The organism is Pirellulales bacterium (assembly GCA_035499655.1).
In the GTDB taxonomy this organism is placed as follows: Bacteria; Planctomycetota; Planctomycetia; order Pirellulales; family JADZDJ01; genus DATJYL01.
Map to the genome: position 1 here is coordinate 1 of DATJYL010000236.1, position 50,108 is coordinate 50,108.

The window sequence follows — 50,108 nt, forward strand, 5'->3', positions numbered from 1 at the left end:
TCGTTCCTTTATTCACGCACCCGCAAGGAGGGTCCCGTATTATGGGGAAAGTTGCCGTGTCAAACGCTAAAAAAGCTCCGTCAAAAAGTGAAGTTCTCGCCAACATTTCCGAGGCCACTGGCGTCGCCAAAAAAGAAGTCAGCGCCGTGCTCGAAGCGCTCAGCAGCGAAATCAAAAAGTCGATGGGCGGAAAAGGCTCCGGCGTGTTCGCCATTCCGGGCCTGGTCAAAATCGAAAAGAAGAAGGTTCCCGCCCGCCCCGCTCGGAAGGGTGTGCCTAATCCCTTCAAGCCCGGCGAGTTGATGGATGTTGCGGCCAAACCGGCCAGCACCAAAATCAAAGTTCGCGCTTTGAAGCAACTCAAGGCCATGGCCTAAGTTTTGGTTCCGTAAGTCAGTGCCGCCAGAACCAGTGCAGTAAAATCCCGCCGGGTGTCCTCACCCCAGTGATTCCAACTGATCACTGAGAACTGACCACCGACCACTGAATCCAACGGCCGCTTGAGCGTGTGTTTTGCGAGCATCTTGCCCGCAGACTCACGCCCAAGCGGCTGTTTTTTTGAGCTGGTTTCTCCGCGCTGTGCGAACATTCATGGATTGTGGGAGGGCGAGGCTCCTGCCGAGCTTTGCCTGAACGATTTCTTCTTTGTGTGCCGCAAATCCGACTCACTGCGTCCGGAATATATTTGCTTGCAAGCCGCGCTTGACATAAACTTACTGTACTGGTACAACTAGTACAGTGGGGAGTGAACCACCGTGCAATTCTCCATCAGCCCAACTTCCGGAGTTCCAATTTATCAGCAGCTTACCGACCAAATATGCGCCGCTGTGGCCCGCGGCCATTTGCGGGCGGATCAGCGGTTGCCCTCGGTCCGTGAGTTATCGCAACTGCTGGTCGTCAATCCCAACACCGTAGCTCGGGCTTATACTGAGCTGGAGCGAGAAGGCGTGCTTTACACGCGGCCGGGCCTGGGGGTGTTCGTGGCGCCGCTCCCCTCGCCGTTGTCGAAAAAATCGCGTCGCGAACGGTTGTTAGGCAACGTCGATCGCCTGCTGGTCGATGCCGTCCGCTGGGGATTCTCGTCCGAAGAACTTCTTGATTTCGTGGCCGAACGCGCCAAACAATATCAATGGAATCTGGCCGGAACCGCGTCATAAATTGTGCTAAACCGCAAGCGCGGTGCAAACACCGCGGATAAATGAACCCCTAACCCCTAACCCCTAACTCCTGCCCTTTACCCCCTTCGCCCGCCATGCCCGACGCCATTTCTATCCACCGCTTAACCAAGCACTATGGTTCGCGCCGCGTCGTCGATGTGGTGAACCTCAACGTGCCCACCGGCTGTGTGTACGGTTTTTTGGGCCGCAACGGGGCCGGAAAATCGACCCTCATCAAAATGCTGCTGGGCATGGTCCAGCCCGATGCCGGCCACGCCACGCTGTTGGGCGAAGATATTTCCCAACTGCGTTCCGCCAAGCGGGCCCGCATTGCCTACTTGGCCGAAGGGCACCCGCTGTATCGCTGGATGACCGTGGCCGAAGCCGTCCGTTTCACGCGCCGCTTCTACGATGTATGGCGCGACGATTTCCTCCGCAGCGTTCTTGATCACTTCCACCTTTCGCCGCGACAAAAAATCGGCCGCCTTTCCAACGGCCAGCGCGCCCAGGTGTCGCTCGCTTTGGCGCTGGCGCCTGATCCGGAATTGCTGATTCTCGACGATCCCACGCTGGGGCTCGATACCGTCGTTCGCCGCGATTTTTTGGAATCGATGATCCATCTCATTCAGCGCCAAGGCCGGACGATTTTTTTCAGCTCGCACATTCTCGGCGACGTGGAGCGCGTGGCCGACCGCATCGGCCTTGTCATGGACGGCGTGCTGCGCGTCGACTGCCCCACCGACCATTTCAAATCGTCGCTGCGCAAGGTGGCGTTGGAATTCACCGGCAGCGTGCCGGAAATTCCTCCGCTGGCCGGCCTGGTAAGCCGTCGTCAATACGGCGGAAAGCTGGAGCTCATCATCGTCGGCTACGGCCAGGAGCAAGCCGCCGTCGTGGAATCGCTCGGCGCTGCTTCCGTCGACGTGGCCGAGATGAATTTGGAAGACGCCTTCGTCGCCTACACCCGCGACCCCGCCCCGCCCCTGCCCAGCTTTGAACGGGAGATGGCGACATGCTAAAGACCATCGTGCGAAAAGAACTGCGCGAATTGCTGCCGTTCGTGGCCCTGGCGCTGTTGATCCAAATTTTTTTGATCTGCGCCGCCACCGGAGCAAACTTAGGTGGCTTGGCGTGGATTGTGTACGTGTTGCTGCCTAGCGCCGGAAACGGCGTCATCCCCTTCGTCGGCGATTTGTACTGCGTGGCGATGTTAGTTGTATCCGGTTTGTTGGCCGTCGCCGTGGGTTTGTGGCAAACCATGTGGGAAGCAAACCGCGGCACGTTTCAATTTCTTCTTCACCGGCCATTTTCACGAAGCGGCGTGATTGCCGCCAAGCTTTCGGTGGGCATCGCCCTCTGTTTGTTGACGGCTTTCTTGCCGCTGGTGTATTACGCCGTTTGGGCCGCCTCGCCCGGAACCAATGCCAGTCCCTTCGACTGGTCGATGACGACCAACACCTGGGTCAATTGCGCCCAAATTCCGTTGCTCTATCTGGCCGCCTTTTTATGCGGGTTGCGCGAAGCCCGCTGGTTCGGCAGCCGCTGCTTTCCGCTGGCGGCCGGTCTTCTTCTGCTGTTCGTGTTCTTGCTTTCGCAGGTGTTGTCAGTCTGGGTCGTTGGCGCTTCGCTGATGTTGCTGCTGCTATCGCTGGCCGCGGAAAGTTGTTTTGCGCTGGTCATTCTTCAAGTGGGCCGTACACGTGACTTTTCCTGATCGGTGTTGCCATGAACCATCGTGCTTCCCAATCCCGCGCAAGACCAATCCTCTTGGCCGCCGCTTTGGCTCTGGGTGCGTTGGGCCTTTGGATGGCTGCGTGGGGCATCGTCGCTTCCATCATCGATCAATGGACCTCTGGGAAACTGTGGGAATACTTACAGATCAATGGCCGGGGAGAAGTCGTGATCGAACAAGTTCATCGCGGCAGCGACATGACCTTCCGCAACACAGCCGGACAACCCATCACCGATCCGACGGCCATCTATCCCCGCCCTGGTTCCTCGTTGCCGGCCGACGACGCCGCACGCTTTCAGGGCCCGCTCGATTGGCCCCAGCGCATTGTTAGTTTCGAGGACGATCAAACCCCGCGCAACTTTTGGTATTTGGTTCGCGAAGCCCAGCCAAACGGCCACAATTATTTCGTTGGTTACAACAGCCAGTCGAAGCAGCGGATTGGCTATCTGTGCCTAGAAGGCTTCCGCAGCACTCCGCCCCCAATGGATCAGCAATTCGTCCTTTCCACGCAAAAAGTCGGCGGCGTTTTCGCCGGAAATTATCGCGAGGGCACGCAACCTACTAACTACACCTACCCTGCCGAAGTCGGCGATTTGGGGACGGCATTTCTGGTTTCCGACGCCAAGCTATTCGAAGTGAATTTCAAGCAGCGTTCTGTTCAATCGCTGCCTCTGTCCGGCGAAGCGCTTTCCGTGGCCCAAGCCTATGAACCGAACTCCGCATCGCTCAATTCCGGCTACAAGCGAGAAATCGCCGTCCGCACCTCGGACAAAGTGCTGATCTTGGATTACGATGGCAAAACGCTCCGCACGATTCTCATTCCGCCGGAACTGCGCGGTCAAGGCTTTGATGCGTACGCCTGGTGGAACCCAAACGCGGTGCTTGTGACCGATATTAGCGGCTGGGTCCATCCGCCGGAAGTTTATTGGGTGGACAACCAAGGACAAATCGTTCGGCATGAGAAAGTGGATTTGTACGTCAATCCTCCCACCGATCCTCGGCTGATTTCCTGGGGCTGCGCTTTTTTGATGCCCGCGCCGCTGATTTTTGGCCCCATCATGTTGATCGACGCCCCCTTGGCCGATGTGCTCAATGGCAGGCAGCCCGCTTACGCCGCCGCGCTGGCCCACTGGTGGAGCGCCGCTTGGCCGGCCCTGTTGGCCGTTTGTGTGCTGGGCGTCGCCGTGGGCATTTACGGTTTCCGCCGCCACAAACGCTTCAGCGAATTTGGGTCGATCCGCTGGGCCGTGTTCGTCGCTTTGCTGGGCGCGCCGGGCTTAATCGGCTATCTATTGCATCGGCGCTGGCCAGCGACAGAAAAATGCGCCCATTGCGGCACGGTCAGTCCCCGCAATCGCGATGCTTGCCTGGCTTGCAGTGCCGAATTTCCGCTCCCGCCGACCAAAGGCATCGAAATTTTCGCCTGAGGAATCTTGACTAGCAGAAGCCATCAACTCCACAAAAGACCAAGGGCTGCAATCCCTAGATTTTTTGTGGAGTTGTCGCGAGCCGCTGGGATATCCCGGCAATCCACCCAGCCCTGGCCACTGCGGCATTACCGCGGCATTACTGCGGCATTACCGCGGCACGGCCGGAGCCGAGTTTTCGGTGGGCGAAATGGGCGATCCGGGCGCTGCCGGATTGGGACGTGCGGCGATGCGCTGCTCCGTCGGGGTTTTGCCGTCGCCGTAGAACAGTGTCGTTTCTTCCGATGCCAACTTCGAGCCCATCGACGGACAGTTGACTTCGACGCGGAACACATGATTGCCCGGCTGATCGGCGCGGGCGGTGATTTTCAACACGACCTCCGAGCCCGCAGAGATCGAGGCGATGGGTTGGAACACAACTTGTCCGGGCGAGATTTCGTTCTGTCCGCCTTGGGCAGCGATCGGTTCAATTCCATTGGAAAAGAAGCCGGCGACGTCGACGTTTTCCGCCGCCTTCGTGCCGCGGTTGCGAATGTGCACCTCATACGACATTTCGTCTCCCACGGCTAACGGTCCTGGCGGATCGCTGACTTCCAGCTTCAGATCGGCCAACGCTTCCACATTGGTCGTGGCCGCGGCGTTGTCGTACAAATCGTTGGTCGCCGTGGTCAAAACTTGCAGCCGGTTGGCGCCCGGCGCGTTAAGAGCGCACGAAAATTGCAATTCCTGTTCGGCGCCGGCCCGCAGGCTGGGCAAACTCCACACGATTTTGTTTTCGCTCTCTACGAACTGTCCGCCGGGGCTGGAAACATACTTGGCGCCCGGCGGCAGCACCGCCGAGACCGAAATGTTTTCGCTCGTGGCGTTGCCCGGGTTGGCGACTACCACGTTGTAGCTGGCAGGCGTGCCGGCAAATTTGATTTCAGGACCCGTCAAGCTTGCCTTCAGTCCGGCGCGGCGAACCAGCACCTCTTCAGCCACTTCGGCGTGCAGGTTTCCGTCGGCAACCGCCATCGCCTTGACGGACAATTTTCCAGCCTGCCGAGCGGAAAGTTCCACTTCCACCGGCTTGGTTTCGCCGGCGCGAATCAGGCCAATTTCCTGCCGCGTGGGAGCGCCTGGCCCGCCGTCGACCGGCGCCAGCAACAGCTCCACGTTTTCCGCATCGCCGGTGCCCGGGTTGCTCAACGTCAGTTTATAAAGTTTGGTTTGTCCATAGAGTATTTCTGACGGGCCATCCAGGGCCAGCGCGATTTTGGGTTCTTTTACTTCCACCATGGCTTGCAACGTGGCCGGCGCGCAGGCCCATTGCACGGCCAAATCGAAGGGACGGCTTTCCCGCGCCACCAGGCGGATGCTCAATTGTTCCTTGCTGTGCGATTCCAACCGCGGCAAACGCCACAGCAACGGTTCGCCACGGTGTTCGGAAGCGGCCAGGGTTTCGCCGGTAGTCACTTTGGTGCCCAATATTTCCGACCATTCGGGAGTTTTGATCGACACCGTCACGTTTTGCGCCGCCATCTCGCCCGTGTTGGAAATGGAAACGTTGTACGTCGCTTCTTTTCCAACCGAAATGCTGCGCGGCCCCGTGGTTTCTACCGCCAAGACCGGACTCTGCTCGGAAAACAGCACGTTGTCGTTGGGAATCGCAATCGGTTTTGTGAATGTGGAAGCCCGCGGAGTATCTTCCTGCGAGCTGACGGCATCGGTATCGGTTGTGGTGCTTGTGGCCGTCGAAGGAGGGCGCCGTACCGCGTTGATCGGTTCGCCGACGACCGGCGTCCTGGGCATGACCGGCACCGACGCGACCGCATCGCCGGATTTAATCGTCATTGTATCTGGAACCGGTCGGTCAGCTTTGGGAGATAACGATGTGGAGCGGAGGTCAGGCATGTTCGGCGGAGGCGAAGAAGCATCAAGAGCCGCCACTTTTTTGGCAGAGGCCGGCGCCGTCAAGGGACCAGCGACAACCGGAGCAGTAACCACCGGCGCATTAAACACCGGCGCTGCCGTGGAAGCGTTGGGCATTTCGACCACCGGCGGATGCAATTCCGCGGCGGGAGTTGCCCCCGCAGTGGGCGATTTGCGTACAGCCGAAAGCCGCTGCTGCAAACTCCGGAGCGGACTAATCATGGAATCGCTGCTGTCTCCGGCGGCACGGCTTTTAGCCGTTGCGGAGTCTTGGTTGGAGTTGGTTGTGCCGTTGGAAAAGATGGATTGTGTCCCGCTGCTGGGCTGTTGCAGTGCATAGGGCGCGGCTGCACTATCGGGCTGGCCATTGCTCTGCGCGGCGCCAAATGGGGGGGCCATGGTATTCGCTGTGCCGCTGGACGATGATTGGCTGGGCGCGCCGAAATTCATGTCTTGCGCTTTGCGTGTGACGCTGAAGGGATCCGCAGCGTCGGCCAATAAGACCGGCTCGCTTCGGTCATTACCGCCCGTGGTGTTCCACGATGCGTAACGATTGGAGTTCTCGCTTGTGCTTGGAATGACTTGCCCATGAACCTCGAAGGTAATGAGCAAGCCAACCGCCACAAACAGCCCAAGACCAATGAATGCTGAGCGCATAGCTTTCCATCCTAGACAAAGGCCGAGTTGAAACTGTCGTAGCGGTTTATCGGTCCGGCAGAGACTTCCGATGAAGCAAATTCTGTCGATTTTCTTGAGTTAACCGCGTGGGCAATTTAGAGAACCCGAATCTGTCGCCACTCACGATTTGAAGAACGCTAGCAGAAGCGTCGCCGCAACAAAAAGAGACCCCCGAAACTCAGCAGGAGAAGGGAAGACGGCTCGGGGACTCCCAAGCTGCTACCATGACCTGCATTTAACTGAGATAGCAAGGCTTGCATGTCAGCATAGCTAACGGCGCCGTCGCCGTTGACATCGCCGATGTCGAGCAGATCTGCGGGGGTCAAGCGATTATTGGTTTCGTAATAGTTCAGATCAGCCAGTGCCGCCAGCATGGGGGCGATGTCTGCCGCGTCGACATGATGGTCCAGATTAAAATCTCCGGCGCCGTACTTGGTGACGACGCCTGTCAGCGTGAGGGTTAACGGAGTGGCCTGAGCCACGGCTCCGGGAAGCGATGCGTAATCAGACAGCCCCAAGGAATAAGTGGCGGAGAAATTTCCAATGTTGGTAGTGTTCAGATCGGCCTGAAATCCCAGATTGCCGTTGGCCGCAAGATTATGAAACGTGGAAAGTGTGGTCGAAAGCGCGCCGGTATCGCCGCTTCCGAGAACGCTGTTGAGATCTAATCCGGCGGTAAAGCCCGCGGTGGTGACCAAGTTGTATAGATTGAATGGCGTTTGGTGGACGCCGGTCGATTGACCAAACGAACCCAAGTTGATGGTGATCGAGTCGGTATCTTGCGTGCTGCTAAAACTTGCATCGGCATGATTGAGCACGGTGGCGGAATAACCGACGCTGAGGGAGGAATACGTTCCTTCGCCACTCAAGCCGGCGCCGCCGTTTTCCGCCGTGGTGACGGCCAGTGAAAGCGAGCCAGACTTATTTCCGACTGTATTCAACATTCCGCCCAGGCTGCGGCTGGAGGTCGATGAAGCGGAGTTGAACAAGGCTGCAGAGCCCGTGATTTGCATGCCATTGGCATCGGTGGATGAAGTGCCGGCCACATTGACGCGGGTATAGGAGTTGTCGTCGCCCGTGGTGGTGAGATTGAACGAATTGCTGACGTTTGCTCCCACAACGACGCTGCCGAAGTTGACGTTCGACTCACTGGGGGTTACCGAGCGTTTGCTGAGCACCGCGCCGGAAATGTTAATGGTGTCGTTGGCGTCGGCGGAACCGTGGCCGGCGCCGGAGGTAGTGAGATCGGAATTGTGAAGCGTCACGATGCCACTTTTCAGTCCGTTGGTGGCGGTCGAGGCGTTCAATCCGACGGTAATGGTGCGGCTTTGCGTGCCGAAATCGATTCCTTGGCCGACACCGGCGGTAAGGTTGGTTGACCCACCGGCATTTGTGACGGCGTTTCCGGAGGTGGTAAGGTCAAAGGTTGTCGGATCTGCGCCGGTTTTGTTGAAAGCCACATTACTGGCGCCAAATGTGCCATTCACCATAATGCGTCCCAAGCTCACCGTGGCGGTGGACGAGCCATCAGAACCTACCGTGTCATTTCCCACCGATAATTGCGAATTGTTTACAATGTTGCCGCTAACTTTGTCGGTACCGAAAATCGCCCAGACGTATTCGGGATGGTCAATATAAGGGTTGCGATTCCCCTGGTAATACGACGGGTTCAGGGCGCTGCTGTAAACGTATTCGTTTAACCGCCGCTCGTAATTGTCGACGCCGTCCTCATAAACCCAATGCAGCAAAGCATCGAGATCGCCCATTTGATACGTGGACAGGGATGTGCCGCTGACAATCGAGAGATTATTCGTCGACGGAGTGCCTGATCCATCGTAGTAACGGGTGGCCATGTAGAACATGGAACGAGCGATATCGCCTTTGTCTTCGTCGCCTGGAAAAAAGTATGAGGGTTGATTGTTATACGTGCCGGAAGAGGTGCTGAGGCCGTAACCATCGTTGCTGCGGCCGGAATTGACACTTGAGTCGCAAGGCTTGAGTTCGAACTCATCGGTGCCGGCGTTCTTTGACGATTCGCTGACACTGACGCCCAGGAGCGATTGGGGCCACAAATGCTCTCGATTCCAGGTTACGCCGCCGGAAACCCAAACCCCGGGAACGTCATCGTCCGTGTAAATGCGAATCAAGTCGCCGGTGTTGTTGGGATCCTGACAGAGAATCGGCAGGTAATTTTTTGCATCGCCATAACTCCGGGCTACGAACCCAGCGCTGATGATATTGTGAAGATTCATGCGCAAGGTGGCGCCGGTTCCAGTGGCGGCGTTGTAATAGCTTGCCGGGGGGTCGTAGGCTGAGTTGTTCGGCGCTTCGTAGCCAAAGCCGGCAGCCAGCGCGGAACGATAGCTTAAAAGCAAGCCGGCTGCGAAAACAACCGCCGCGAGCCATCGGCGCAATCCCGAAAGACGCGCGGCGAGTTGATGCAATGTGTCAGTGATTTTGTGCGCGAGTGGACGAAGCAAATTCAGTGGTGTCGTTTGATCCGAAGTTGACTTCCACGCCATGCCTTTGATCCTTACTGATTTTGGTCAAAGTGCCATCTTAACTGACGCCTTAACTTTTGGCGCGTTCGTTTTTTGGTGCTTCGTTTTTCCTGTACCCTGATAGGGGGAATGAGAAGCGGCAGGGGTTCCCCCGAATGGGTAGGAGAACAGACTGGAAACGCAGATTGTATGGCATACAATCGTGTTTTGCTGGTTGATTTCTCATCGAGTTCTAACCGGGGCGTAATTGTGGCGAACCAACTTTCGGCTTTGCAAAATCAGTCGGCGCCTAATTTCGAAAACGCGCCGGTGCTAAATCCCGCGCAACTGGGGGGCATTGAAACATCGGTGCTCGATAACGGACCGGGCCGTGGCGTGCGCATTGCCTGGGTCAATACCGGCGGTGGCTTGCGATACAAAGTGGTCGTTGACCGGGGGCTGGATATTGCCGACGCGGAGTTTTTTGGACAATCGCTAACGTGGCATTCGCTGACTGGCATTACGGCTCCCACGGCGGCGTATGACCAGGGATTGGATTGGCTGTGGAGCTTTTACGGCGGCCTGGTGGTCAGTTGCGGGCCGTTGAATACCGGTGCGCCGTTTACGGAAGACGGAAAATCGTACGGGCTGCACGGCACGCACTCCAACACGGCGGCGATTGTGGAATCGATCGTGAATCCTGATCCGCTGCGCGGACAGTTGGAAATGAGCATTGCCGGGCTCATTCGGACGGCGCGCGTGTTTGGGCCGAACATCGAATTGCGGCGAACAATAACCAGCCGGCTGGGCGTGCCGGCGATTCACATTTCCGATGAATTTACCAACCGCGATAATCAGCGATTACCGCTGGCGTGGCTGCTGCACATCAATTTTGGTTATCCGCTGTTGGAGCCTGGGGCCAGTACGTATTGTTATCGTGGAGTGGTGAAAGCGATTCGGGGGGAAGATTGGTTTCGGCCGAATGTAGATTACAAAGCCGCTCCGCCGCCCATGGATGCTCACTGTGGGACGGGAGAGTTTTGTGCTTACGTTGATCCGGAAGTCGATGCGAGTGGGCAAGTGATTTCGGGCTTGGTGAACCGAACGCGCGGCTTTGGGGTGAAAATTGAACATTTGCGGCACGATTATCAACGGTTAGCCAACTGGCAGCATTGGGGCCCGGGCGGTTCGTACATGGGCGCCTTGGAACCGACGAATGCCGGCGTGGAAGGGCGACCGAAGGACGCCCAGCGCGGTTGGCTGCAGTATTTGGAGCCTGGCGAATCGCGCACGCTGCAATGCACCATTTCGGCCACGAACGATCAGACCGAGCTGCAGCGGTTGCTGGCGTTGAACGGGTGAGTGGGCGGTGGCCGGTGGTGAGTGGTCAGTTGTTGGCGGCGACGGCGGACGGTGGCTGAGCGTCTTTTTGCGCGATTGTTTTGGGGCGCGATGTGCAAAAGTCGGGCAAGTTTCTGCACTTTTCTCGAAGGAGATGCTTTACTCTGGCTTTTGCCAGGCGGGGACTTTGTGGACGACGTTCCAGGCGAGGCCGAGTTTTTCCAGGGCGCAAATGGAATAGTAGGTGAGATCGATTTCCCACCATTTGTGGCCGTGGCGGGCCATGCGCTGGTAGGCGTGATGGTTGTTGTGCCAGCCTTCGCCCCAGCCCAGCAGGCCGACCCACCAGAGGTTTTTGCTGTCGTCGGTGGTTTCGTAATTGCGGTAACCCCAGATGTGCGTGGCGGAATTGACGAACCAAGTGATGTGGTAGACCCAGACCATGCGGACGAACATGCCCCACACGACAAACGACCAGGCGGTGTAGGAATCCCAGAAAGCGTAACCGATGGTCCATAGCGCGCCGGCCAGCACAAAGAACCAAGCCAAAAATGTTTTGTCGAGAAAGCGGATGACCGGGTCTTTCACCAGGTCGGGTGCATAATGCTGGCCCATTTCGTCGTGCCATTTGCGGCCGAAGTTGGGCATGAACCAGAGCATGTGGCTCCAGAGTCCGCCATCGCGCGGCGAGTGCGGGTCGCCCTCTTTATCGCTGTGGGCGTGATGCTTGCGATGGTTGGCCACCCAGATGACGGCCGAGCCTTCGCCAGCCAAGCCGCCGAGGAAAGCGATCAGCCATTTCACGGGTCGATAGGTTTGAAAACTGCCGTGCGTGAGCAGGCGGTGGTAGCCCAAGCAAATACCAATGCCGCCGGTGAGCCAGTAGAGGCCGAGGAACAGGCCGACGGCTTTCCAAGTGAAGAAGAAAGGTGCGGCCAGCGCGCCGGCGTGAACGATGGCGAACCAAATGACGGTGCCCCAATCGACGCCGCCCTGCCAGGGATCGACGGGTTGGAGCGGTTTGGATGGGCGACGAGGGGCGAGGGGCGAGGGGTGCGAGGTGAGGGATGAGTGGCGATCGGCAATGGGTGGATCGGCGAGCGTGGAAGAAGTGGAAGAAGCAGTATTGAGTAAGCTGGCGCTTCCGGTGGGTTCCAACAGCGACATGAAAATCTCCCTATATGTCCACGAGTGATTGGATTTGTGATTGGCTTGCAGAGTTAGACCGGCAATTAATGCCGGTCGTCACATTGTGCTGCAGTCGGCGAACGGATTCGCCTCCTACAAACATCGTCGTGATTGTAGGGATTTCGCGATTTTCGAGTGTCATGGGAGCGCACGGCGATTGTAAAAATTGGGTAAAAGCCGGCGAAGCGGCCCAAAACAACCGGAAAACAAGGATTGATTTACCGCCGTGAGAACGCGGGACCCGGAGAGATTGGCCGCAAATGAACGCGAATACACGAGAATAAGGCAAATGTTTTTAGTGGAACTACGACTCTCCCGACAGACACAGTCGGGCTAGTGATCCAACCACTGATTAGCATTCATTCGCGTTTATTCGTGGCGATTTATGCTGGCTTCAATTCGTCGCTTTGACTTCGGCGGGTTTGTCGGCGGCGGTGGGCTTGTCGTCCGCAGGCTTATCGTCGGCCGGAGGCTTGGGCATGGCGGCGAGGGCGGCGGGGAGGCCTGGGACATCGTCGGCGCCGGTGGGAACAGTGATGGTTGAGCCCTCGAAAGCCGTGCCGATGGGCTCGTAGCGGCCACCCAGGATTTTCGCCAGAAACGCTTCCGAAACGGCGTTAAACGCCATTTCGTTTTCGGGGCGCGCAAAACCGTGCCCTTCGTCGGGGAACAGGACATAAGTGACGGGGATATTTTTATCCTGCATGGCTTTGACCATTTGCTCCGCCTCGCGCACGTTTACGCGCGGATCGTGTTGGCCCTGGCCGATGAGCAGCGGCTTCTTGATTTGATCGACCTTGGACAGCGGCGAGCGCTGCCAGAGAAATTTTTTGCCTTCCTCGGTCGTGAAATCGCCGATGCGGTTTTTCAAATCTTCGATGGCCGGTTCCCAATACTTGGGAATACTTTGGACCAGCGTGTTGAGATTCGAGGGACCCACTTCGTCGATGCCGCAGGCGAACACATCGGGCGTGAATGTCAGACCGACCAGCGTGGCATAACCGCCGTAACTGCCGCCGATGATGGCGATTTTATCGGGCTGGGCAATTTTTTCATTGACGGCCCAATTGACGGCGTCGAGCAAATCGGTGTGCATTTTTCCAGCCCATTCGCGGTTGCCGGCGTTGAAGAATTTTTTGCCGAAGCCCGTCGAGCCGCGGTAGTTCACGCTCAGCACGGCGTAACCGCGATTGGCCCACAATTGATGCTCGGGATTCATGCCCCAATCGTCGCGCGCATTGGGGCCGCCATGCACGTCCAGCAGCATCGGCACCGGATGGTCGGGCCGGCCGGTATGATTGGGATCGGTTCCTGGCGGCAGGGTGAGATAAGCCACCATGTTCAGGCCGTCGCGGCTGGGAATGATGACCGAGTGCATTTTTTGCAGCGGCAAATCGGCCAGCTCGGGACGGATGGCGAAGATGAATTTGGGCTGCTTGGTGTCGCGGTCGTAAAAGTAATAGCGCACGGGGCCATCGTCGGGCAAAATTCCGAGCAGCCATTTGCGATCGTCCAGGGTAGTGCTCACGATTTTAATGTCGCCGTCGCCCAATTGCTTGAGGCGGTTAAAATCGTCCTCCACTTCCTTATCGAAGAATTGCCACTTGGTCCGATCGTACGTGGTCGCCACGCCTTGAATGGTGTTTTCCGTGGGGTGAGACATCACGCCGTCGATTTCGCCCAACGTGCCGGCGGCAATGACTTTCTCTTCTCCGGTTTTCAGATTCATGCTTTTCAGCACGCCGGTGTCATTGCCGCGGCTGTCGATCATGTACAACACGTCGCCGGTTTTGTCGAACCCGGAAAGGCTGGTGGTTTCGTTGTCTTCCTTGCCGACTTTCAAAAAATCTTTCCAACCGCCGTTGCCATCGGGCTGCTGGTACAACGTGCCGCCGTCGGGAGTCATTTTTTCGGCAAACCGGACTTTATCATCTTCGTCGAGCACGAAGCCGGCGAAATCGGGATTTTGCTGCAGTAGTTTTTTTTCGCCGGTGTTGATGTTCACGAGATACAAATCGTGATAGCGCGGATCGCGGTCGTTCAGACCGATGACAATTTCCTCCGGGCGCCGCCAACTGACGGCTTCGATTTCGGCCCGCACTTTTTTCTTTTCCCCCTTTTCATCGACGGCATTGGCGGGGTCCAAGGGGGTAATATCTTTCACATCGCCGGTTTCTAAGTTAACGGCGAAGACGTGAAAGTTTTCGTCTCCCTTGTCGTCCATGGCATACAGGATGTGCTTGTCGTCGAAGGCCCAAAAGTAGCCTTCGATGGGACGTGCGGTTTCGTGAGTCACCGGCTTGGCGGCGTCGGGGTTGTCCATTGGCCCGACAAAAACATTGAGAACGCCGTCGCCATCACTGTTTTTCACCGGCGCCAAATAGGCCAGCCGTTTGGCGTCGTGGCTCATGCGGGCCATGGCTTTGTCAGGGTTGCCGAACAGCACGTCGCGGGGAATAAGGGGCGCGACCTGATCGAGCGGATGGGGCTGGGCGGAGGTAGTTATATCGGCGGATGCTTTATCGGATGAAGTTGGAGCGATAGCTTTGTCCGGCGATGCTGGGGCGGCATTTTTGTCTTGTGGAGGAGCTTCCTGATTTGGAGAACAGCCCGTCACTTGCCCGATGAAAATGGCGGCAACCAGGAGGGCGCCATAACTGCATAACTGCCGCACACGAGAATTTGCGAGAACCATCATCGCTGAGAACTCCTTTGAAAAATCCGGCCCGATCCGCTCTGCTTGCTGCTTGTGAAGGCCCTCCCTGGGACCGACCAACATAGCCGATGGCGATGGCGTTCGCCAAGGCGAAGTGCGCGCAATCTTTCCGTTCGATAGGAGAGCGTATAAGTTCCATACGTGCTGGGTAAGAGCTGGGTTTGCAGTGTGGCGTGGTGAGGTGGGACTTTTTGCGATAGGGCGGCAGTGGCGGCAGAAATGATTCCCTTACCCCGTCAAACGTGGTAGATTCGCTGCCATGAGCACGCCGCTGGTTGCATTGCCGAAAGTTCAACCGCGTAATTTGCCGGCGCCGGTGTCGGGCGTGGTTCCGCAGCGCGACTTGGACGAAGCGCGACCGGCGGCGCAATATCTGCCGCTAGTGTTGGTTCTGTGCGCGATGTGCGCGGGAATTGTGGCCGATCGGCTGGTTGGATGGAGCGAATTCATTTCGTTTCCGCTGTGGTGGGCATTGGCGGGCGCGGCGCTGGCGGCGTGGTGGTGGTTGAGGAATAAGGGGCGCGAACGGCTGGCGAGCGTGGCGGTGCTGTTGGCCGTGGGGGCCGCCGGGGGCGCATGGCATCACGAACAGTGGAACTTATTCGGCGCCGATGAGTTGGGCTTGGTCACCACCGAAACGCCGCAACCGGTGTGTGTGGAAGTGGACGTTGTTGGCACGCCGGAAAGTATTCCGGCTCCGCAATTTGATCCGCTGCGATCTCTACCAGCAGGCTTGCAAAGTCGTTGGCTGGCAGATGTGGTGGGATTGCGGGACGGTGCGCAATGGCGACAGGCATCGGGGCGGGCAGAATTTTCGTTGGAAGGCGAATTGCACGACGTGCATGCCGGCGATCGGCTGCGGATATTCGGCCAACTGGAAGCGCCGCTGCCGGCGGGGAATCCGGGGGAGTTCGACACGGCGTTGTACGAGCGCTCCAAGCGCGAACTGAGCATGATTCGTGTGAAAAAGCCCGAATGCGTAAGCGTGGTGGCGCACAGTTCGATGTGGAGCCCGACGCGGTGGATCGACCAGGCTCGGCAATTTGGCGACCGGATGCTGTGGGGTTATTTATCGCGGGAGCGGGCTGGAATGGCGGCGGCGGTGCTGTTGGGTCAGCGCGAGCAGGTCGATCAGGAAACGAACGAGGCGTTTTTGGAAACGGGGACGATTCATATTTTGTGCATTGCCGGTTTGCACGTGGGAATTTTGGCGTGGGTGTTGTTTGCGGTCTTCAGCACCGGGTGGCTGTCGCGGCGGACTTCACTGCTGGGCGTGATGCTGGTCACCGGCGCTTACATGCTGCTGACGATGGCCCAGGGCACTGTACCTCTAAACCCACACAGCCATTCTAACACTTGAAGGCCGGCGCGCCAGTCTTAAACTAGCGGAATGGATGCGTTTGAACTTCTCCGCAAGCAAGCCGCCCAAAAGCGCGATGCCCACGTTAAGGCCGCGCGTGCTGAATTCTGGCGGACTGTCGTAGCAATAAAAGCCCTGCGCCAGCGGCTCGACAGCAACGCCCCCAAGCCCCCTGTGCCGAACCCCAAATCGCTGATGGTTCTACTGCGGGAAAACATTCCGCATGATCGGTTGTTTTCTGCGGCAGACGCGATTGCGCTAATGGCCGATGCGGACCCGGAGCGGCGTATCCGCTTTCGCACCATCAGGCCCTACTTGGAACGGCTCGAAAAAAAGGGCATCGTTCACAAGATACGTCGTGGCACCCAAGGGGTGTTTTGGGCCGCTGCTGATTATGCGGGGCCGCTGGACCTATCTAGCACGCGGTTCATAACCGAAGTAGCGGCGGAAGCCCTGCACAAATTCGGACCGCTCACAAGCCTAGAGCTGGTTGTGGCGCTGCGGGCGGGTGGTTATCGAACCGACGCTCCGGCGCGGGCACTACTGAATAATGTTGCTACGTCACTGAGGCGCAATCGGCTGTTTCGGAAGGACGGCAAACGGTGGTCTCTCAAATCTGCTCTCGCTTCGCCTTAACGTCGGCCAGTTTGCGGCCGGTTATCTTCGCAATCTCCGCGTCAGTAAAGTTGCGGAACAATCCAAGTTCGGTCGGTCCCCATTTGCCCGGCATCCTTACTTGTCGCGTCCAAGAGGCGATTCCCAGCTTGCGGCGCTTGAGAGCGACCGACTGATGCGAAACACCAAGTTTCTTGGCAATCACGCTGTCCGACATCGTGCCTAGCAGGGCGATTTCGGGGGCGGTCCAATGGTGATGGCCGGGGTGCATCCCCCCATTGTAACGCGGGGGCAGCAGAAACGTGTATAATGCTGGCCCCCCCCCCAAATAATGGCAAATTTAACCACTTGACTTGCGCTATATAATTTTATATAGAATAACTGTGGGGCAGGTACCTACAGGCCCGATATAAGGAATCGGTGATGACAATAAGGCATGACGCATCGCACAAATTAAATTCTCCAAAGTACCTGGTGGTGGCAGTTGGCCCAGCAAAAATCGAAGGCAGAAAAATCCTAACGCCAGTTCAATACGCACACATGGTAGCGATTGAAAAAAGACTCGAAGATTGGGGCAATCGTGACGAATTGGCTGACTTGGATATTGAAAAAGTTACGAATCAAATCTGGGAATTGAAAGAAAAAGGTGGGCCGCTCCACAAGAAGAACATTCGAGTTTATTTTTCCGTATTGGAAGAGAGCCGTGAGGTTGTCGTTTTGAAAACCTACAAAAAGGAGCAAGATGGACAAGTTTCTAGGCATGTTTTGATTAGCGCTGAAGATCGGCTTGATGATTACGAGGCCGGGCTATTAAACGCCGGGAAATCCGTTCACATACCGACCGCAGTGCCAAAAAACGCCCGCTAGGATCGACCATCGCAACCCAATCGCTTCGGAGGACTAACACATGTCATTAACAGTGAGCAACGACAGGAAGCGCAAGCTCACAAAAGAGGAGGAATCCTTACTGAATTTACTGGAAAGGTTGCCCTTGAAAAAACAGGAGCGACTATTGGAACTTTCCAGGCTATTCAAAGATGCGTGCGACGATGCTGAGAAGTGCGAAATTCGCGAAACTATGGCTGAGGTTATATTCCGTGCTCGGCCATTAACCGCTTCGCCAGTCGATGATGACGTAACAAAAGTCGAGATCGACAAACTTTCTAATCATCGCCGTTATGTAGCTAAGCAGATCAAAAAACTCAGAGTCAAGTCAGGAATGACGCAAGGGCAATTGGCAAAAAAAGCCAAACTGCCTCAGCCGCATATTGCCCGACTTGAATCGGGGTACCATGCGCCGACGTATAAGACAATAGAAAGGATCGCTGGTGCTTTGGGAGTAGAACCAGGAATAATTGATCCAGCCTATGATTGATTCAGCAACATATCTGTTTTTTCCAAGTGACGGGCCGTTCTCTGAGTTTACGGAGAGCGGCCCGCGCTTTGGAAGTGCAGCGACTTTATAACTCGCCTGTGGAACGGTTCGCGCCGTGGGGTTCGATTCCCACCCTCTCCGCTAGCCTATTGCTGGCGTTTGGCTGCCCGGCTGAGGCAGCCCCTAACCCACTCAGATAGCGAAAGTCGCGCCTTATCGGCTGCCCGTTGATATAAGGCCCGTTCCGCGTCTGTCATGCGTATAGGCACGATTTTGGCCGGCTCCCCGCTGGGGTCACGGGCTGGCCTGCCCGGTTCGCGTTTGGTTTCCATGCCAATAACGTAATACGAAATTCTTTGAAAATCAAGTGCAAAGTTATTGACAGAAACCCGATAGTTTCGTATATACGTAAATAGAGCAAATGAAACCCCGGTCTTGCTGATAACAAGGCCGGGGGAACGAAACTAGGCTTTCGCCCAATCTCGCCTGAGAAACCTGATTGTAAGCGAAGGCCGCAACGAAAGAAAGCAGCGGCCATGATACGGATAACCTGCCAGCACGAAACCCGGAAGAAACACGGCAAGGATCGTAAGGGCAATCAGCGGTGGAAGTGCTGCCTCTGCGGCGCAACGATTACGTCCGCCGAACACCGCCGGCCACTCGGCGATATGCGGATTGACCTGGACGATGCCTGCCGCGTGTTGTCGATGCTCTTGGAAGGAATGAGCATTCGCGGTTGCTCGCGGCTAACCGGCATCAAAGCCAACACCATTTGCGACTTGATTCTACTCGTCGGCGAAAACTGCGAAAAGTTTCTCCGCGCCAACGTCAAGAATGTTGCCGCCGATCAAATCGAATTGGACGAAATTTGGGATTTCGTCGGAATGAAACACCGCACGAAAGAGCGCAAGGGATATATTAGCGAAGATGGCGATGCGTGGACGTGGCTGGCCATCGACGTTAAGAGCAAGCTGATTTTGTCGCATACGGTCGGCGGACGCGATGAATACACTTGCAACCGATTCTTGCAACAGTTGAACGGCGCTACGGCCGGCCCCTGCCAAGTGACAAGCGATGGCTTGCGAACCTACACAAACAGTGTGCCATTTTTCATGGGCAGCCGTTGCTCGTTCGCTCAATTGGTCAAAACGTATTCCAGCACGCAGACCGAAACACGTTACAGCCCGGCCACGATAATAAGCGCCGAAAAGCATCCAGTGTTCGGCAATCCAGACCCAAACAAAATCAGTACTTCGCGGTCGGAACGTTTGAATTTGTCGGTTCGGATGCACTGCCGTCGCTACACACGATTGACGAACGCTCACAGCAAAACGCATCGGCATCATGCCGCGATGACTTCGCTTTTCGTGGCGTGGTACAATTACTGCCGTTGCAACTCGGCGTGCGGCAAAAAAACGACGCCTGCGATGAAAGCAGCCCTGGCCGACAAGGTCTGGAGCGTGAAAGAATTGCTGGAGCTGGCGGCGGGGGCTTAGTGCGAACTGGACGTTCAGAGTCCGCGTAGACAGTGGTTAGGGGGAGATTTCTTCTGCGAACCAAAGCAATGGATGACAGATGATAAATCTGTGACCACTATAGGGTTTGTAGGGGCATGAGACTTGCAATCTCCTTAAATTGCCAAATCTCATACAACCAAAAGCTTGACGCTAATTTACCTAACAGCTATGATGCCAATGGGTTACGAATCGGTATTCGTTTTTAAGCAATCGCAGGTGTATAATACTTCCTCTTTTTTTCGATCAATTTAACAGCGCGAAGGACGCCACACGACCATCACTAATCGGCGCATGCAGGGAAGCGAAGCGCAGTCTCAAAAAGTGAGGCCGACCATGGCAACGACAGAACACCTGAAAACAGAACTTGAAACGTACGAAAACAATCGCCAAAAACTAATGGTCAATGGCGTGGGCAGGTACGTTCTAATCCAAGGTTCCAGCATCTTGGGAATCTGGTCATCCTACGAGGATGCGCTTAAAGCCGGTTATGAAAAATGCGGTGTTGATGGTAAATTTCTTGTGAAGCAAATTCAGGGGCCAGTTGATGGCATCCAGTTTTTCACAAGAGATTTCGCATGCCCAGTGTAACCGCTACAATTACTTCAACAGGGCCTGTTGTTCGTTTAGCTGTCTTAGTTAGCGTTCCGAAGGCAGACGCGCTTAGAGCTGCGGGTCGTCCAGTTCCCGTTCCTGTGGTTATAGACGGTCTATTAGACACTGGCGCATCAGGAACCTGCATTGACCCATCGACAATCAGCCAGCTAGGACTCACTCCCACTGGCTCTGTTCCAATAATAACTCCATCGACCGGGACAACGCCGCACATTTGCGATCAATACGATGTTGCGATTGCATTGCTTTTAGGTGCTGGAGGAGTTCACATCATTGACACGTTGCCGGTAATTGCGTCCCCTCTTGCGCACCAAGGACACTCAGCTTTAATTGGGCGTGACATTCTTTCGCGTGCAATCTTGATTTACAACGGCCACGAAAGCCACCTGACGTTGTGCTTTTAGTGGACGCATCAGCGGGGCTTTTTCTTTGCGCCCGTGGTAGAATGCCGTGCATGAAACCCGGCGCTTGGATAATGCTGATTGCCTTACTCTGCGGGCTCTTGTTTGCCCCTTACTTATACATTCGCCGTCGCCCACGGCTGTAAAATCAAAAATAATTTCAACCCCTAGCCGCTACCGGCCTTCCGTCCCCTGTGTTGTTCTGGCGGTACAGTGCCTGGCCCAGCCGCCGGTGATGCGAGCTACGCTGCTAGTGTGGATTGTGTGCATAGGCATGTGGCTGGGGCGAACGCGCATTGGCCTAAACAGCTTGGCGTTGGCGGGATTGGTGGTGCTGGCGATCAATCCGGCGGGATTGTTTCATGCGGGGGTGCAGTTGTCGTTTTTGTCGGTGGCGGTTTTGATTTGCGGCGGAGAGCGAATGTTTGGCGTGCGGCCGAGCGATCCGCTGGATCGGCTGATCGCCACGACTCGTCCGTGGCCGGAGCGGATGGTGCGCCGCGGCGTGGGGCATGTGTTCGAATTGTTTGTGTTGGGGGCGCTGTTGTGGGTGGCCGTTACGCCGCTGGTGATGGCGCGGTTTCATTTGTTCGCCCCGGCGGCGCTGGTGCTGAATGTGCTGTTGCTTCCCGTGGTGGTGGTGGCCATGTTGTCGGGATTTGGCGTGCTTTTGTTTGGGTGGTGGCTGACGCCGGCGGCCACAGTTTTTGCGTGGGCGTGCAACTTCAGCTTGAATGTGCTGGAATCGACGGTGAAGTGGTTTGCCCACTTGCCCGGCGGACGGTTTTGGGTGGCCGGGCCAAGCCCGTGGTGGTTGGCGGTGTTTTACCTGGGCGTGGCTGCCGTGGTGCTGTTGCCGCAGTGGCTGCCACCGCTGCGGTGGCGCGCGGCGCTGTTGGCCGGGTTGTGCGGCGTGGGCTTGATTGGCGCGCTGCCTGCCCGGGCAGATCATCACACGTTGCGCTGCGAATTTATTGCCGTTGGACACGGCGGCGGCGAATTGTTGGAACTGCCTGATGGCAAAACGTTGTTGTTCGACGCTGGCCGGATGGGCGCGCCCGTGGGGGGAGCGCGATCGATCAGCGCGTTTTTGTGGTGGCGGGGGATTACGCACTTGGATGCGGTGGTTCTGTCGCATGCCGATACCGATCATTACAATTCGCTGCCAGAATTGTTGCAGCGGTTTTCGGTGGGAGTGGTGTACGTATCGCCGGTGATGTTTCGCGAAAAATCGAAGGCGTTGCACGTTTTGAAAGACAGCATCGAAGAGTCGGGGACGCCGCTGAAATCGATCTATGCGGGCGACCGGTTAAAATTGGACGACGGCGTAACCATCGACGTGCTGCATCCGCCGCCGGGCGGTGTGGTTGGAAACGACAACGCCAACTGCCTGACGCTGGCGATAGAATACAGTGGGAGGCGGATATTGTTTACCGGTGATTTAGCGCCGCCCGGCATGGATATGGTGATGAACGGCGAGCCGTTTCATTGCGATGTTTTGCAAGCACCTCATCACGGCAGCGCGTATTCGGAGCCGGAAGGTACTGGTAAACGAACGTGTGGGAAAAATAAATTCCCGCCGGTCGTGTAAACAGTGCCTTCCTGGAAATGCTGATACGTGACGGGCAACCAAATTACAACCCAGAAATAGGCTACGGACCTCCCGCTTCAAGAATTCCGACGGAGATTATTGCATACTCTTTGTCTGGCATCGCCTTATTAAAGCGATTTAGAAGTTCATCTACTGTTTTGACGTTTTCGTCTACAGCTATAAGTTCTGGATATTTATCGGTAATTATTTGCGGTATATGTCCGGTAGTTCTTAGGACCTGCGCTAGTTGTTTAATGGCCGGAGTTTCTTTCTTGGCCAAGATTGCAATGCCTTTGTGTTGTGCAGACTCAAAGACTATCGGCGGTGAACGCACGGCTGTTTTGGATTCCCAGGTCGCTCTGTTTAGAACATTTGCATATTGCCAACTGATGCTCGGAAATCTGGGTGCGGCAATATCAAGTGCGATTGGAAATTGTTTTCCTAGTTCGCGCAGGGCAGGAACCAATTCATCGAATTGGTCCGTTGTAATAATGCCTTGGTTGGAAACGTATTCCTTTCCTGATTCAGCCATTGCTTTCAAAGCGGACTGCAACTCCTCGATTCGTTTTGCAGAGGTACTTTCAACCGTTTCAGCGCGACTTCTAAGGGTTACTATCTCTTGTTTGTTCGCTGCTGCTATCGCACTTCGGTGCCTCTCCTCGAATATCCCGCAAACTACTTCAAGCACAATTCCGCCCAGTACAGCAAAACCGCCAATGAGTACAAATACGTGCCAAAAATTAGCCCACCATTCGGCATTTGCAATTGCGGAAGCGTCCATAGACTTGCCCTCAAGCGATGTCGAAAAGATTTCATTCGGGCTAGTAGCATTGTGGCTGCTACTGCGCCAACGCAGACGCCGGTACAGGCGATAAATAGCGTTTCCTAGCATGGCGCGAACCTGCCCATTGATTTGCTCTCTTAATCGCTCTGTACTTTTATGGAGAGCGACGCGCGCCTTGGTGGCGCAGCAGCTTTATACCCTGCCGGAGCGGTCGTAACAACGATGGGATCGAAACCCTTGCTCTCCGCTTAGCCGCGCCGTTGTGCGGCCTTTAGAAGCACCGTACGCGCCCATAAGCGGGCCTCAGTTGCGTCTAGTAGTTGCTTTTCGTCCAGAGTTAGCTTGACGGAAAACACTTGATCCCGCCGCTCCGAGGCGTCTTTAGGCTTGCGCCCGGCCCCTTCCCGTTTACCGCCGTGTTGTGGTTGTTTTGCCATGCCCAGATTATTTGAAAAAAGTTTCCGAAAATCAAGCCCAATCTATTGCAATCCCTTTTGATTTTGGTATACTGAAATCAAGTGAGAAACAAAAACCCCGTCAAAACCCGGCAAGGTTTCGGCGGGGCAAGACAATCCAGGCCGCTAAGCCCGAATCGCCCAAGTAAACGAATTCTAGCTTAGCCGGCCGCAACTGAAAAGGTTACGGCAATGGTTATCTCAACTTGCTCCCATGAAAAAGCCCACAAACACGGCAAAGCGGCCAGCGGTGCGATTCGTTACAAGTGCGCTCTGTGCGGCAAATCTTTCGTCAAAGAATCCTCCAAGCCCATCGGCAATATGCGGATTGACGCCGACAAGGCCGCATTGGCGCTGTCGATGCTGTTGGAAGGAATGTCGGTCCGAAGCGTCCAGCGCCTAACCGGCTTGTCTCGTCCGACGTTGGCCGACTTGATTTTGGTGGTCGGTGAAAACTGCCAACGGTTGCTCGACTCCAAGATTCGCAACGTCGCCGCGAAAGATGTCCAGCTTGACGAAATTTGGTCATTCGTCGGCATGAAAGAAAAGACCCGTTTCGCCCGCAACCACGCACTGGAGTTCGGCGATAGCTGGACGTTCATTGCGATTGAGCGCGATACGAAATTGATCCTCGCCCATCAAATCGGACAACGTGACACCGAAACGTGCTGTGCGCTGCTGCAAAAGCTAAACGCTGCCACCACGGGCCACTTTCAATTGACCACCGATGGTCTACGTGCCTACACGTTGAACGTGCCGTTCATTCTCGGCACGCGGGTGGACTTCGCACAACTGATAAAAGTCTACTCCAGCACGCAAGAACAAACCCGCTATAGTCCGGCCAAAATAATAAGCGCTGAAAAGCATCCGATATTCGGCAACCCGGATGAAAACAAAATCAGCACTTCCCATATTGAGCGGCTCAATCTCACGGTGCGCATGACTCTGCGTCGTTTCACGCGGCTAACGAACGGCCACAGCAAGAGCTTAAAGCACCACGCGGCCATGCAGGCGATTTTCTTCGCCTACTATAACTTCACCCGCAAGCATGAAACGCTAAAGGGCCAGACGCCGGCAATGGCCAGCGGATTGGCCGACAAGGTTTGGAGCGTGAAGGAGTTGCTGGAGAAAGCAGCGACAGATTGACGCTACTTACTTTCGTCACTGCCTTCGCTAGAAGACGATAATACAATTCCGCTGGCAGTCACGAATGCGCGTGATTGTTTGTTCAAATGCTGATTGACGCTCGGAGTATCGCTTTCGATTTGACTAACGCGATCAGCAAAACTTTGCGGAAAAGGTACTAACTCTATCTCCTGCCGCGATGCACGTAAGATTTGACTAATAGATTCTGGCATGTAGGGGACCTCCTAGCCGCCTGTTATAAAAGGGTACACGATACCTAGCGCGTCGGCAAATGCCATTAGAGGTTCAATGTGCATTTGCATAAAAGGATTTTCGGCAGAAGAAACATACAAAATGCCCACCATTGCCTTTTTACCTCGAATATATCCGTTAATCGGTGCTACCATCACAGTTTTAATATCAGTCAGGCTATCTGTGGCTGTTTCAACCCATACTCCATTTTCAATCGCTTGCCTAATGTTACGGATAAAATAAACTCCAAGTTTATTTTTTATTCGGAGTAATCTAGCAATGCCTTGTTCAGCAGGAAAGGACTGCGAAAGTTCAGCCCGGTTTGGATTTAACCTTTTTGATCTTCCAACCGTGGTGTATTTATCCGGCGACTCAGCTAATCGAATGGACGCGCCGACGCTGTGGTCGCCAGTAGCGCTACGAAAATAATCTGCAATCCGCTCTGCTGCATCACAGTGAAATTGCCTGTAGCGATGCCGATAGAGTTTTTTGTCGCTTTCTTTGTCGCTCACTGCCATTTTGATTATCTCATTTACATCCTCTCTCAGGCAGTGAAAAAATTGGTGCGCTGCTTTTCCAACCCAAAGTTGTGCAACACGCAATCGACGTACCACATACAAAGAAACCGTGAGAACAGTGAATGCTAAAACAAGAGATAATGTGACCCACCAAGGCTTCTCCAACCAAATAGAGACAATCGTGGAGATTCCCTCAATCACCGTCGCACCAAAAATTGTGCGAGCCCGTAGTGCCCAACCGAATCCTTCTCGCCAGGCAGTTGATGGATCGGCTTCGGGATACCAACAATTTTTGCTTAGGCTTTCGGCAAGACTAATATCCACTGAAATAACTCCATGTTGCTAATCATGGTGTAAACCGGTGAAGATAAGGTCTGGGAAAATCAAGGTGTTAGCTGAACAGCCATACACAGCAGAGATTACTTTGCTACACTCCACTTGCCGGACCTCTCGGCAAACCAGCCCCGGTTCTTTTTCATCGCCACCGCCAGCGCATTCCGCAGGCCCCGCTGCGTCATGGTGGTGCGATAGCCTTGCTCCAACATGCTCACGGCTAGCTCTGTGATATTCAGACTGCGCCCCTGTAGCACTTGCGCCGCTACGTCCACGAGCCGCATATCCTCAAATGGTGCTGGCTGATGATCTACGCCTACCCGGACATAGACTGCCGGTTGTGGCCCCTTAGCCTTGGTGAGCCGCTTGACGATGCCCCGCTCCCGTAATCGGCTGATATGGCTGTCGATGGAATGCCGCTGCCACACGCGGCGGGAGTTCATTGCTTCCAGGGAAGCCATGACATCGACGGTCGTAAACTCACGGTCCGATGGCAAGACGCTGTTAATGCACTCAGCGATGGATTTATGGCCCGATAGGTCTTTGCCGAGAATATCCTGTTCCAAGGCCGCGATTCTTACGAGCGTCGTTTCGTAAGCGTCTTTGATGGCGTAGATGGCCTTGTCTCTTTTCTCACGCGCTTTGCGCCGCAATTCGTTGAAGGCTTCCATGCCCAGCAATGTAATACTGGCGCGCTGGGGCGTAAAATGCTATGATGAAATCCCACACGTTCGTTTACCAGTACCAGCCGGAAAATTTTTCGGCTTGGACCGCACCCAAATGGGCCATCATCTGCGGCAGCAATCTCGACGGCAAAATTGCCGGGCCCATTTACCAATCGCACGGAGCCACGGTTTTGAATACTGCCCAATACGGCGAGGTGACTGTAACCATCGATCACGGACAGCTCGATGTGCAAACGTTCCGGCAACCGAAAAACAGAGATAAATGACGGCTCACTTGATATATTCGGAAATCCACCCGAGGTGCCAGATATTCAGTCACAATCGAGGATTTAACGATGAGCTCACCGACAACCAACACGCCCGTCAACACAACCAAAGTTACCGGGCGGCGGGAATTGCACTTCACCAAACTCGCCGACATTCAGGCCGAAGCGGAGCGCTTGGCGGCCGGGCCGGTGCGGCAGCTGGGGAACTGGACGCTGGGGCAAACGTTTTCGCACTTGGCGCGAACGATGAAAATGTCGCTCGACGGCAGCGATTTTCGCGCGCCATGGTACATTCGATTGCTCGCGCCGCTGTTGAAGAACAAATTTTTGCGCCAGACGATGAAGCCCGGTTTCAAGCTCACGGGAGATGCCGCCAGACAGTTAGTGGCCGAAGTGCCGGTTCCCACGCCCGATGGTTTGGACGATTTGCGGAAAACCATGGACCGGATGAATTGCGAACCGCAGCGGCACCCCAGCCCCGTGTTTGGCCCGATGACGCGCGAAGAATGGGATCAACTGCACCTGCGGCACTCCGAAATGCACCTGAGCTTTTTCGTGCCGGAGTGAGCGGGCTGGGTTATGATGGTTCGCTCGTTAATTCTTTCCACTGTGCGATGCGTGGATCACGCGCGCCGTAAATCTGCGTGATTTGGTTCAAAATCCAAGTGCGATCGAGGCTGTGCTGGAGTTGTAGCATTTGTTCGATATCGGCAAGATCTTTGCGCCGAAAAAACATCATTTTGAACACGCACAGCGTTTCTGCATCCCAAATCATGATCGGTTGTGTTCCCAATAGTACCTGTTGTCGGCGTTGCCGCGCCAACTCGTAAAATGGCATGGTCGGGAGAAAGGCATCGACGCGTCTGCCTTCAAATTCCACCTGGCAAAATCCGTGCTGCATTAGCGACTGAACAGCTTGATCGGCGTGCAATTGGCAACCGACTGATTGGAGCAATCGCACAAAGCCAGTCGGCTGCTCCGGCGGCAGAAATAGCGTAATATCGACATCGACGGTGCCGCGCGGCTGTGACCAAAAGCCGAGTGCGATGGCGCCTCCCAAGGCATATTCGCAACCAGCCCTCTCCATTGCCGCGGCCAGATGTGCGGCAACTTCAACGGCGTCCGAAGGAGAATTACTGCTGCCTGACACGACTGGCGCACTCCGCGAGAAATTTCCAGGTGGATTCCGGCCAAGGGGCAGGCTGGGCTGGTGGGAAGCCCATTGCGTTTCGGCTCGCTTCCAAACGGGCAGCGCCACGACAGGCTAGGCGCAGCAATTCACCCCGCTCGGTGAGCGACATATTTCGAATCCGGTCCAGATCGCGCGCCTCGAGCGCCGAGATCGCCGTGGTGTTCAATGTCTTCTGGGAATTCATAAGAGAATCCTGGTTTCGGCTGATTGCCAGGGGAGGCCAGCATCATATCAGAAGTATAACACGTGTGCGTCGGCGATTCGATTTCCGCGCCCAGCGATTGCAGTTTTTCGGGGAGCGCTTCGTAACCGCGGGCCAAATGCTGCGCCTGGTGAATCAGGGTGCGGCCGGGAGCGGTCAGGCCGGCTAAAACCAGGGCGGCGCCGGCGCGCAAATCGGGAGCGGTCAATTCGGCGGCCGATAATTGTTCCACCCCGTGGATGGCGAGCGCATCGCGGATGTGTTCGATTTGTGCGCCCAAGCGGTTCAGTTCGGGCACATATGCAAAGCGGTAGGGGAAAACGCAATCGCCGATGGTGCTCCCGCCGTCGGCAATGGCGGCCAATGCGGTGAACTGGGCCTGCAAATCGGTCGGCACGCCGGGATATGGAAGCGCACGGAAGTGGAATGAGAGGGGCCGATCGGCAATGGCGGCGCGAATCCAATTCGGGCCGGTGTCGAGCGTGACGCCGGCATCGTCCAGCACGGCGAGGACGGTTTCTAAATGGTCGGGACGGCAACTTCGCACCGTAACGTCGCCGCCCGTGATGGCGCCGGCCAAGAGGAGCGTGCCGGTTTCGATGCGATCGGGTATGACCCGGTGGCCCGCCGTCCCGGTGCCGCCGAGTTGCTTCACACCGTGGATGTGCAACGTGGAGGAGCCGAGGCCATCGATGCGGGCTCCCAGGCAGATTAAAAATTTTCCCAGGTCGATAATTTCCGGTTCGCGGGCGGCGCCGTGGATAATGGTTTCGCCGTGGGCCAATACGGCAGCCATGAGCACATTGGCCGTACCGGTGACCGTGGGACCGTGCAGGCCGGCGAGATTCATTTCGGCGCCGTGGAGAAATTTGGCTTCGGCGACAATGTAATTATGATCGAACCGAATTTTCGCGCCCATCGCAGACAGGCCTTGCAAATGCAGGTCGACGGGACGGGGGCCGATGGAACATCCGCCGGGAAGCGCCACGACTGCCCTGCCCCGCCGCGCTAATAGCGGCCCGAGCACGCAAAAACTGGCCCGCATGCGATCGACCAATTCGGCTGGTGCGGTGACGGGGGTGGAGTCGACGGTATGGACGTGGAGCGTAGCGTCGGCGTGGCGTTTGACTTCGACGCCCAGGTGGCCGAGCATTAAGGCCATGGTGTTGACGTCGGCGACATCGGGCGCGCCGACCAACACAATGGACTCATCGGTCAAAATGCTGGCCGCCATGATTGGCAAGGTGGCGTTTTTTGAGCCTGCGGCGGTGACGGCGCCGCGCAGAGGGCGGCCGCCGTGAAGGGAAAGAACGTCCATGTTCTATAACCTGTGATTGTGTGTGATTGTCGCCAGTGCTTGCTAAACCGCTAGCGGTTTAGCAGGTGTAAGCGGCAATTCAACCATTTTCATTTTCTGCTGTGAACTACAATTTCACGACGACGAACTAAATACGTTTGGCTTGCACAATCCGCGGGTGTCGGGCGGCGTCTTTGAGCGTGGGGCCTAATTCGAAACCGCCGTGGTGCGAAATCAACTCGCGCACGGCGGGCTCGGTCATCGGGCTGACTTCCAACAGCAGCCAACCGCCGGGTTCCAAATGTTGGGCGGCCTGGGGCACTAGCCGCTCGATGACTTCAGTTCCGCGCGGTCCGGCGACAAGCGCTTGTCGTGGCTCAAAGTCGCGAACCGAAGGGGGGAGTGTAGCAAATTCCGCCTGGCTGACATACGGCGGATTGCTGGCAATGATGTTAAATTTAAGTTCGGGCGGCAGGGCTGACAGCAGATTGCTTTCGAGAAATTCGATGCGGTCGGCGACTTGGTGATCGGCGGCGTTTTGTTTGGCGACGGTGAGTGCGGCCGTGCTGGAATCGAGAGCCAGGATCTGGGCCGCCGGCAAATGTTTGGCCGCGCAAATGGCAATGATGCCGCTGCCGGTGCCAACGTCGGCAATGCGTAACACACCGCTCCCTGACGGTCGCGGCTCTTTGCCAACGGATTTCGCCAAATCCAACAGGCGCACCACCAGCGTTTCGGTTTCGGGGCGCGGGATCAACACGTCAGGCGTCACACGGAACGAAAGCGAAAAGATTTCTCGCTTGCCGACGAGGTACGCCACCGGCATGCCTTTTGCGCGGCGGCGGACTAATTCGCGGAAGGCGGTGCGAGTTTGCTCGTCGGCGATTTCGTCAAAGGCCGTGTAGAGTTGAATTCGTTGGCAATTACGGGCCGTAGCCAACAGTACTTCGGCATCGAGGCGGGGGGAATCGGCGCCGTGCTGACGGAGATAATCGGTCGTCCAAGTGAGCAGCCGCCCGATGGTCCAGGGTTCGGATTGAGACATCGGTCGCTGCCCATCTCCGCTCCCTTACGGTCGCGGCTATCAAGTAGAAATGACGAATGACCAAATCCCAATGACCAATTATTATTTTCCGATCATTGTCATTGGCGCATGGTCATTGGTCATTTATTCGACATTCGTCATTTATTCAACCGTGCCCATTAGTTGGCGTTGTTCTTGGCGGTCGTGATCGAGTAAAGCCTGGATTACCGGATCAAGATTGCCGGCCAGAATGTTGTCGAGCTTGTAAAGCGTGAGATTGATGCGATGATCGGTGAGGCGGTTCTCGGGAAAATTATAAGTGCGAATGCGCTGGCTGCGGTCGCCGGAACCGACGAGCGTGCGGCGGTGTTCGGCACGCTTGGCGTGTTCCATTTCGCGCTGGCGTTCGTAGAGCCGGGTTTTGAGGACGCGCAGCGCCTTGGCTTTGTTTTTGTGCTGGCTTTTTTCGTCCTGGCATTGCACGACGAGGCCGGTTTCCAAATGCGTCAGCCGCACGGCCGATTGCGTTTTGTTCACATGCTGGCCGCCGGGGCCGCTGGCGCTGAATAAATCGAGCCGATAATCTTCCGGCTTGATATTGATTTCCACATCTTCCGGCTCGGGCAGCACGGCGACTGTGGCGGCCGAGGTGTGAATGCGCCCCTTGGCTTCGGTTTCCGGCACGCGCTGCACCCGGTGCCCGCCGCTTTCGTACTGCAAATGACGGAAAGCGCCGTCGCCATCGATGCCCAAGATGATTTCCTTGAAGCCGCCCAGCTCGGTCGGGTTCATATCGAGCAGTTCGACTTTCCAGCCGTGATCTTCGCAGTAATGCTTATACATGTCGTAGAGATCGCGGGCGAACAGCGCGGCTTCTTCGCCGCCGGTGCCGGCGCGGATTTCCATGACGCAGCGATTGCGGTTGGCGTCTTCGCCGCCGATGGTCATATCGAGCAGTTCGTCCCACAATTTTTCGCGCTCGGCCCGGAGGGTAGGAAGTTCCGATTCGGCCAGTTCGCGGAGATCGGCGTCGGCGCCTTTGATCATTTCGTTAGCGTCGGCGATTTGCTGATTTAGATCTTTGAAGCGGCGATATTTGGTGGCCAGGCGGTTCAGCGTGCCATGCTCGCGAGCAATGGCTCCCACGCGCGCAGAGTTGGCGAGCACTTCCGGATCGGAGAGTTGCCGTTCCAGCTCTTCAAAGCGGGCCAGTTGTTGGTCGAGTATTTCGCGCATGACTGTTTTTCACTGCAGAGACACGGAGACACAGAGAAGACACATCCAGACGGCGAATGCAAACTAATCCAGCCCAGCAGCACAATTCCTGGGCTTAACGATTGCACAGAATGGCAATTAAAGAAAGAGCGCTAAGATTCGGCGGCGGCGGGCTCGGGAGCCGGAGCTTCCTTCTTCTTTTTCTTTTGCAGGCTGGAGTAGCCGGCCGCGAACTTGCTCTTGAATTTTTCGATGCGGCCGGCCGTGTCGACGAATTTTAGCTTGCCCGTGTAAAACGGGTGGCAGACATTGCAAATATCGACCTTCATTTCCGGCACCGTGCTGCGAGTGGTGAAGGTGTTGCCGCAGCCGCACTTGACCACGGTGTTCATGTATTTCGGATGGATGCCTTTTTTCATGATCGCCCGTCCCGCATCGGTTGCTCTTGGTGGCTGCAATGCCGCAGCCAACGAACCTGATGCCTTAAGTGCAGCCTGGCGTGTACAGGTTGCAGAGTTTGAAATCGTCGAATCACAAATAATACTGCATTGTACGGGCGGCGGCAAGGGCGGCGGCGGGAAGGCGAAATGATGTGGTGCAAGAAACGGCAAAGCCGCGGTTAGCTCTTTGACGCAGCGGTGGGCTTTTCGTTAGTCTTTTCAGGCTTCCGCTGCTTTGGCAATTGTTCTTTCAGGCGTGCGGCGCGCAAGCGGTTACCGTAGCGCTGGGGCGATTTATCCGCCTCGTACAGTTGGATGGCTTCGGCCAGATTGCCCTGCAGTTCGTTGCAGCGCGCGAGGTTAAAGCGGGCGCCGTTGGACCAGGGGCCATCGGGAAAGGGATCTAACGTCATGGGCCCGAAGTATTGGGCGGCGGTCTTATAATCGCCCTGTTCAAACGACACGATGCCGAGCCAGTAGGCGGCATCGTCGCGGCGCTGTTGGATTGCGAGAGGGAACTCGGGGGATAACGCGCGACCGGGGGAAATTTCTATGTGATCGCGGACCAGGCGATTGACTTCGTCGATTTGCTCCTGCGTGGATAACGACCGAACATAGTAATATTTGGCGCCGTTTTCCATGATTTCGCTGAGTTCCCCGGCCTGCTGGTTGGCCGGGCGCTGACGATCTGAACCACCGAGCAGACCGCGCAGTTGCAACAGCCGGCCCAAGCGCAACGGAAGCACGGTGCGTTGAGGGCGCTGGGGCTCTTCAGAATCGGATTGATGTTTGGCTTGTTCCGGATCAGCCGGGATGGCAAATGGCATATATTCCAGGCGCTGTGCCAGTTGCAGCGGGGGCGGAAGCGAACGGCGCTGTTCTAGCACCTCGTACGGCTGCGGCCAAAGTTTGATTTGGTCGACGTGCTTTATGCCGCGTAGCTTCTCGGCTAAATCGGCGGGTGAAGCGCTGAGCACGAGGCGATCGTGGCCGGTCAAATGCGATTCCAACATTTTCATGCGCGGCTCCAAATAGCCGGGGGACGCTTCCAGCAGCGCGGTCACTTTTTGGAGATCGGCTGCTTTGCGCGGATAGATGCGGTCGCCGGGAATATCCATTTGCCGCAGCACGGCGTCGTCGGCTGCCGCCTGCGACAGCGTGGCCACGCCTTGGCCGCCCGGGCCGGGAATGGGAAGCCCATAGGTTGGGTCGAACAAATAGAGTTCACCTTCGCTTACCAGGGCCGTGACCCAGGGACGAAATTGATTGGGACTGCGGGGATCGGGCGTGGCGAGGAGCACGACATCGAGGCCGCGTTGCCGCGCCAGCAGCATGAACACCCAAGCGCGCTGCAGAGGCGTTCCGGCGCCGAAGTAAACGGTTTCGACCGGCAGATGCAGGGCCGGCCATTGCTGGTTGGGCGGGTCGTCAGCGAGGGGAGGCGGTTCGGATTGGATGTTCCGCACGGTCCAATCGAATAGGGCTTGGGCCACGGAGACATCGTCCAATTTATCGGGTTCAATGGAATTGGCGACATCGCGCAATAGCGCGGCTTCGCGCAGGAAGTTGCCGTCATAGGCGGGGTCAAACGGTTCATCGTTCAGATGACGGACGAAGTGGGTTTTGAGCAAATTGTCAGGAAGCGTGGCGAGTAAAGAATCTTGTGGATTGGGCGCGGAAGTTTGTTCGTTTTCGCCCGCAGGCGCTGATGCACTGTCGCTCTGTTTTGCGTTGGGTTCGGCCCCCTTGGCCAACCGCCGCCACTGATTGAAGCGTTCCACAAGCTGGGCGGCATTCTGAGCATCGTCGTCGAACTGCTCGGGCGAATTCAGCAGGCCGACGGCGCTTATCAGAAGATCGTTGCGATACTGGACTTGCCCGTTGTAGCTGGAAGTGGTGTTCGAACTGGATGGAGAACCGGAGCTCGACGGCGGAGACGCAGGGCCGCAGCCGGGAAGAAACAGGGCGCAACATGAAAGCACGGTAAAAGCCACGATGTCGCGGACGCAATGGAAGCGGCTTTGAAAGCGGATCATGGCAGTGGATGGCTCGATAAGAATGGATGGGTTCACTGCCACTGGTCGACGGTTTCGCGAATGCGCAACATGCGGTCCAGCACTGCCGCGAATTGATCGAGCGGGATCATGTTCGGCCCGTCGCTGGGAGATTGATCGGGCGCCGGATGCGTTTCGAAGAAGAGGCCATCCACACCCAAGGCCGTGGCGGCGCGGGCCAGCGGTTCGACCATGGCCCGATTGCCGCCGGTTTTTCCGCCCAAGCCGCTGGGCTCCTGCACGCTGTGCGTGGCATCGAAGACGACGGGCACCCCGAGCGATTGCATTTCGGGAATGGCTCGCATGTCGTTCACCAACCGGCCATAGCCGAAGAAAGTGCCGCGTTCGCAGAGCAAAATGTTTTGACAACCGGCGCCGTGCAACTTGGCGACGACGTGCTTCATGTCCCAGGGGGCGACGAACTGCCCTTTTTTTACATTGACGGCCCGACCGGTTTGGGCGGCGGCGACGAGCAGATCGGTCTGGCGGCAGAGGAAGGCGGGAATTTGCAACACATCGCACACTTCGGCCACCGGCGCCGCCTGCTGCGATTCGTGAATGTCGGCGGTCACAGGCAGGCCGGTTTCGGCTTTCACGCGGGCCAATACCGCCAAGCCGGATTCCAGGCCGTGGCCGCGGAACGATGCCGCACTGGTGCGGTTGGCTTTATCGAACGAGGCTTTGTACACCAGTTGCACAGGCAGGCCCTGGGTGATTTTTTTCAGTCGCGTGGCGATAGAAAGCGTGAGGTCCAGCGTTTCAATCACGCACGGACCGGCAATCAGCAACAACGGTTGGCCGCGCCCGCAGCGATAGGGTCCGATGATGGCAGGATTATTGGGCACGGCGGGCATCCAGCATAAATTTGAAATCAAAATTTCGGCGGAGATCGGTGCCGGTGAGCATAGCAATTCTGTGGAGAGCGATAAACCTCAGACCGATTTGTGCGAACCTAGCGGCGGACTTGCTTAATCATTCGTTTGCAGACGAATTGGATGCTCAATTCATTTTAGTCGATCGAAGGCCAGCGTGCGGGAACCAGTAAGCACAAACGCCGGGGAATAGTGTCGATGGTTAGCGGCAGCGCGCCGCCGGGGTCGCCGTCGAGTTCGTAAAGCACTTCCGCATCGGATTCGATTCGAAATTGCACGCCACGCCGGCTTGTACAATCGGGAATTTCGCTGTGTCGACCGCGCAAAATGGCGAATAAGTATTTCAAGCCCGAGAGCAAACCGCCGCGCTGGAAGGTACACAAATCGAGTTGGCCGTCAGAGCCGCTGGCCGTGGGAGCGAAGTTCAACCCGGCTGCATAACGCGATACATTGAACACAAAGGCCCAGCGGCAAACGAGCGGCCCCTCCCACTGAACGCTGCCTGAACTTGACAGGGCATTGTCGTTGCCGGCCAAGGTGGTTGAACCGGCAACGACGTTGCCTGCCTTCTCTGTTCCGGCCCTTGCGCAATACACACGCAGTTCCGGATATCTGTATGTACGGATGGCATGCCAAATTGGTTTGGCATACGTCCATCCGCGGATATTGCCGGAACGAGTGGCGTGAAGTCGGCGGACCACTTCGGCATCGAAACCAACGCCCGCCATCAGCAGGAACACGCGGCCGTTGGCTCGACCGGCATCGAGCCAGGTGTAATGGCCGTCGGCGATGATTTGAGCCACTTGTGTTGGGTTGTGTGCGATTTCCAAATAATGGGCCAGCAGGTTGGCGGTTCCCATGGGAAAGATGGCCAGCGGCGTGCCGGGGGGCGTTCGATTGGCGATTTCGGCCGCTGTGCCGTCGCCGCCGGCAGCGACGATGGCTCGCAGTTGACCGGTGCGTTGCAACTGCGTGGCCGCATCGGTCAGTTCGTCGAACGCTTCGATCCGTTGTGGGTGCAGTCCGCGATGGATTAATTCGACCGAAAGCTGTTCCAAGGATGCGTGTCGTTGGCCAGTGCCCGCCGTGGGATTAGCAAAGAGCAACACGGTTTGTGCCGCGTCAGGTAAGCCAGCCAGCGGTTGAGTCTGATCAGTCAAGCTCGAAAAAGAAGCCAAGGAAATGTGAAGCAGAGGGTGAGGATCGATTTGCGTCTCAAATTGGGACGGGTGGCGAAGCTAAAATGTCCCTCTGTAGATGTAGTGCGGGTGCAGCATCGATCAGTAAATTGCGACAGGTGTAGCAACTCGATCCGTATGATACATCGGCGGAAATGTCGTTGAAATAGAATTGCACGATTGATGTAACTCTTTATGACAGCAGTTGATAGCAAATGGTTGAAATGCGCGAAAGACAGCGATTTTAGGCGGTGGCACAGCGGTTGCATTTTAGAATGGCGTTTGGCTCCGCCAACATTCCTAAGATGGCCCGCGGGGTCTCTGACGGGTTTGGCTAGATGGTTGCCTTGCCCCTGACCATCTGGCACGGTCAATGCGTCATTGACACGTCAGGGACCCCGATTTTTTTGCGCCCCTGTGACTGGAGCGCTTTCAGCGTCTGTCGCTCCAAAGTGCGATTCTCTTGATGCTTGGCGGACGTTGACAGTGATTGTGGTTCTATGGCACCCAAAAAGCGAGGGGAAAACTAACGGGCTAGAGAATGGGCCGGCGGATTTCGTTTGGCGCGACTGATTTTAGCGTGCGAATGGACTCTCCTGACAAGCGGTGTGGGTTTGAGCTACAATTCGTCAGTTGTAGCGCCAGCCTAGCTTCAATTGGCAGAGCACCGCATTCGTAATGCGGGGGTTGCGGGTTCGACTCCCGCGGCTGGCTTTTTAATGCAGCTCGTTTTCTGGACGCGGAAAACGGGCTGTTTCTATTGGCAGAACCGGCGCCAAAGCATGTTCGCGCGTGAAAGCGCGGTCTGCCTTGTTCTTCTAAAGCTTTGCAATCGCCTTCCAGTGACTGTCGGGCTGCGAGCCTAAGTCATTGCCCGCCTGAGGATTTGACATTCTTTGAATATTTTGTGTCCGGATGTCCGCCTGGGTTCCGCAGTCATTAGATAGGGGGGGCAAGAAATGACTAGCGTTCCCGGGGAAGCACCTCGGCCTATTTGAAGGAGACCCGCCATGAGAACCCTATTGTGCATGGGCATTTTACTTTCCGCGGTGCCAGCGTTTGCCCAAAACATACAGCCGAATTCGGCCCAACAGGCCTCGGCTGAGTCCGCTTCGCCGGCAGCGCCGCCACCGGTCACTTACGTCGTGTGGGGATTTCAATGGGATGGCCGCGAGTACATGCGGCAAGCGCCGCAAACTTTGAACACCACCAATCTGCAGAAGGCCGCCGACTATGTGAATGTGGTCAACGGCTACGCGGGCTGGACGGCCGCCACGAATCTGCCGCAGGCCAGTTATGTGCACAAAATTTTCCACAGCCCTATTGTTACCAACGCACGGCCTGCATCGACGCCCGACAAACCTACGTATGCGGTTTGGGCGTATCAGTTGATCAATGGGCAGTGGGTCAAAAGCGAGCAGTATTCATGGACCACGCAGAATCCACGAGCCGGCCTGACTTACGCAGCAAAAGTTAACGCTGTGCCCGGCTGGAGCGCCACCACCAATTGCCCGCCGGTTGTGCCGAAAGCGCAACGCTACATCGATGGCGGAATGGTTCAAGGCGCTGAATACTATTACGCCCAATCGTTCGGAGTCGACCTCGGCGCACGCACCATGCGCATCCCGTATTTGAACATGACCATTCGTCTGCCGGCAGGCACGCATTGGAATCAGGGCAATTCCGGCGACAGCGACAGCTCCGGGTATTACGACAATTCGGCCGACATCTCGGCGGCTGAAACTGATTGGGAGAACACGCAAAACATGCTGAACACGCAGGCCGCGATCAACCAGCAGAACATGCTCGACACCCAAAACATGCTGAACAATCAGCAGCAGTTCCAGGACATGGAAAACATGATCAACACACAGAATCAGGTTAACAATCAGATGCAGATGGATGCCGTAAATGCGATGAACGCGCAAATGAATCAGTAGTGGTCTGGGTATTCCATCACCGCACCAGAGATTTCCATCCAATCAATTTTTCAGAGAGACCTCATCATGAAAACGTCAACAAACAATACCGCTGGTCGCCGGAGCTTGAAACTGATGCCATTCGTCGCATTGATCTGCGGCTGCCTTTTTCACGGCACGCCAGCTCAGGCCGGCGACAATTGCTATTTCAATTGGGCACTGCAGTGGGATAGCCAAGGAAATTACGACAAGGCCATTGCCGATTACAACTGTGCGATCGAAATTTGCCCCGACGATGCCGTGGCATACAACAATCGCGGTTACGACTGGTACATGAAAGGAGACTTCGACAAAGCCATCGCCGATTACAACCAAGCCTTGGCGATTTGCCCGCGCGATGGAGCCTACTACAGTAATCGCGGCGTGGCCTGGAACGATAAAGGAGATCTCGATAAGGCCATGGCCGATTACAACCAGGCGCTGGCCGTCGATCCCAACACGGCCTCTGCCTACAACAACCTGGGCTGCATTGAATCGGCGCGGGGCGAATACGAAAAAGCCAAAGACGATTTTTATCGCTGCCTGTCGGCCGACCCCAATTACGTCGCCGGGCTGGAAAATCTTGGCTTTTTTCAAGCAACGTGCCCCGATCCGAAATATCGTGACGGCAAAAAAGCGTTCGAGAACGCCAGCCTAGGTTATCAGTTGGATAACGGGGCCGATCCTTATTCTTCGCACAACGCGCTGGCCGCCGCCTATGCGGAAAGCGGCGATTTCGCCAAGGCCGCCGCCTGGCAGGAGCAAGTTGTCCAACTCGCACCGGCCAAAGACAAAACCATGCAAACCGCGAGATTGGAATTGTTCAAGCAACATCAACCCTATCGCTCCAAACAATACACAGAATTAACAAAGCAAACCCAAAACGCGAACTGAGGCATCGCACCCGCGATTCCAGAGCAAAGCCCACGGCTCTTTGATAGTGGGCAATTCCATCTTGGAGGAGGCATTCTATGAAGCGGTTGTTATTTTCCCTGTGTGCGTTGGGATTGATTGGAGCCGGCACCGCCAGCGCGGCGTGTTGCCACTCTCATTCCCATTGCTACCACCACAGCCATCACTGTTGCTCCAGCTCCTGCTGCCGCTGAGTGATTGCTAGTCGATGGCCGATCCTGTGAGTCAATTGGCGAGACAATGGTGTTGAGGCAGGCGATGCTGGGGCAAGCACCATTTAGCCGGGTTCGATTCCCGGGCAGGATCATTGAGGTTCACGATACAGGAGATTAAGACGTCGGCGGATCGGCTGGTTTCGCAGTTTGCAACCGCCAAGTGAAGTCGTCACCGCCATTGGTCCAGGCAGCTCGGCCGCGAATGGTCGAGCCGTCGGGTTGCAATTGGGCGGTGCACACTTGCGGTTTAGAAGGCTCGGGCCGAGGCGGATCGGTGTGCACCAGCTGCGCGGTAATTTTTCCATCGCGGGAAATGGTTCCGTCAGCCCGCCAATGAACCGTGACATCAGGCTGGCCGTAAGTGCAATCGGCCGAAATGTGATCGCCCTGTTGGGTAATATCGAGCACGATTCCGTCCCACTGTTTCCAAATGCCCGCGACCAGCGGATTCTCGCCGGTCATGCGCCACGTTTGCTGAACCGGCGAACTTGGCCATAAAAATTTGATCGCTGCTCCGGCGATTACAACAGCGATTATCAGCAGGGCCGCGAAGAGCGCCGCTGAGGGATGTTTTTTGCGCTGCGGCGCACATTGTTGCTGTAGCGCCGAGACCACTTCCACTATGGTCTGAATGCGATCTTCAGGCCGCTTGGCGATCATCCGTTGAAAAACTTGGGCGAGCCAAGCCGGTGCTGCGGGACAGGCGGTGCGAAGCGAAGGGCAACGATGTTCGCGATGTGCAACCAGTCGCTCCATGACAGTCTCGCCGCCATATACCGGCTGGCCGGTCAATAGAAAATGCAGCGTGCAACCCAACGAATAAATGTCTGCCCGGTGGTCTGCTTTGCGCGTGCTAAGGGCTTGTTCCGGCGCCATGTAATCGACCGTGCCGAGGATCGAGCCGGTGCGAGTTAAATCGGCCGGCGCTTCTTCCTGCTCCACGACGCGGGCAATTCCTAAATCAAGAATTCGCACTTTTCGCTGCGAATCGAGCATTAAATTCGAAGGTTTAATGTCTCGATGAACAATGCCCGCCGCATGAGCATACGCAAACCCCTGTGCGGCCTGCAGAATACAATCGATGGCTTGCTCAACGGGCAACGGACCGCTGTCGCGAACCAAACGAGAAAGGTCCTTGCCCGGCACCAGCTCCATTACAAAAAAAAGTGTTCCGCCCGTATTGCCGGCATCAGACACCGTCACAATGTTGGGATGCGATAATTTCGCCAGTACCTTAATTTCGCGCTCAAAGCGCTGAATCGATTCCCGCGATTGCCCGTCCGCCGGCGGCAATATTTTCAGCGCCACTTCCCGATGAAGTTGGCGATGGACCGCCCGAAACACGCGTCCCATTCCGCCGCCGCCCAAATCTTCCAGGAGTTCGTATTCACCGAGCGTTTGATGCGGCTGGTAACAGGCAACGGTCAACTTGTCGGCGCCGCCCAAGGTTTCGGACGCGGCTTCAGCGGCGGGCCGAGTCAGCCAGTCCGACATTTTCAGCATCCGCGTCCAATCGCGTAACCGCTCGGCAAGTTGCGGACAGTCCCGGCAAAGTTCGTCAATATTTGGCTCTTGCCCGGCATCGCGCAATTCCTCCCAACGGTCGAGCAGATCTCGGAATGGATCGATTTGATTCGTCATCGGTTATTCCGGCAGCGGTTCGCCGAGCCGCGCTTTGGAAAGTTTATAGCGTGCGTCCTGCCAACGCCGGCGGATGGTTCGAGTGGTCACGCCCAACAGTTCCGCAGCCTGTTCTTGGGTGAGTTGCTGGTACCACAACAAATCGACAATCTCTCGCTCTTCGGGCGGCAGCGAATCGACCAATTCGTGGAATTCGGTCCATTCCAGCAGTGTCGCAGGCTCATCGCGGGAATCGGCCGAGTCGTACTTAGGCGGAGCATTTTCGTTGGAGTTTAAGTGGGCCGTTTCGTGGTGAGCGCCCAAACCTTCCGCGCCGCCATAATGCCGTGCGAAATCGATCAGTACGCGCCGCATCTGCGTCGCAGCCAAATTGTAAAAATGACGCGAATTTTCCGGTTGAACGCTGGATAGCGCGCGATGAAGTTTGGTCACGGCTTCGCAAAAAACATCGTCGGTTTGCTCCCAGCGCTGAACCTGTGGAAAGCGACGCAGCATGCGGCGGGCAATTTCTCGCAAGCGCTCGCAGGTATGCTCGATTAATCGCGGGGCGGCTGCTGGATCGCCGGCGCGCAACAGGTTCAACCAGTGTGTGGTCGAAGCAGGAGGACCGGCAGTTTCTGACATATGGTGCGGAACATGAATCAGACAACTGTTTCAGGAGCGTTACCATCCTAGCCGAGTGCACGGCTTGGAACAACGGATTTACGCTCTGGAAAAGCAGCCCGGCAGTTTTGCGCAAGCTCTTTGCTTGCTTCCATTGTAACTGTATTCACTTGTAGCTGTTGGGCCATTGAATTTGTGCGATCCCCGCATGTATCGCACGGCAAGCGAGATTATTTATAGTAAACACAGGCGGTCTGTCTGGTAACGCAGACCCTTTGCGGATTTGTCCGGTTTTTGTCTTCCCGCGCGTCTTAAGAGATGGGAGCGTGCTATGAGTGAAGATCGACAATTATTGCGTGCCTATACCGAGCAAGGGTCGCGGCAAGCGCTGGAAGAGTTGATTCAGCGCCATTTTGGGCTGGTCTATTCCTCCGCGCTGCGGCAAGTGCGCGATCCGCACCTGGCAGAAGACGTTTCGCAAGCAGTGTTCCTAGTGCTGACGCAAAAGGCCCGCAGCATTCGACACGCAACGGCGCTCGGAGGCTGGTTACTGTCGGTGACGCGCTGCGTGGTGGTAAATGCCATGCGAAAACAAATTAATAAAAATAAATGCGAACATTTGGCCGCCAAGCCCGAGGCACTGCAAGCGGCAGCCGATGAATGGGGTGAGATTGCTCCGCTGTTGGATGCCGAATTGAATCGATTGAAGACTGCGGACCGTGACGCATTGGTGCTGCGGTTTTTCGAGGATCGGAGTTTTGCGGAAATCGGCGCTGAGCTTGGCCTTTCGGAAGATGCGGCGCGAAAGCGCGTGACCCGGGCGCTAGAGCGGTTACGGGCGAGACTTGAAGATCGAAAAATTTCCATTACGGCGGGGACGTTGGGCCTGGCCATAGGAGCCTATGCCGTCCAGGCTGCGCCGGCGCATTTGCCGGCGGGGACCATTGCCGCCAACGTTGCCCATCCCACGCCGCAAATCATTTCATTAACGAAAGGAGCGTTGAAAATGTTAGCGTACGCCAAGGCCAAATTGATCGGAACTGTAGCCGCTTCGCTGGTTCTGGGCGGAACGGGCATTGTGGTATCGCACAATGTTTTTGCGCGGGCTGGGCACGAACCATCTACGGTTCTGGTCGCCTCATCGCAGGGTTTAGCAACTGCCAGGCCTGCTGACGGCGCGCCTGCTGCTGCGACTGCAAAACCAACGGCGGACGACGCAACGATTAACATGGACGAGCCCCTGCCCGGTGATTTAGAAAGCCCCAATGCGCCTTCAATAGTACAGGGCGGGGCCGGCTCCATCACGCTTGTTACCGTCGGTCCACAACTTTCCCGTGGTGCGGTCGAATTTACGAAAATCACGCCCGGTGCCAAAAACCCCAGTTCCGTCGTGATGACGGGCGCTAACTTAGGCGCGACCACGTTTGTCACAGTGGGCAACCCTAATACATCACGACCGGCCGGTGATGGCATAGGAAAAACAGAAGAAAAGTGATGGTGGATCCTGCGGCGGCAAACAGTTCGGCGAATTTCGACGGATATCAAACCATTGCGTTGTTGGGGAGGCATTTTATGAAACGTGAATTTCAACGGCTGCTGTTCGGCTGCATTCCGTCTGCGCTGTTCCTGGCGATAGCCTGGGAAGTAAGCGGGCAACAAGTGGTGCAATTTCCGGCCTCGGGAATGAAAATCGTGAAATGTCCGTATAACGATGCAAACTTTCTCGCCAACATGGCCGCGGAAAAAGTGTTCGGCAGTCTGGAGGGGCGTAAAGCCTACACAGCGGAACTGCTGCAAACGCTGGATCGCTTCATCCCTATCCTTCAGGCTGAACTGGAACATCCCGGCTCTCAACTCGGATCAGACCCAACCGCAGCCTTGGCAAAAATGTACCACGATCACCCGGAGGTCGCAGAAAAAAACAAGGCGCTGACGTCTGAACGAATTCGAATGTGCAACGTGTATCGTCTGGCGGTCGATGAACCAAGGGCCGTCAGTGCAAATCAAGCCGCCTTGGCCCAGGGCGGCGAACACGCTGCCCAGGCCGCGATCGATCGCGCTGCCGCCGATTGGCTCAACGCTTATGAAAACTCGGCGTCGCAAAATACCGCGCTGGATGCCCTGCATTCCGCGATTGATGCCGCGGCGCAAAAGCCGTCGTTCCAACTGTGGTGGACGCTATGGGAACATCGGCCGCCTGCGTCGGAGGCCGTTGCCCAAAAAATCATCGCCAATTTACAACCCTATGCCAACGAGCAAGGGGCAGCGCGGATGAATCTGCTGCTACAATTCCAAATCAAGCGGATGCAGTTGGCCGACAAACCGCTAACGATCGACGGCACACTGATTTCCGGCGCGCATTTTTCCACCGCGCGATGGAAAGGAAAAGTTGTTTTGATCGACGGCTGGTACACGCACGGCCCAAAACCGGCCAGCCAGATTGCTGAAGCACAGAATTTTCTGACTAAACATCAGACCGAGGGCTTGGAGGTCTTGGGCCTGAGCTACGACGAAACGCTGAATGGCGCGAAAATATTTCTGGCGGCGCATCCTGAATGCAAGTTTCCCGTGATGTACCAATTGACGAAAGCCAACGCCATCTACAGCTGTGTGCCATTGGGAGAGTATCGGTTTGGCGATGACGCCATGGGTCCGTCGATGGTGATCGATCGTAAAGGAACGATGCACTACCTCGACCAAAAGCATGATCCACAACAAGTCGAGGCCCAACTAATCAAGTTGCTGGCGGAAGCGCCCTAAGGAGTGAGGAAACGTCTTAAGGCGGTCGAAGTGCCGATTTCGCTCAGCAGCTTGAGCGCCTGGCTGCGGCGTCGGAAGTTAGTCAACTGGCCCGTCTGGCACGGCCAAGCGATCAGCGCCGGCCCTTTTTTCTAGGGGGTATCTTGAAATGCGATCCCTCATATTAAGGGGGTTCTTGTTCTTCGGCATTTTAGCCCATGCTGCCCCCGCGCCTGGCGAACGCTAGTGGCCGTTCAACTGTGGTCGACGGTGGAGTATATTTAAGGACAGGTGGCCGAGCGCAGTTGGCATAACCTGGAGCGTGGTGTATCGGCGCTACGTTGGCCCCAAATGAAGGCCCCGCATGGGCATCCGCGATCATCTTGTCCTGTTTCTGAATGGAAATCGGCATGAGGTAACCGGCAGCGATTGCTTCCTGAGCCTCAGCGATTTTATTCGCTACCGCCTCGGACTGACCGGCACCAAAATTGTCTGCTCCGAGGGCGATTGCGGCTCTTGCACAGTGCTGGTGGGGAAACCGCAAGGGATGGCTTTTGAATACCTGCCGATCGACTCCTGCATCCGGCAAATGTTCCAGCTCGATGGCATGCACGTGGTCACGGTGGAAGGCATCGGCGGTCTCAATGATCGATCAAATGCAAACGGGCCGGGCGAACATCACGCACCACATCTAACGGCAGTGCAGCAAGCGATGGTCGAGTGCCACGGCTCGCAATGCGGTTTCTGCACGCCGGGCTTCGTGATGGCCATGCACGGCGTGTGCGAAACGATCAACGGCCACGCGCCCAGCGAAGAAGACTGGCGGCACTCGCTGACCGGCAACTTATGCCGCTGCACGGGCTACACGACGATTTTGAAAGCGGGCCTAAAAGCCGTTGCGGAAGGCACGACAAAACTGAACGATTTATATCCGTCGGCAGCGATATTGAACGAATTGAGCCCGCTGCGTGGTGGCACACTCGATTTACAATGCACCGTCGACAGCGTCCAGCGGCGGGCGTATTGTCCCACGACGATTGCCGAGGCGGTGGCCTTTCGGCGCGATCATCCACAAGCAAAAGTCGTGGCCGGGGCAACGGATGTTGGCGTGCAATTGAACAAGCGCGTGATTGCGCCGGCGGTGTTTTTGGATTTGAACCGTGTGGCGGAGTTGGAAAACATTGAGGTCAAACAATCCAGCAATGGCATTCAACAAATTATCTCTGGCGCGCGGGCCACGTGGACGCAACTGCTTGAGTTGTGCCGTACCGAAGCGCCGGAGTTTGCTGAAATTGTGTCGGTGTTCGGCTCGCCGCAAATTCGCCATGTGGGAACGATCGGCGGAAATATCATCAACGCTTCGCCGATTGCCGATTCGCTGCCGTTTTTGTTTGTGATGGAAGCCGAATTGGAATTGGCCGGACCGTCTGGACGCCGCTCTGTGAACATCAACAACTTTTATCACGGCTATAAAAAATTCGACCTGCGGCCGGATGAATTGCTTGTCAGGGTGCGGATTCCGCTGCCGAAGCTGCGGCACCCTCACCCCAGCCCTTTCCCAAAGGGCGAGGGGGAAGAAATCTTGCGATTGTACAAAGTGTCGCGCCGGCGCGATTTGGATATTTCCACGTTCACCGCGGCTATTCGCCTGGAATTGGCTGGCGACACCATTTCGCATGCGGCTCTAGCTTACGGCGCCGTGGGACCGATTGTTCTGCGGCTGCGAAAGACCGAACAATTTTTGCAAGGGCGAGCCTTTACGGCCGAGACGATGGAAGCGGCGGGTGACATTGTCGTGGCCGAAATCACTCCGATTAGCGACGTGCGTGGCAGTCAAGATTACCGTTTACAGTTAGCCCGCAACGTGCTGTTGAAGTTTTATCACGAACGAGAATTAGCAACGGTGTGAGTTCCCCCGGTCATTGACTGGGGGCTAAATAACGGAAAACCATGCCTAGCGTTGGCAAACCACTACCGCACGATTCGGCTGTCGGTCATGTGACCGGGACAGCGCCGTACATTGACGATATGCCCGCACGCGTCGATGAGTTGCACGTGGGCTTTGTCGGCAGTCCGGTGGCCAGCGGGTTGATTGAAGCGATCGAGTTGGATGCCGCCCGCGCGATTCCCGGCGTGGTGGCGCTGCTCACAGCGAGTGACTTGCCTGGCAAAAACGTGTTCGGCGCGATTATTTGCGACGAACCGGTACTGCCCAAGGAAAAAGTGCTGTACGTTGGCCAGCCGGTCGTGATCGTGGCGGCGGAAACGCGGGCCGCTTTAGAAACAGCTCGGCGAGCGGTGAAAATTAAAGTGGCGGCCAGCGAGCCGATTCTGACGATCGAACGGGCCATCGAATTGCGGCGGTTCATCGGCCCGGCACGAACGATTGCTCGGGGTGATGTTGACGGCGCACTGAAAGCGGCTCCGCATCGGTTGAGCGGCGTGTTTCACAACCTGGGGCAAGAGCAGTTCTATTTAGAATCGCAGGCGTCGCTGGCTTATCCGGGCGAGCAAGGCGAAATTTTAGTTTACAGCTCCACGCAAAACCCAACCGAAACGCAGCACGTGGTGGCCGAAGCGCTGGGCCTGCATATGCATCAGGTGGTGTGCATTTGCAAACGGATGGGAGGCGGCTTCGGTGGCAAGGAAACGCAAGGGAGCATTCCCGCGGTGATGGCCGCGCTGGTCGCGCAACAAACCGGCCGCTCCGCCCGTGTGATTTACAACAAAGATGACGACATGTGCTCCACTGGCAAGCGGCACGCTTACCAGGCAGAGTGGGAAGTGGGCTTCGACGATGCCGGCCAAATTCTGGCGTACCGGGTGCAGTATTATTCCGACGGCGGGGCGGCGGCCGATCTTTCCACTTCGGTGATGGAGCGCACCATGCTCCACACCGACAATTCGTATTATCTGCCGAACGTGGAAATTCGCGGGCAGGTGTGCTTCACGAATTATCCGCCGAACACGGCCTTTCGCGGCTTCGGCGGTCCACAGGGAATAGCGGCGACGGAAAATATGATTCACGAAGTGGCCGGATATTTGAAATCGCGCGGAATCGTGCTGCACGACGGCGCGGCGAAGCAACATGCGGCGCTGTCGAACGGCCGAGACTCAAGCAACGGAAAAGTGATCCCTCCGGCCGGTACAGCAACCATCGGCTCACTCGACGTGCAATTGCGAAATTTGTACGGCATGGAGGATCGCAACATTACGCCGTACGGGCAACTGTTCAAGAAAAATCATTTGCCCGAAATTGTGACGCAGTTGGCCCGCAGCAGCGATTACCAGCAGCGGCTGGCGGAAATCGAAACGGCCAACACCACCGACCGGCTCTGGCTGCGCGGGCTGGCCCTGTCGCCGGTAAAATTTGGCATTTCGTTTACGACGAAATTTTTGAACCAGGGGAACGCGCTGGTCAACGTGTATCACGACGGTACGGTGCAAGTTTCCACTGGCGGCACGGAGATGGGCCAAGGCCTGAACGTGAAAATCCGGCAGCTTGTGGCCGACGAGTTTGGCTTGCCGATCGAGCGCGTCATCGTAATGGCCACCTCGACTGAAAAGAACATCAACACTTCGCCTACGGCCGCTTCGGCCGGGACCGATTTGAACGGCGCGGCGGCGGTGAACGCTTGCCGGCAAATTAAATCACGGTTGGCGGTGTTCGCAGCCAGGCAGTTGGCCTCCGCGGAGTTGGGGTTAAGCGAATCGTCGAACAGCATTGTGTTTGAAGATGGCCATGCTTTTGATATTCGCTATCCGCGGCACCGGATAGCTTTTGGAAAACTGTGCGGCGACGCCCGGCGGGAACGCGTCGATTTGGGCGCTCGCGGGTTTTACGCCACGCCGGGAGTCGATTTCAATCGCGAAACCGGCCGCGGCAATCCATTTTTCTATTTCACGCAGGGGGCGGCGGCGGGCGAAGTGAAAATCGACCGCTTCACCGGCGAGTTGACCGTGTCGCGAGTTGACATGCTTATGGATATCGGTCGGTCGATTAACCCAGGCGTGGACATGGGGCAGATCGTCGGCGGGTTCATCCAAGGCATGGGCTGGGTGACCGGCGAATGCCTGGTATACAACTGGACGGCGGACAACAAGCCGATCGATCCGCGACAGCCGGCCGGCACGCTGCTGTCGCACTCGCCGACAACCTACAAAATTCCGGCCGTGACCGACGTGCCGCCGATTTTCAATTGCGATTTATTTCCCAATGACGACAACACCGACAACGTGGCCAGCAGCAAGGCCGTGGGCGAACCGCCGCTGATGCACGCCACCTGCGTGTGGACGGCGGTCAAACATGCGCTGGGCTGCGTTGACATGGTCGCGGCCAGCGAGTTGCACCTGCCGGCGACGGGCGAAGAAATCATGCGATGCTTAATGCTGGCGAAAGAAAGCAGACAGCAGAAGGCAGAAAGCAGAACCGGCAACGGGCATTTCACCACGGAGCGACGCGGAGAGGCAGCGGCAAAGAAATCATAAGAAAGAATTTATTAGGAAGCCAGGAATTCAGGAAATGGGCAGTCAGCCGCTTGATGATCTGAATACGCTAACAAGGCTTCTCGTGGCAAGCGGGTTAATTGGTGAGGCGCAATTTGCCAAGGTGTGGAAGGGTTTTGAATCAATTTCCACCAACGAAGCAAAAGGAAAAGGCGAAGTCGCAACATTTTGCGACTACTTGATTCGTAAGCAGATCATCACTGGCTGGCAACGCAACATGCTTTGTAAAGGTCGTTACAAAGGATTCTTTTTTGAACAATACAAGCTTATGGATCATCTAGGTTCGGACAACCAATGCATGCGCTACGTCGCCGAGGAATTAGCTTCACGCAAATCTGTGGTCTTGGTGATTGAGGCGCGGCCGCCCGGCGACGTAAAATTTCAATACACTGTTGAAACGTATTCGCCGTAACTCAATAAAATTATTAATTCTTTCCTGATTTCTTGGCTTCCTTATAAAATTTTGCTTTGCCTCTCCGCGTCTCTGCGTCTCTGCGGTTATAAAGAATCGTCTCCGTGTCTCTGTGCCTCCGTGGTAAATCCTGCCGATTGAATTCCTATGAGCGTTCCGCACGGGTTTGTTGAAAAGCTGGCCGAACTTTCTTCCGCGGGGCGGCCGTTTGCGGCGGTCACGCTGGTGGAAACCGTCGGCAGCACGCCTTCGGACGCCGGCACGAAAATGCTGGTCGATGGGTCCGGTCTGGTGTTCGGCACGGTTGGCGGCGGCAAGGTGGAAAGCAAAGCCATCGGGCATGCCCAGGAACTGCTCACTCATGCCGACAACGGCGCGCCGACCTGCGCCCTGGTGGAGTGGAATTTGCAGCGCGACGTGGGCATGACCTGCGGCGGTGTGGTGAAGCTGCTGTTCGAGGCGTACAACTTTCACGAATGGCGGATCGTGGTGTTCGGCGCCGGTCACGTGGCCCAGGCGCTTGTGCGGCTCTTGTTGTTGCTCGAATGCCGTGTGATTTGTGTCGATCAGCGCGAAGAATGGCTGTCGAAACTGCCACATTCGCCGAAGCTGCGCACCGTGCTGCTGCCCGAGCCGCGAGATTTTGTGAGTGAGCTGCGCCCCGACGATTACGTGATTTGCATGACGATGGGTCACAAAACTGACCGCCCGATTTTGCAGGCGGTGTTGGATCGCAAAGTCAAAGACGCCGGTTTCGAACTGCCTTATTTAGGCGTCATCGGCAGCCAAGCCAAGCGCAAAGTACTGGTACGGGAGCTGATCGAAGCGGGTCTTTCCAAAGAATTGGCCGAGCAATTCCGCTGCCCCATTGGCCTCCCATTGGGAAGTAATCAGCCGGGCGAAATCGCCGTCAGCATTGCCGCCGAACTCATCCAATGCCGCGATGCAGTGCGTGCATAAAGTTGGCAAGGTCCGTCTTCGCGAGGTCATGCAGGCATTCCCAAGCGCGGACATGTTTGGTACATTATTGGATTCGATTGTCGGCGGAAAATAGTCACGGAGGCGGGGGTCGTTTCATCGTCAACCTGAATGCTGGAGTGGCGTTATGTCTATTGGAACTGTCGGATC

At 56.3% G+C, this 50,108-nt stretch carries 45 protein-coding genes and 1 tRNA gene; 26 read left to right on the forward strand and 20 right to left on the reverse strand.

Annotation, left to right across the window (positions count from 1 at the left end; translation table 11 throughout):
- Positions 1-377 (forward strand): HU family DNA-binding protein (locus VMJ32_18355; protein ID HTQ40983.1); only part of this gene is annotated, 377 nt, incomplete at its 5' end.
- Here VMJ32_18355 and VMJ32_18360 read toward each other — a convergent pair.
- Positions 374-589 carry a hypothetical protein gene (locus tag VMJ32_18360; GenBank protein ID HTQ40984.1) on the reverse strand — a complete coding sequence of 72 codons (216 nt, stop codon included), beginning with the start codon at positions 587-589 and terminating at the stop codon, positions 374-376. The genes VMJ32_18355 and VMJ32_18360 overlap by 4 nt on opposite strands.
- 166 nt (positions 590-755) lie before the next feature.
- Here VMJ32_18360 and VMJ32_18365 point away from each other — a divergent pair, with 166 nt between their 5' ends.
- The 4 genes from VMJ32_18365 to VMJ32_18380 all read left to right on the forward strand — a co-directional run bounded on the left by VMJ32_18365 (position 756) and on the right by VMJ32_18380 (position 4,316).
- Positions 756-1,157 (forward strand): GntR family transcriptional regulator, encoded by a 402-nt coding sequence (locus VMJ32_18365; GenBank protein ID HTQ40985.1) that lies wholly within the window; start codon positions 756-758, stop codon positions 1,155-1,157.
- Between the two features lie 95 nt (positions 1,158-1,252).
- Positions 1,253-2,176 carry an ABC transporter ATP-binding protein gene (locus VMJ32_18370; GenBank protein HTQ40986.1) on the forward strand — a complete coding sequence of 308 codons (924 nt, stop codon included), beginning with the start codon at positions 1,253-1,255 and terminating at the stop codon, positions 2,174-2,176.
- Positions 2,170-2,871 (forward strand): hypothetical protein, encoded by a 702-nt coding sequence (locus tag VMJ32_18375; GenBank protein HTQ40987.1) that lies wholly within the window; start codon positions 2,170-2,172, stop codon positions 2,869-2,871. The genes VMJ32_18370 and VMJ32_18375 overlap by 7 nt, the downstream gene beginning before the upstream one ends.
- Before the next feature lie 11 nt (positions 2,872-2,882).
- On the forward strand, positions 2,883-4,316 hold the full coding sequence (locus VMJ32_18380) for a hypothetical protein (GenBank protein ID HTQ40988.1): 1,434 nt from the start codon (positions 2,883-2,885) through the stop codon (positions 4,314-4,316).
- Between the two features lie 150 nt (positions 4,317-4,466).
- Here the strand turns inward: VMJ32_18380 and VMJ32_18385 are convergent, their stop codons facing one another.
- A complete protein-coding gene (locus tag VMJ32_18385) occupies positions 4,467-6,884 on the reverse strand; it encodes a hypothetical protein (GenBank protein ID HTQ40989.1) in 2,418 nt (805 codons plus the stop codon).
- Positions 6,885-7,042: 158 nt separating this feature from the next.
- Positions 7,043-9,427 carry an endonuclease gene (locus tag VMJ32_18390; GenBank protein HTQ40990.1) on the reverse strand — a complete coding sequence of 795 codons (2,385 nt, stop codon included), beginning with the start codon at positions 9,425-9,427 and terminating at the stop codon, positions 7,043-7,045.
- Between the two features lie 168 nt (positions 9,428-9,595).
- On the opposite strand from VMJ32_18390, the gene VMJ32_18395 reads away from it, so the two are divergent.
- Complete coding sequence (locus tag VMJ32_18395) at positions 9,596-10,747, forward strand: DUF4432 family protein (protein HTQ40991.1); 1,152 nt, start codon at positions 9,596-9,598, stop codon at positions 10,745-10,747.
- Between the two features lie 138 nt (positions 10,748-10,885).
- Here the strand turns inward: VMJ32_18395 and VMJ32_18400 are convergent, their stop codons facing one another.
- The gene (locus VMJ32_18400; GenBank protein HTQ40992.1) at positions 10,886-11,893 is read right to left on the reverse strand and encodes a fatty acid desaturase; all 1,008 of its coding nucleotides are present in this window, start codon (positions 11,891-11,893) and stop codon (positions 10,886-10,888) included.
- Between the two features lie 415 nt (positions 11,894-12,308).
- Positions 12,309-14,612 (reverse strand): S9 family peptidase, encoded by a 2,304-nt coding sequence (locus VMJ32_18405; protein HTQ40993.1) that lies wholly within the window; start codon positions 14,610-14,612, stop codon positions 12,309-12,311.
- Positions 14,613-14,889: 277 nt separating this feature from the next.
- Between VMJ32_18405 and VMJ32_18410 the strand changes: the two genes are divergently transcribed.
- Both VMJ32_18410 and VMJ32_18415 read left to right on the forward strand, forming a co-directional pair.
- On the forward strand, positions 14,890-15,990 hold the full coding sequence (locus tag VMJ32_18410) for a ComEC/Rec2 family competence protein (GenBank protein HTQ40994.1): 1,101 nt from the start codon (positions 14,890-14,892) through the stop codon (positions 15,988-15,990).
- Positions 15,991-16,020: 30 nt separating this feature from the next.
- On the forward strand, positions 16,021-16,626 hold the full coding sequence (locus tag VMJ32_18415) for a hypothetical protein (GenBank protein ID HTQ40995.1): 606 nt from the start codon (positions 16,021-16,023) through the stop codon (positions 16,624-16,626).
- Here VMJ32_18415 and VMJ32_18420 read toward each other — a convergent pair.
- Entirely contained in the window at positions 16,601-16,876 is a 276-nt protein-coding gene (locus VMJ32_18420; protein HTQ40996.1) for a hypothetical protein, read from the reverse strand. The genes VMJ32_18415 and VMJ32_18420 overlap by 26 nt on opposite strands.
- 152 nt (positions 16,877-17,028) lie before the next feature.
- On the opposite strand from VMJ32_18420, the gene VMJ32_18425 reads away from it, so the two are divergent.
- The 5 genes from VMJ32_18425 to VMJ32_18445 all read left to right on the forward strand — a co-directional run bounded on the left by VMJ32_18425 (position 17,029) and on the right by VMJ32_18445 (position 22,101).
- The gene (locus VMJ32_18425) at positions 17,029-17,472 is read left to right on the forward strand and encodes a hypothetical protein (protein HTQ40997.1); all 444 of its coding nucleotides are present in this window, start codon (positions 17,029-17,031) and stop codon (positions 17,470-17,472) included.
- Positions 17,473-17,512: 40 nt separating this feature from the next.
- A complete protein-coding gene (locus VMJ32_18430; protein HTQ40998.1) occupies positions 17,513-17,980 on the forward strand; it encodes a helix-turn-helix transcriptional regulator in 468 nt (155 codons plus the stop codon).
- A gap of 536 nt (positions 17,981-18,516) precedes the next feature.
- The gene (locus VMJ32_18435) at positions 18,517-19,476 is read left to right on the forward strand and encodes a hypothetical protein (GenBank protein HTQ40999.1); all 960 of its coding nucleotides are present in this window, start codon (positions 18,517-18,519) and stop codon (positions 19,474-19,476) included.
- Positions 19,477-19,830: 354 nt separating this feature from the next.
- Complete coding sequence (locus VMJ32_18440; protein ID HTQ41000.1) at positions 19,831-20,085, forward strand: hypothetical protein; 255 nt, start codon at positions 19,831-19,833, stop codon at positions 20,083-20,085.
- 657 nt (positions 20,086-20,742) lie between these two features.
- A complete protein-coding gene (locus VMJ32_18445) occupies positions 20,743-22,101 on the forward strand; it encodes a ComEC/Rec2 family competence protein (protein ID HTQ41001.1) in 1,359 nt (452 codons plus the stop codon).
- A 61-nt stretch (positions 22,102-22,162) separates the two neighbouring features.
- Here the strand turns inward: VMJ32_18445 and VMJ32_18450 are convergent, their stop codons facing one another.
- Together VMJ32_18450 and VMJ32_18455 are read right to left on the reverse strand one after the other, a co-directional pair.
- Entirely contained in the window at positions 22,163-22,993 is an 831-nt protein-coding gene (locus tag VMJ32_18450) for a hypothetical protein (GenBank protein ID HTQ41002.1), read from the reverse strand.
- Positions 22,994-23,133: 140 nt separating this feature from the next.
- The gene (locus VMJ32_18455) at positions 23,134-23,322 is read right to left on the reverse strand and encodes a hypothetical protein (GenBank protein HTQ41003.1); all 189 of its coding nucleotides are present in this window, start codon (positions 23,320-23,322) and stop codon (positions 23,134-23,136) included.
- A gap of 210 nt (positions 23,323-23,532) precedes the next feature.
- Here VMJ32_18455 and VMJ32_18460 point away from each other — a divergent pair, with 210 nt between their 5' ends.
- Positions 23,533-24,486, forward strand: coding sequence for an IS1 family transposase (locus VMJ32_18460; GenBank protein HTQ41004.1), 954 nt, complete (start codon positions 23,533-23,535; stop codon positions 24,484-24,486).
- Between the two features lie 224 nt (positions 24,487-24,710).
- Here VMJ32_18460 and VMJ32_18465 read toward each other — a convergent pair whose 3' ends face one another.
- Positions 24,711-25,559: a hypothetical protein gene (locus VMJ32_18465; protein ID HTQ41005.1), complete on the reverse strand. Its 849-nt coding sequence runs from the start codon at positions 25,557-25,559 to the stop codon at positions 24,711-24,713.
- Between the two features lie 95 nt (positions 25,560-25,654).
- Entirely contained in the window at positions 25,655-26,239 is a 585-nt protein-coding gene (locus tag VMJ32_18470; GenBank protein HTQ41006.1) for a hypothetical protein, read from the reverse strand.
- 44 nt (positions 26,240-26,283) lie between these two features.
- On the opposite strand from VMJ32_18470, the gene VMJ32_18475 reads away from it, so the two are divergent.
- Together VMJ32_18475 and VMJ32_18480 are read left to right on the forward strand one after the other, a co-directional pair.
- Positions 26,284-26,520, forward strand: coding sequence for a hypothetical protein (locus VMJ32_18475; GenBank protein HTQ41007.1), 237 nt, complete (start codon positions 26,284-26,286; stop codon positions 26,518-26,520).
- A 69-nt stretch (positions 26,521-26,589) separates the two neighbouring features.
- Entirely contained in the window at positions 26,590-27,087 is a 498-nt protein-coding gene (locus tag VMJ32_18480; protein ID HTQ41008.1) for a DUF1569 domain-containing protein, read from the forward strand.
- A gap of 10 nt (positions 27,088-27,097) precedes the next feature.
- Here VMJ32_18480 and VMJ32_18485 read toward each other — a convergent pair whose 3' ends face one another.
- From VMJ32_18485 to rpmE, 5 genes are all read right to left on the reverse strand, one after another.
- Positions 27,098-27,670, reverse strand: coding sequence for a hypothetical protein (locus VMJ32_18485; GenBank protein HTQ41009.1), 573 nt, complete (start codon positions 27,668-27,670; stop codon positions 27,098-27,100).
- 128 nt (positions 27,671-27,798) lie between these two features.
- Positions 27,799-29,232, reverse strand: a complete 1,434-nt coding sequence (gene murA, locus VMJ32_18490) for a UDP-N-acetylglucosamine 1-carboxyvinyltransferase (GenBank protein HTQ41010.1) — start codon at positions 29,230-29,232, stop codon at positions 27,799-27,801.
- 127 nt (positions 29,233-29,359) lie between these two features.
- Complete coding sequence (gene prmC, locus VMJ32_18495) at positions 29,360-30,256, reverse strand: peptide chain release factor N(5)-glutamine methyltransferase (protein HTQ41011.1); 897 nt, start codon at positions 30,254-30,256, stop codon at positions 29,360-29,362.
- Between the two features lie 141 nt (positions 30,257-30,397).
- Entirely contained in the window at positions 30,398-31,471 is a 1,074-nt protein-coding gene (gene prfA / locus VMJ32_18500; GenBank protein ID HTQ41012.1) for a peptide chain release factor 1, read from the reverse strand.
- A gap of 131 nt (positions 31,472-31,602) precedes the next feature.
- Complete coding sequence (gene rpmE, locus VMJ32_18505) at positions 31,603-31,869, reverse strand: 50S ribosomal protein L31 (protein HTQ41013.1); 267 nt, start codon at positions 31,867-31,869, stop codon at positions 31,603-31,605.
- Here rpmE and VMJ32_18510 point away from each other — a divergent pair.
- On the forward strand, positions 31,868-32,041 hold the full coding sequence (locus VMJ32_18510) for a hypothetical protein (protein ID HTQ41014.1): 174 nt from the start codon (positions 31,868-31,870) through the stop codon (positions 32,039-32,041). The two genes, rpmE and VMJ32_18510, sit on opposite strands and share 2 nt — an antisense overlap.
- A 28-nt stretch (positions 32,042-32,069) precedes the next feature.
- On the opposite strand, the gene VMJ32_18515 is transcribed toward VMJ32_18510, so the two are convergent.
- From VMJ32_18515 to VMJ32_18525, 3 genes are all read right to left on the reverse strand, one after another.
- Positions 32,070-33,926, reverse strand: a complete 1,857-nt coding sequence (locus tag VMJ32_18515; protein ID HTQ41015.1) for a tetratricopeptide repeat protein — start codon at positions 33,924-33,926, stop codon at positions 32,070-32,072.
- Between the two features lie 32 nt (positions 33,927-33,958).
- Positions 33,959-34,789, reverse strand: coding sequence for a 3-deoxy-8-phosphooctulonate synthase (kdsA, locus tag VMJ32_18520; GenBank protein HTQ41016.1), 831 nt, complete (start codon positions 34,787-34,789; stop codon positions 33,959-33,961).
- Between the two features lie 164 nt (positions 34,790-34,953).
- Complete coding sequence (locus tag VMJ32_18525) at positions 34,954-35,925, reverse strand: diacylglycerol kinase family protein (GenBank protein ID HTQ41017.1); 972 nt, start codon at positions 35,923-35,925, stop codon at positions 34,954-34,956.
- 709 nt (positions 35,926-36,634) lie between these two features.
- On the opposite strand from VMJ32_18525, the gene VMJ32_18530 reads away from it, so the two are divergent.
- The 3 genes from VMJ32_18530 (at position 36,635) to VMJ32_18540 (ending at position 38,846) form a co-directional block, all read left to right on the forward strand.
- Positions 36,635-36,708 (forward strand) — tRNA-Thr (locus VMJ32_18530).
- Between the two features lie 296 nt (positions 36,709-37,004).
- The gene (locus tag VMJ32_18535) at positions 37,005-37,934 is read left to right on the forward strand and encodes a hypothetical protein (protein ID HTQ41018.1); all 930 of its coding nucleotides are present in this window, start codon (positions 37,005-37,007) and stop codon (positions 37,932-37,934) included.
- A gap of 66 nt (positions 37,935-38,000) precedes the next feature.
- Positions 38,001-38,846 carry a tetratricopeptide repeat protein gene (locus tag VMJ32_18540; protein HTQ41019.1) on the forward strand — a complete coding sequence of 282 codons (846 nt, stop codon included), beginning with the start codon at positions 38,001-38,003 and terminating at the stop codon, positions 38,844-38,846.
- A 347-nt stretch (positions 38,847-39,193) separates the two neighbouring features.
- Here the strand turns inward: VMJ32_18540 and VMJ32_18545 are convergent, their stop codons facing one another.
- Both VMJ32_18545 and VMJ32_18550 read right to left on the reverse strand, forming a co-directional pair.
- A complete protein-coding gene (locus tag VMJ32_18545) occupies positions 39,194-40,720 on the reverse strand; it encodes a serine/threonine-protein kinase (GenBank protein HTQ41020.1) in 1,527 nt (508 codons plus the stop codon).
- A 3-nt stretch (positions 40,721-40,723) separates the two neighbouring features.
- Complete coding sequence (locus tag VMJ32_18550; GenBank protein HTQ41021.1) at positions 40,724-41,344, reverse strand: sigma-70 family RNA polymerase sigma factor; 621 nt, start codon at positions 41,342-41,344, stop codon at positions 40,724-40,726.
- 310 nt (positions 41,345-41,654) lie between these two features.
- On the opposite strand from VMJ32_18550, the gene VMJ32_18555 reads away from it, so the two are divergent.
- The 6 genes from VMJ32_18555 to xdhC all read left to right on the forward strand — a co-directional run bounded on the left by VMJ32_18555 (position 41,655) and on the right by xdhC (position 49,940).
- Positions 41,655-42,818 carry a sigma-70 family RNA polymerase sigma factor gene (locus tag VMJ32_18555; GenBank protein ID HTQ41022.1) on the forward strand — a complete coding sequence of 388 codons (1,164 nt, stop codon included), beginning with the start codon at positions 41,655-41,657 and terminating at the stop codon, positions 42,816-42,818.
- A gap of 77 nt (positions 42,819-42,895) precedes the next feature.
- Positions 42,896-44,083, forward strand: coding sequence for a hypothetical protein (locus VMJ32_18560; GenBank protein HTQ41023.1), 1,188 nt, complete (start codon positions 42,896-42,898; stop codon positions 44,081-44,083).
- 343 nt (positions 44,084-44,426) lie between these two features.
- Positions 44,427-45,971 carry an FAD binding domain-containing protein gene (locus VMJ32_18565; GenBank protein HTQ41024.1) on the forward strand — a complete coding sequence of 515 codons (1,545 nt, stop codon included), beginning with the start codon at positions 44,427-44,429 and terminating at the stop codon, positions 45,969-45,971.
- 41 nt (positions 45,972-46,012) lie between these two features.
- Positions 46,013-48,550 carry a molybdopterin cofactor-binding domain-containing protein gene (locus tag VMJ32_18570; protein HTQ41025.1) on the forward strand — a complete coding sequence of 846 codons (2,538 nt, stop codon included), beginning with the start codon at positions 46,013-46,015 and terminating at the stop codon, positions 48,548-48,550.
- A gap of 34 nt (positions 48,551-48,584) precedes the next feature.
- The gene (locus VMJ32_18575) at positions 48,585-48,980 is read left to right on the forward strand and encodes a hypothetical protein (protein HTQ41026.1); all 396 of its coding nucleotides are present in this window, start codon (positions 48,585-48,587) and stop codon (positions 48,978-48,980) included.
- Positions 48,981-49,127: 147 nt separating this feature from the next.
- Positions 49,128-49,940 (forward strand): xanthine dehydrogenase accessory protein XdhC, encoded by an 813-nt coding sequence (gene xdhC, locus VMJ32_18580; protein ID HTQ41027.1) that lies wholly within the window; start codon positions 49,128-49,130, stop codon positions 49,938-49,940.
- Positions 49,941-50,108 lie beyond the last annotated feature (168 nt).

What these genes read in the sequence shown, in the direction of transcription:
- VMJ32_18360 (HTQ40984.1), bottom strand. Translation starts at nt 589, where the DNA reads ATGTTCGCACAGCGCGGAGAAACCAGCTCAAAAAAACAGCCGCTTGGG.
- VMJ32_18370 (HTQ40986.1), top strand. Translation starts at nt 1,253, where the DNA reads ATGCCCGACGCCATTTCTATCCACCGCTTAACCAAGCACTATGGTTCG.
- VMJ32_18375 (HTQ40987.1), top strand. Translation starts at nt 2,170, where the DNA reads ATGCTAAAGACCATCGTGCGAAAAGAACTGCGCGAATTGCTGCCGTTC.
- VMJ32_18380 (HTQ40988.1), top strand. Translation starts at nt 2,883, where the DNA reads ATGAACCATCGTGCTTCCCAATCCCGCGCAAGACCAATCCTCTTGGCC.
- VMJ32_18385 (HTQ40989.1), bottom strand. Translation starts at nt 6,884, where the DNA reads ATGCGCTCAGCATTCATTGGTCTTGGGCTGTTTGTGGCGGTTGGCTTG.
- VMJ32_18390 (HTQ40990.1), bottom strand. Translation starts at nt 9,427, where the DNA reads ATGGCGTGGAAGTCAACTTCGGATCAAACGACACCACTGAATTTGCTT.
- VMJ32_18395 (HTQ40991.1), top strand. Translation starts at nt 9,596, where the DNA reads ATGGCATACAATCGTGTTTTGCTGGTTGATTTCTCATCGAGTTCTAAC.
- VMJ32_18400 (HTQ40992.1), bottom strand. Translation starts at nt 11,893, where the DNA reads ATGTCGCTGTTGGAACCCACCGGAAGCGCCAGCTTACTCAATACTGCT.
- VMJ32_18405 (HTQ40993.1), bottom strand. Translation starts at nt 14,612, where the DNA reads ATGATGGTTCTCGCAAATTCTCGTGTGCGGCAGTTATGCAGTTATGGC.
- VMJ32_18410 (HTQ40994.1), top strand. Translation starts at nt 14,890, where the DNA reads ATGAGCACGCCGCTGGTTGCATTGCCGAAAGTTCAACCGCGTAATTTG.
- VMJ32_18415 (HTQ40995.1), top strand. Translation starts at nt 16,021, where the DNA reads ATGGATGCGTTTGAACTTCTCCGCAAGCAAGCCGCCCAAAAGCGCGAT.
- VMJ32_18420 (HTQ40996.1), bottom strand. Translation starts at nt 16,876, where the DNA reads ATGCACCCCGGCCATCACCATTGGACCGCCCCCGAAATCGCCCTGCTA.
- VMJ32_18425 (HTQ40997.1), top strand. Translation starts at nt 17,029, where the DNA reads ATGACAATAAGGCATGACGCATCGCACAAATTAAATTCTCCAAAGTAC.
- VMJ32_18430 (HTQ40998.1), top strand. Translation starts at nt 17,513, where the DNA reads ATGTCATTAACAGTGAGCAACGACAGGAAGCGCAAGCTCACAAAAGAG.
- VMJ32_18435 (HTQ40999.1), top strand. Translation starts at nt 18,517, where the DNA reads ATGATACGGATAACCTGCCAGCACGAAACCCGGAAGAAACACGGCAAG.
- VMJ32_18440 (HTQ41000.1), top strand. Translation starts at nt 19,831, where the DNA reads ATGGCAACGACAGAACACCTGAAAACAGAACTTGAAACGTACGAAAAC.
- VMJ32_18450 (HTQ41002.1), bottom strand. Translation starts at nt 22,993, where the DNA reads ATGCTAGGAAACGCTATTTATCGCCTGTACCGGCGTCTGCGTTGGCGC.
- VMJ32_18455 (HTQ41003.1), bottom strand. Translation starts at nt 23,322, where the DNA reads ATGGCAAAACAACCACAACACGGCGGTAAACGGGAAGGGGCCGGGCGC.
- VMJ32_18460 (HTQ41004.1), top strand. Translation starts at nt 23,533, where the DNA reads ATGGTTATCTCAACTTGCTCCCATGAAAAAGCCCACAAACACGGCAAA.
- VMJ32_18470 (HTQ41006.1), bottom strand. Translation starts at nt 26,239, where the DNA reads ATGGAAGCCTTCAACGAATTGCGGCGCAAAGCGCGTGAGAAAAGAGAC.
- VMJ32_18475 (HTQ41007.1), top strand. Translation starts at nt 26,284, where the DNA reads ATGAAATCCCACACGTTCGTTTACCAGTACCAGCCGGAAAATTTTTCG.
- VMJ32_18480 (HTQ41008.1), top strand. Translation starts at nt 26,590, where the DNA reads ATGAGCTCACCGACAACCAACACGCCCGTCAACACAACCAAAGTTACC.
- murA (HTQ41010.1), bottom strand. Translation starts at nt 29,232, where the DNA reads ATGGACGTTCTTTCCCTTCACGGCGGCCGCCCTCTGCGCGGCGCCGTC.
- prmC (HTQ41011.1), bottom strand. Translation starts at nt 30,256, where the DNA reads ATGTCTCAATCCGAACCCTGGACCATCGGGCGGCTGCTCACTTGGACG.
- prfA (HTQ41012.1), bottom strand. Translation starts at nt 31,471, where the DNA reads ATGCGCGAAATACTCGACCAACAACTGGCCCGCTTTGAAGAGCTGGAA.
- VMJ32_18510 (HTQ41014.1), top strand. Translation starts at nt 31,868, where the DNA reads ATGATCGCCCGTCCCGCATCGGTTGCTCTTGGTGGCTGCAATGCCGCA.
- rpmE (HTQ41013.1), bottom strand. Translation starts at nt 31,869, where the DNA reads ATGAAAAAAGGCATCCATCCGAAATACATGAACACCGTGGTCAAGTGC.
- VMJ32_18515 (HTQ41015.1), bottom strand. Translation starts at nt 33,926, where the DNA reads ATGATCCGCTTTCAAAGCCGCTTCCATTGCGTCCGCGACATCGTGGCT.
- VMJ32_18535 (HTQ41018.1), top strand. Translation starts at nt 37,005, where the DNA reads ATGAGAACCCTATTGTGCATGGGCATTTTACTTTCCGCGGTGCCAGCG.
- VMJ32_18540 (HTQ41019.1), top strand. Translation starts at nt 38,001, where the DNA reads ATGAAAACGTCAACAAACAATACCGCTGGTCGCCGGAGCTTGAAACTG.
- VMJ32_18545 (HTQ41020.1), bottom strand. Translation starts at nt 40,720, where the DNA reads ATGACGAATCAAATCGATCCATTCCGAGATCTGCTCGACCGTTGGGAG.
- VMJ32_18550 (HTQ41021.1), bottom strand. Translation starts at nt 41,344, where the DNA reads ATGTCAGAAACTGCCGGTCCTCCTGCTTCGACCACACACTGGTTGAAC.
- VMJ32_18555 (HTQ41022.1), top strand. Translation starts at nt 41,655, where the DNA reads ATGAGTGAAGATCGACAATTATTGCGTGCCTATACCGAGCAAGGGTCG.
- VMJ32_18560 (HTQ41023.1), top strand. Translation starts at nt 42,896, where the DNA reads ATGAAACGTGAATTTCAACGGCTGCTGTTCGGCTGCATTCCGTCTGCG.
- VMJ32_18565 (HTQ41024.1), top strand. Translation starts at nt 44,427, where the DNA reads ATGGGCATCCGCGATCATCTTGTCCTGTTTCTGAATGGAAATCGGCAT.
- VMJ32_18570 (HTQ41025.1), top strand. Translation starts at nt 46,013, where the DNA reads ATGCCTAGCGTTGGCAAACCACTACCGCACGATTCGGCTGTCGGTCAT.
- VMJ32_18575 (HTQ41026.1), top strand. Translation starts at nt 48,585, where the DNA reads ATGGGCAGTCAGCCGCTTGATGATCTGAATACGCTAACAAGGCTTCTC.
- xdhC (HTQ41027.1), top strand. Translation starts at nt 49,128, where the DNA reads ATGAGCGTTCCGCACGGGTTTGTTGAAAAGCTGGCCGAACTTTCTTCC.